54 protein-coding genes, 1 tRNA gene and 2 pseudogenes (1 of these 57 cut by a window edge) are annotated in these 56,413 nt (G+C 70.0%); 32 read left to right on the plus strand and 25 right to left on the minus strand.

Annotated elements, in window-relative coordinates; all coding sequences use genetic code 11:
- The 4 genes and pseudogenes from Q0A34_RS13135 to Q0A34_RS13150 form a co-directional block, all read left to right on the plus strand.
- Positions 1-346: pseudogene (locus Q0A34_RS13135) on the plus strand (PadR family transcriptional regulator); the annotation flags it as partial.
- A 3-nt stretch (positions 347-349) separates the two neighbouring features.
- Positions 350-1,096: an ABC transporter ATP-binding protein gene (locus tag Q0A34_RS13140; protein WP_291480446.1), complete on the plus strand. Its 747-nt coding sequence runs from the start codon at positions 350-352 to the stop codon at positions 1,094-1,096.
- Positions 1,097-1,101: 5 nt separating this feature from the next.
- Positions 1,102-3,609, plus strand: a complete 2,508-nt coding sequence (locus Q0A34_RS13145) for an FtsX-like permease family protein (protein ID WP_291480447.1) — start codon at positions 1,102-1,104, stop codon at positions 3,607-3,609.
- Between the two features lie 116 nt (positions 3,610-3,725).
- Positions 3,726-4,565 (plus strand): alpha/beta fold hydrolase, encoded by an 840-nt coding sequence (locus Q0A34_RS13150; protein ID WP_291480448.1) that lies wholly within the window; start codon positions 3,726-3,728, stop codon positions 4,563-4,565.
- Here the strand turns inward: Q0A34_RS13150 and Q0A34_RS13155 are convergent.
- Positions 4,510-6,162 carry a HAMP domain-containing sensor histidine kinase gene (locus tag Q0A34_RS13155; protein WP_291480449.1) on the minus strand — a complete coding sequence of 551 codons (1,653 nt, stop codon included), beginning with the start codon at positions 6,160-6,162 and terminating at the stop codon, positions 4,510-4,512. The two genes, Q0A34_RS13150 and Q0A34_RS13155, sit on opposite strands and share 56 nt — an antisense overlap.
- A complete protein-coding gene (locus Q0A34_RS13160) occupies positions 6,162-6,917 on the minus strand; it encodes a response regulator transcription factor (RefSeq protein WP_291480450.1) in 756 nt (251 codons plus the stop codon). Before Q0A34_RS13160 ends, Q0A34_RS13155 begins: the two co-directional genes overlap by 1 nt.
- A gap of 160 nt (positions 6,918-7,077) precedes the next feature.
- On the opposite strand from Q0A34_RS13160, the gene Q0A34_RS13165 reads away from it, so the two are divergent.
- Both Q0A34_RS13165 and Q0A34_RS13170 read left to right on the plus strand, forming a co-directional pair.
- Entirely contained in the window at positions 7,078-7,866 is a 789-nt protein-coding gene (locus tag Q0A34_RS13165) for a L,D-transpeptidase (protein WP_291480451.1), read from the plus strand.
- Positions 7,866-8,399: a GNAT family N-acetyltransferase gene (locus Q0A34_RS13170; RefSeq protein ID WP_291480452.1), complete on the plus strand. Its 534-nt coding sequence runs from the start codon at positions 7,866-7,868 to the stop codon at positions 8,397-8,399. The genes Q0A34_RS13165 and Q0A34_RS13170 overlap by 1 nt, the downstream gene beginning before the upstream one ends.
- On the opposite strand, the gene crtI is transcribed toward Q0A34_RS13170, so the two are convergent.
- Both crtI and Q0A34_RS13180 read right to left on the minus strand, forming a co-directional pair.
- On the minus strand, positions 8,387-9,979 hold the full coding sequence (gene crtI, locus Q0A34_RS13175) for a phytoene desaturase family protein (RefSeq protein WP_291480453.1): 1,593 nt from the start codon (positions 9,977-9,979) through the stop codon (positions 8,387-8,389). The two genes, Q0A34_RS13170 and crtI, sit on opposite strands and share 13 nt — an antisense overlap.
- Positions 9,976-10,890, minus strand: coding sequence for a squalene/phytoene synthase family protein (locus tag Q0A34_RS13180; RefSeq protein ID WP_291480454.1), 915 nt, complete (start codon positions 10,888-10,890; stop codon positions 9,976-9,978). Before Q0A34_RS13180 ends, crtI begins: the two co-directional genes overlap by 4 nt.
- 67 nt (positions 10,891-10,957) lie before the next feature.
- Between Q0A34_RS13180 and Q0A34_RS13185 the strand changes: the two genes are divergently transcribed.
- Positions 10,958-12,295 carry an MFS transporter gene (locus Q0A34_RS13185; protein WP_291480455.1) on the plus strand — a complete coding sequence of 446 codons (1,338 nt, stop codon included), beginning with the start codon at positions 10,958-10,960 and terminating at the stop codon, positions 12,293-12,295.
- A gap of 29 nt (positions 12,296-12,324) precedes the next feature.
- Here the strand turns inward: Q0A34_RS13185 and Q0A34_RS13190 are convergent, their stop codons facing one another.
- Both Q0A34_RS13190 and Q0A34_RS13195 read right to left on the minus strand, forming a co-directional pair.
- Entirely contained in the window at positions 12,325-12,825 is a 501-nt protein-coding gene (locus tag Q0A34_RS13190) for an N-acetyltransferase family protein (protein WP_363316456.1), read from the minus strand.
- Between the two features lie 10 nt (positions 12,826-12,835).
- Positions 12,836-13,246 (minus strand): hypothetical protein, encoded by a 411-nt coding sequence (locus tag Q0A34_RS13195; protein ID WP_291480456.1) that lies wholly within the window; start codon positions 13,244-13,246, stop codon positions 12,836-12,838.
- A 236-nt stretch (positions 13,247-13,482) separates the two neighbouring features.
- Between Q0A34_RS13195 and Q0A34_RS13200 the strand changes: the two genes are divergently transcribed.
- Complete coding sequence (locus Q0A34_RS13200) at positions 13,483-13,761, plus strand: hypothetical protein (RefSeq protein ID WP_291480457.1); 279 nt, start codon at positions 13,483-13,485, stop codon at positions 13,759-13,761.
- 35 nt (positions 13,762-13,796) lie between these two features.
- Here the strand turns inward: Q0A34_RS13200 and Q0A34_RS13205 are convergent, their stop codons facing one another.
- Positions 13,797-15,593 (minus strand): dihydroxyacetone kinase subunit DhaK, encoded by a 1,797-nt coding sequence (locus Q0A34_RS13205; protein ID WP_291480458.1) that lies wholly within the window; start codon positions 15,591-15,593, stop codon positions 13,797-13,799.
- 159 nt (positions 15,594-15,752) lie between these two features.
- On the opposite strand from Q0A34_RS13205, the gene Q0A34_RS13210 reads away from it, so the two are divergent.
- Complete coding sequence (locus tag Q0A34_RS13210; RefSeq protein WP_291480459.1) at positions 15,753-16,871, plus strand: glycerol dehydrogenase; 1,119 nt, start codon at positions 15,753-15,755, stop codon at positions 16,869-16,871.
- Here the strand turns inward: Q0A34_RS13210 and Q0A34_RS13215 are convergent.
- Positions 16,846-17,928, minus strand: coding sequence for a DUF418 domain-containing protein (locus Q0A34_RS13215; RefSeq protein ID WP_291480460.1), 1,083 nt, complete (start codon positions 17,926-17,928; stop codon positions 16,846-16,848). The genes Q0A34_RS13210 and Q0A34_RS13215 overlap by 26 nt on opposite strands.
- A gap of 195 nt (positions 17,929-18,123) precedes the next feature.
- Between Q0A34_RS13215 and Q0A34_RS13220 the strand changes: the two genes are divergently transcribed.
- The 7 genes and pseudogenes from Q0A34_RS13220 (at position 18,124) to Q0A34_RS13250 (ending at position 25,719) form a co-directional block, all read left to right on the plus strand.
- Positions 18,124-18,774, plus strand: a complete 651-nt coding sequence (locus tag Q0A34_RS13220; protein ID WP_291480461.1) for an LppP/LprE family lipoprotein — start codon at positions 18,124-18,126, stop codon at positions 18,772-18,774.
- Positions 18,775-18,859: 85 nt separating this feature from the next.
- A complete protein-coding gene (locus Q0A34_RS13225; RefSeq protein WP_291480462.1) occupies positions 18,860-19,783 on the plus strand; it encodes an arginase family protein in 924 nt (307 codons plus the stop codon).
- 59 nt (positions 19,784-19,842) lie between these two features.
- Positions 19,843-21,049 (plus strand): annotated as a pseudogene (locus Q0A34_RS13230) (MFS transporter).
- Positions 21,050-21,144: 95 nt separating this feature from the next.
- Positions 21,145-23,196, plus strand: a complete 2,052-nt coding sequence (locus Q0A34_RS13235; RefSeq protein ID WP_291480463.1) for a PTS glucose transporter subunit IIABC — start codon at positions 21,145-21,147, stop codon at positions 23,194-23,196.
- Positions 23,197-23,486: 290 nt separating this feature from the next.
- Positions 23,487-23,858 (plus strand): RNHCP domain-containing protein, encoded by a 372-nt coding sequence (locus tag Q0A34_RS13240; protein ID WP_291480464.1) that lies wholly within the window; start codon positions 23,487-23,489, stop codon positions 23,856-23,858.
- A gap of 21 nt (positions 23,859-23,879) precedes the next feature.
- Positions 23,880-24,320 carry an RNHCP domain-containing protein gene (locus Q0A34_RS13245; RefSeq protein WP_291480465.1) on the plus strand — a complete coding sequence of 147 codons (441 nt, stop codon included), beginning with the start codon at positions 23,880-23,882 and terminating at the stop codon, positions 24,318-24,320.
- A gap of 145 nt (positions 24,321-24,465) precedes the next feature.
- On the plus strand, positions 24,466-25,719 hold the full coding sequence (locus Q0A34_RS13250; protein WP_291480466.1) for an oxygenase MpaB family protein: 1,254 nt from the start codon (positions 24,466-24,468) through the stop codon (positions 25,717-25,719).
- 128 nt (positions 25,720-25,847) lie between these two features.
- Here the strand turns inward: Q0A34_RS13250 and Q0A34_RS13255 are convergent, their stop codons facing one another.
- Positions 25,848-26,093 (minus strand): hypothetical protein, encoded by a 246-nt coding sequence (locus Q0A34_RS13255; protein ID WP_291480467.1) that lies wholly within the window; start codon positions 26,091-26,093, stop codon positions 25,848-25,850.
- 81 nt (positions 26,094-26,174) lie between these two features.
- On the opposite strand from Q0A34_RS13255, the gene Q0A34_RS13260 reads away from it, so the two are divergent.
- Positions 26,175-26,408: a hypothetical protein gene (locus tag Q0A34_RS13260; RefSeq protein WP_291480468.1), complete on the plus strand. Its 234-nt coding sequence runs from the start codon at positions 26,175-26,177 to the stop codon at positions 26,406-26,408.
- A 52-nt stretch (positions 26,409-26,460) separates the two neighbouring features.
- Here Q0A34_RS13260 and Q0A34_RS13265 read toward each other — a convergent pair.
- Positions 26,461-26,536: transfer RNA gene (locus Q0A34_RS13265), tRNA-Thr, on the minus strand.
- Positions 26,537-26,763: 227 nt separating this feature from the next.
- Between Q0A34_RS13265 and Q0A34_RS13270 the strand changes: the two genes are divergently transcribed.
- The 5 genes from Q0A34_RS13270 to otsB all read left to right on the plus strand — a co-directional run bounded on the left by Q0A34_RS13270 (position 26,764) and on the right by otsB (position 32,042).
- Positions 26,764-28,308, plus strand: a complete 1,545-nt coding sequence (locus Q0A34_RS13270; RefSeq protein WP_291480502.1) for a threonine/serine exporter family protein — start codon at positions 26,764-26,766, stop codon at positions 28,306-28,308.
- A gap of 52 nt (positions 28,309-28,360) precedes the next feature.
- Positions 28,361-28,705 carry a hypothetical protein gene (locus Q0A34_RS13275; protein ID WP_291480469.1) on the plus strand — a complete coding sequence of 115 codons (345 nt, stop codon included), beginning with the start codon at positions 28,361-28,363 and terminating at the stop codon, positions 28,703-28,705.
- A 128-nt stretch (positions 28,706-28,833) separates the two neighbouring features.
- Entirely contained in the window at positions 28,834-30,441 is a 1,608-nt protein-coding gene (locus Q0A34_RS13280; protein WP_291480503.1) for a trehalose-6-phosphate synthase, read from the plus strand.
- Positions 30,438-31,028 (plus strand): hypothetical protein, encoded by a 591-nt coding sequence (locus Q0A34_RS13285; RefSeq protein ID WP_291480470.1) that lies wholly within the window; start codon positions 30,438-30,440, stop codon positions 31,026-31,028. The genes Q0A34_RS13280 and Q0A34_RS13285 overlap by 4 nt, the downstream gene beginning before the upstream one ends.
- 57 nt (positions 31,029-31,085) lie before the next feature.
- A complete protein-coding gene (gene otsB, locus Q0A34_RS13290) occupies positions 31,086-32,042 on the plus strand; it encodes a trehalose-phosphatase (protein WP_291480471.1) in 957 nt (318 codons plus the stop codon).
- Here otsB and Q0A34_RS13295 read toward each other — a convergent pair.
- Positions 31,984-33,156, minus strand: a complete 1,173-nt coding sequence (locus tag Q0A34_RS13295) for a LacI family DNA-binding transcriptional regulator (RefSeq protein WP_291480472.1) — start codon at positions 33,154-33,156, stop codon at positions 31,984-31,986. The genes otsB and Q0A34_RS13295 overlap by 59 nt on opposite strands.
- An 85-nt stretch (positions 33,157-33,241) precedes the next feature.
- On the opposite strand from Q0A34_RS13295, the gene Q0A34_RS13300 reads away from it, so the two are divergent.
- From Q0A34_RS13300 to Q0A34_RS13310, 3 genes are read left to right on the plus strand one after another with little or no spacing between them, the layout of a single operon-like run.
- Positions 33,242-34,234: a zinc ABC transporter substrate-binding protein gene (locus Q0A34_RS13300; RefSeq protein ID WP_291480473.1), complete on the plus strand. Its 993-nt coding sequence runs from the start codon at positions 33,242-33,244 to the stop codon at positions 34,232-34,234.
- Entirely contained in the window at positions 34,235-34,939 is a 705-nt protein-coding gene (locus Q0A34_RS13305) for a metal ABC transporter ATP-binding protein (RefSeq protein ID WP_291480474.1), read from the plus strand. It abuts the gene before it with no gap.
- Positions 34,936-35,862: a metal ABC transporter permease gene (locus Q0A34_RS13310; protein ID WP_291480475.1), complete on the plus strand. Its 927-nt coding sequence runs from the start codon at positions 34,936-34,938 to the stop codon at positions 35,860-35,862. Before Q0A34_RS13305 ends, Q0A34_RS13310 begins: the two co-directional genes overlap by 4 nt.
- Positions 35,863-36,006: 144 nt before the next feature.
- On the opposite strand, the gene rlmB is transcribed toward Q0A34_RS13310, so the two are convergent.
- Positions 36,007-36,966: a 23S rRNA (guanosine(2251)-2'-O)-methyltransferase RlmB gene (rlmB, locus tag Q0A34_RS13315; protein ID WP_291480476.1), complete on the minus strand. Its 960-nt coding sequence runs from the start codon at positions 36,964-36,966 to the stop codon at positions 36,007-36,009.
- 69 nt (positions 36,967-37,035) lie between these two features.
- Here rlmB and Q0A34_RS13320 point away from each other — a divergent pair, with 69 nt between their 5' ends.
- Entirely contained in the window at positions 37,036-38,409 is a 1,374-nt protein-coding gene (locus tag Q0A34_RS13320) for an MFS transporter (RefSeq protein ID WP_291480477.1), read from the plus strand.
- Positions 38,410-38,433: 24 nt separating this feature from the next.
- Here the strand turns inward: Q0A34_RS13320 and cysS are convergent, their stop codons facing one another.
- Complete coding sequence (gene cysS / locus Q0A34_RS13325; RefSeq protein WP_291480478.1) at positions 38,434-39,852, minus strand: cysteine--tRNA ligase; 1,419 nt, start codon at positions 39,850-39,852, stop codon at positions 38,434-38,436.
- A gap of 28 nt (positions 39,853-39,880) precedes the next feature.
- Between cysS and Q0A34_RS13330 the strand changes: the two genes are divergently transcribed.
- Positions 39,881-40,756, plus strand: a complete 876-nt coding sequence (locus Q0A34_RS13330) for a fumarylacetoacetate hydrolase family protein (protein ID WP_291480479.1) — start codon at positions 39,881-39,883, stop codon at positions 40,754-40,756.
- Positions 40,757-40,839: 83 nt separating this feature from the next.
- Positions 40,840-41,391, plus strand: a complete 552-nt coding sequence (locus tag Q0A34_RS13335; protein WP_291480480.1) for a hypothetical protein — start codon at positions 40,840-40,842, stop codon at positions 41,389-41,391.
- A 17-nt stretch (positions 41,392-41,408) separates the two neighbouring features.
- On the opposite strand, the gene Q0A34_RS13340 is transcribed toward Q0A34_RS13335, so the two are convergent.
- From Q0A34_RS13340 to Q0A34_RS13380, 9 genes are all read right to left on the minus strand, one after another.
- Positions 41,409-42,083 carry a response regulator transcription factor gene (locus tag Q0A34_RS13340; protein WP_244804802.1) on the minus strand — a complete coding sequence of 225 codons (675 nt, stop codon included), beginning with the start codon at positions 42,081-42,083 and terminating at the stop codon, positions 41,409-41,411.
- Positions 42,080-43,378: a histidine kinase gene (locus Q0A34_RS13345; protein WP_291480481.1), complete on the minus strand. Its 1,299-nt coding sequence runs from the start codon at positions 43,376-43,378 to the stop codon at positions 42,080-42,082. Before Q0A34_RS13345 ends, Q0A34_RS13340 begins: the two co-directional genes overlap by 4 nt.
- Positions 43,365-43,937, minus strand: coding sequence for a twin-arginine translocase TatA/TatE family subunit (locus Q0A34_RS13350; RefSeq protein ID WP_291480482.1), 573 nt, complete (start codon positions 43,935-43,937; stop codon positions 43,365-43,367). The genes Q0A34_RS13345 and Q0A34_RS13350 overlap by 14 nt, the downstream gene beginning before the upstream one ends.
- Before the next feature lies 1 nt (position 43,938).
- Positions 43,939-44,745, minus strand: coding sequence for a twin-arginine translocase subunit TatC (tatC, locus tag Q0A34_RS13355; protein ID WP_291480483.1), 807 nt, complete (start codon positions 44,743-44,745; stop codon positions 43,939-43,941).
- Complete coding sequence (locus Q0A34_RS13360) at positions 44,742-44,981, minus strand: twin-arginine translocase TatA/TatE family subunit (protein ID WP_291480484.1); 240 nt, start codon at positions 44,979-44,981, stop codon at positions 44,742-44,744. Before Q0A34_RS13360 ends, tatC begins: the two co-directional genes overlap by 4 nt.
- Before the next feature lie 82 nt (positions 44,982-45,063).
- Positions 45,064-46,116 (minus strand): intradiol ring-cleavage dioxygenase, encoded by a 1,053-nt coding sequence (locus Q0A34_RS13365; protein WP_291480485.1) that lies wholly within the window; start codon positions 46,114-46,116, stop codon positions 45,064-45,066.
- A gap of 258 nt (positions 46,117-46,374) precedes the next feature.
- Positions 46,375-46,857 (minus strand): 2-C-methyl-D-erythritol 2,4-cyclodiphosphate synthase, encoded by a 483-nt coding sequence (gene ispF / locus Q0A34_RS13370; RefSeq protein ID WP_291480486.1) that lies wholly within the window; start codon positions 46,855-46,857, stop codon positions 46,375-46,377.
- On the minus strand, positions 46,854-47,747 hold the full coding sequence (locus Q0A34_RS13375) for a 2-C-methyl-D-erythritol 4-phosphate cytidylyltransferase (RefSeq protein ID WP_291480487.1): 894 nt from the start codon (positions 47,745-47,747) through the stop codon (positions 46,854-46,856). Before Q0A34_RS13375 ends, ispF begins: the two co-directional genes overlap by 4 nt.
- 29 nt (positions 47,748-47,776) lie before the next feature.
- On the minus strand, positions 47,777-48,367 hold the full coding sequence (locus Q0A34_RS13380) for a CarD family transcriptional regulator (protein WP_291480488.1): 591 nt from the start codon (positions 48,365-48,367) through the stop codon (positions 47,777-47,779).
- Positions 48,368-48,643: 276 nt separating this feature from the next.
- Here Q0A34_RS13380 and Q0A34_RS13385 point away from each other — a divergent pair, with 276 nt between their 5' ends.
- On the plus strand, positions 48,644-49,243 hold the full coding sequence (locus tag Q0A34_RS13385) for a hypothetical protein (protein ID WP_291480489.1): 600 nt from the start codon (positions 48,644-48,646) through the stop codon (positions 49,241-49,243).
- A gap of 82 nt (positions 49,244-49,325) precedes the next feature.
- Positions 49,326-50,720 carry a DNA repair protein RadA gene (radA, locus tag Q0A34_RS13390; RefSeq protein ID WP_291480490.1) on the plus strand — a complete coding sequence of 465 codons (1,395 nt, stop codon included), beginning with the start codon at positions 49,326-49,328 and terminating at the stop codon, positions 50,718-50,720.
- Here the strand turns inward: radA and Q0A34_RS13395 are convergent.
- Both Q0A34_RS13395 and Q0A34_RS13400 read right to left on the minus strand, forming a co-directional pair.
- Positions 50,707-51,435: a hypothetical protein gene (locus tag Q0A34_RS13395; RefSeq protein ID WP_291480491.1), complete on the minus strand. Its 729-nt coding sequence runs from the start codon at positions 51,433-51,435 to the stop codon at positions 50,707-50,709. The two genes, radA and Q0A34_RS13395, sit on opposite strands and share 14 nt — an antisense overlap.
- A gap of 60 nt (positions 51,436-51,495) precedes the next feature.
- Positions 51,496-52,176, minus strand: coding sequence for a carbonic anhydrase (locus Q0A34_RS13400; RefSeq protein ID WP_291480492.1), 681 nt, complete (start codon positions 52,174-52,176; stop codon positions 51,496-51,498).
- Between the two features lie 69 nt (positions 52,177-52,245).
- Between Q0A34_RS13400 and Q0A34_RS13405 the strand changes: the two genes are divergently transcribed.
- Complete coding sequence (locus Q0A34_RS13405) at positions 52,246-53,235, plus strand: A/G-specific adenine glycosylase (protein WP_291480493.1); 990 nt, start codon at positions 52,246-52,248, stop codon at positions 53,233-53,235.
- A 49-nt stretch (positions 53,236-53,284) separates the two neighbouring features.
- On the opposite strand, the gene Q0A34_RS13410 is transcribed toward Q0A34_RS13405, so the two are convergent.
- A complete protein-coding gene (locus Q0A34_RS13410) occupies positions 53,285-55,936 on the minus strand; it encodes an ATP-dependent Clp protease ATP-binding subunit (protein ID WP_291480494.1) in 2,652 nt (883 codons plus the stop codon).
- Positions 55,937-56,274: 338 nt separating this feature from the next.
- Here Q0A34_RS13410 and Q0A34_RS13415 point away from each other — a divergent pair, with 338 nt between their 5' ends.
- Positions 56,275-56,413: the start of an AMP-binding protein gene (locus Q0A34_RS13415; RefSeq protein WP_291480495.1), read on the plus strand. It continues 1,628 nt past the right edge of the window; the window shows 139 of its 1,767 coding nt (coding positions 1-139); it begins with the start codon at positions 56,275-56,277; its stop codon lies beyond the right edge, outside the window.

Genomic DNA, 56,413 nt, shown 5'->3' on the forward strand with positions numbered 1-56,413 from the left:
GATCTACTCGGTCACCGGACCGGGGCGCGACGCACTGGCCGACTGGTGGCGGGCCCCCGTCCTCCCCCCGCCCAACGACCGGGACGACCTGGTCATCAAGGCCGCCATGGCCGCGTCCTCCGGCGGGACGCTGCCCGACGGGCTGGATTTCGGGGCGCTCCTCCACCACCAGCGGCTCGCTGTCCTCGAGGAACTGCGCACCCTCACCCGCAGGAAGTCGGACGTCCCCCCGTCCACCACCGCCGACCGCCTGCAACTGGAACGCCGGATCTTCGACCTCGAATCCCAGGTCCGGTGGCTCGACCAGATCGAGACACTGCCGCCCACCGCCACAGAGGAGAACTGACCCATGACACGCCCCAACGACACCTCTCCCCTTTCTCCCCGTCGCCTGTCCGGCAACAAGGCCGAGGACGCCACGACGTCCGCCGCCGCCCTGCACCTCGACCGGGTCAGCCGCCTCCACAGCGACGGCCCGGCCACGGTCACCGCCCTCGACAACGTCACGCTGACCATCGAACCCGGGGAACTCGTCGCCGTGATGGGGCCGTCCGGCTCAGGGAAGTCCACACTGCTCAACGTCGCCGGAACCCTGGACACCGCCAGCGACGGCCGGGTCCTCGTCGCCGGGGTGGACGTCTCGCACCTGACCGCACAGGCGCGGGCGGAGGTGCGCCGCACCCACGTGGGCTACGTCTTCCAGGACTACAACCTGATCCCCACCCTCACCGTGGCCGAGAACGTCTCACTGCCGATGGAACTCAACGGCACCAGGAGGAGAGAGGCACGAGACGCGGCCCTCGCCGCCCTGGAGGAGATCGGCCTGGCGGACCTGGCCGACCGCTTCCCCTCCGAGGTCTCCGGCGGCCAGCAGCAGCGCGTGGCCGTCGCACGGGCGCTGATCGGTGACCGGCACCTCTTCCTCGCCGACGAACCCACCGGAGCCCTCGACTCGGTGACCGCGGAGTCCGTGATGTCACTGCTGCGCGACCGGGTGGCCGACGGTGCGGCGGGACTGCTGGTCACCCACGAGCCCCGCTTCGCCGCGTGGGCGGACCGCACCGTGCACCTGCGCGACGGCCGGATCGTGGAGTGATGACAGTGAACGCCACGAACGCCTTCACCAGGTTCTCCGCCCGACTGCGCGTCGCCCTACGCCTCGCCCGGCGCGACCTTGCGGCGCACAAGGTGCGCACCGTCGTCGCGCTGCTGCTGTTCGCCCTGCCGGTGTCGCTGGCCGTCGGGTTCCTGTCGATGGTGGAGAGCTACGACCGGTCGGTCCTCAACTCGCCGGTCGAGGCGACCGGACAACTCTCGTTCCCACGTGAGGCCGGCGAACACGTCACCACCGGCACCGTCGAAGCGCAGTACAAGGACCTGTCCGCCGCCCTCGGTGACCTCGCGGACTCCCTCTCACCGGGCGTCCTGCAGACCTCCGAGTTCTCCCGGGGAGACCGCAGCGCCGACCTCAACGTGATCACCGTCGCGTCCTCCCCCGACGGGTCCGGCCCGGCGGTCGAACCCGGGACAGTGTTCCTCAACGAGCAGGCCGCGTTCCTCATGGACGCCGACGACGGCGACACGGTGACCGTCGACGGCACCCCGCTGACCGTGACCCTCGGTGCGGGCTACGAAGGCTCGGCCGTCAACACCGACGACGTACCCGTCACCGACAGGACGATGAAGCTGACGTGGTACATGCCGGACGACCCGGCGGTGCACGACGAGATCTCGAACCTGGCGGCGGACCCCGGGCACCCGGCGCTCGGGGACGTCAGCCTCTACTCGCCCGGATCGACCGGCACGATGTCCATGGACGCCGGCGGGACGCTCGCCGTGCTCAGCACATTCGTCCTCGCCGTCCTGCTGATCTCGGCGGTGATCACACCGGTCTTCGCCGTCGCCGCCCGCCGGCAACGCCGTGCGATGGGGCTGATGAGCGCGACCGGTGCGGCACCCGGCGACCTGCGGCGGGTGATGCTCGCCGAAGGCGTCGTCGTGTCCGCCGCCGGCACGGCCCTGGGCCTCGTCCTCTCCACCGGGGTCGCTGCGCTGCTGAACAGGGTGACGCCCAGTGCGGAGAACCACTGGTCCTGGGCCGGCGCGGCCGCCGTCTCCGCTGTCGCACTGCTCTGCGGCGTGACGTCCGCCCTCCTCCCCGCGCTGAGAGCGGGGAAGGAGGACCCCGTCCAGGCACTCGCCGACGGCGGCAGCGTGCGGATGACAGGATTCCGCAGGCGCATGCTGCTCGGGCTGGTGTTCCTCGTCCCCGGCGTGCTCCTCGTGACGACGGCCGAGGACGAACTGTTCACCCTCGGTGTCTCCCTGTGCGGCATAGGGGTGGTCCTCAGCAGCAGCCTCGTGGTGTGGCTGATGTCCCGGCTCGGGACCGTCCTGCCCACACCGCTGCGGCTCGCCGTCCGCGACAGTCTGCGCAACCACCACCGGACGGTGCCGGCCGTGGCCGCCATCGCCGGGGTCACGTTCCTGGCGTCGGCGGCGCTGACGCTGCCGATCAACACCTCGTCCGCGACACGGTACGACGACAACGTGGCCGTGCTGACCAGCTTCCAGGGCGGTGAGGAGTCCTTCTACTCGGACGAGATCGAGCAGACCGCCGAGCGGATGAACGCGAAGTCCCACCACACCGTCGCCGGCATCACGACCACGGTCCAGGACGGCGTGAACTACATGGTCACCCTGGACACCCCTCCAGAGGCGAGGGACTACGTCTACACCAGCGAACAGTCGGACATCCGCGTGACCGACGGCGGACTGTTCAGCGCATTCCGCGACGCCGACGACCGGGACATCCACCGGGCCACCGAGGCCCTCGCAGACGGAAAGGCCGTGGTCACATCTCCGAAGATGCTCCATGACGGGGAACTGACCCTGGAGCTCCACGAGTACGACGCCTACTTCGGCTACGAACCGGACTACACGGGCGAGGAACCCGGCCCCGCCGACAAGACGCTGTCGGTGCCCGGCGTCGTCGTACCCGGCCTGGAGGGGACAGGCGCGGTCGACGGTGCCGCCGTCAGCCCCGACACCGCCACGGAACTCGGCCTGGACACCACGTACGTCGGCACCGCCTTCATCCTCGACTCCCCGGTGACCCAGCGTGAGGCGGCACTCACCACCATGGGCGTCTGGCCGGTGAACAGCCAGTTCGTCTCCGTCGACACCCCGGCGGTCAACGGGGAACGGGCGTTGATGTCCACGGTTCCCGTCGCCCTGAGCTGGATCCTCACCCTCGGCACGGTCCTGCTCGTGGTCGTGCTCGCCGCGACGGAGTCGCGCAGGGACATGGCCACCATCGCCGCCGTCGGTGCGCCGCCCGGACTCCTCAGACGGTTCTCCGCGGCGCAGGCCGTGTTCATCGCGCTGCCGGGGACACTCATCGGCGTCGTGACCGGGGCACTGCCCAAGATCTGCCGGACTGTGCGTGAACTCCACGAACAGTTCGTGTTCTACACCGGGTTCCTCACCTCCTCCCAGTGGATCGCCCTGGGGTTGACGGCCGTGGTCGGCCCGGTCCTCGCCTGGGCCGCCGGGTCCGTCATCGGGGCGGTCACCTCCCGGGACCGGACCCCGGTCCGGAGACGGTGACGCACCTTCACTGTGCTGACCCCACGCCTGTGCCGCGCCTGTGTCGGTTCGGACCCCCTCCGACCGACACAGGTGCAGGGTCACGGCGCGGGTGCCGGTTGAGGCACAGTAGAGGAATGCGACCACCACGCCCGCCGCTCGTCGGCCGACTGCTCGACCGGCTCCCCCAGCCGGCCACCCCCTGGGAAGACACCGCCGTCCCCGCCGAAGCCACCGGCACACGCCCGGTCGTCCTGGTGCACGGCACCGCGGGCAGCCGCGACAACTTCGAGAGGATCGTCCCGCTGCTCCGCGCCACCGGGCGTCCGGTCCTGTCCGTCTCCTACGGGCACCGTGGCACCCGGGAGCTGCGGGACTCCCTGGACGAGGTCGTCGACCAACTCACCCGCATCACCGGCCGTGCCGGTGCTGTCGACCTGGTGGGGCACTCACAGGGCGGACTCCTCGCCCTCGCCGCCACCGGCGTGGTGCAGGGACGGACGGGCGGCCGGCCCGTCGGTCACGTCGTCGGTCTCGCCGCGGACTTCCGCGGGGTGGGACGCCCCTGGTTCCGTCCCCCGGAGTCCCGGCTCCTCCACCGCCTCGACCGGGCGCTGCTGCCGGCACTGGCCGACCAACTCGCCGGCTCACCGGCGTTGGCAGAGGTCCTCCCCCACACGCTGCGGACCGACGTGCCGGTCACCCAGATCATCACCCGTGGCGACCGGATCGTCCCGGCGGCACGTGCCCGCGCGCTGGCCGCGCCGGACCCGCTGACCGGGCTTCCCGCCCACCCCGGGCCGGTGCGGGTCGTCACCGTCCAGGAAGAACGTCCGGACGCGCGCATCGGCCACGCGATGCTCCCCTACCACCGCATCGTCGGGGAACTGGTCGCCGAGGCGTTGACGACGGCGCCGGAGGTCACCGCCCCCAGGAGTCCCGGCCACCCGACTCCGTGCCGTCGGTGCCGTCGGTGACGTCAGTGCCGTCGGCGTCCTCACCGGCGTCGGCGGCACCGGAGACGTCAGAGCCGTCGGCGGTGTCGGGTACGTCGGCGTCGGCTGTGTCGTCGGTCTCGTCCGACAGGAGGTCCTCGTCGTCACGCCACACGGGCAGCAGGATCCGGAACGTCGTCCCCTTCCCCGGTTCGCTGTCCACGGTGATGGTGCCGTTGTGCCGCTCGATCAGCCGCTTGACGATGGACAGTCCCAACCCGGAACCACCGGACAACCGTGACCTGGACACGTCCGCCCGGTAGAACCGTTCGAAGAGGTGCGGGACGTCCTCGGCGGAGATGCCGTCACCGTCGTCGATGACCTCCACGGCGACACTGTCGTCGTCCGGACGGCTCAGCCGGACGGTGACCGAGGCCTCCTCCCCCGCGTGGCGCATCGCGTTGGTCACCAGGTTGCCCACGACCTGGTGCAGACGGGCACTGTCGCCGACAGTGACCGGCACCGAACGGGCCTCGTTGCGCACGCTCACCGACCTCCCCGGGAAACCGACGCGGGCGTTCTCCGCGGCGGAGAGGCAGATCTCCAGCATGTCCACCGGGTCCTGCCGCATCGGACGGCCCTCGTCCATGCGGACCAGGGTGAGCAGGTCCTCCACCAGCAGGCTCATCCGTCCCGCCTCCGCGGAGATCCTGTCGATGACCATGTCCGGGTTGTCGGTGGCCCCGGAACGGTACAGGTCGGCGTAGCCGCGGACACTCGTCAGCGGTGTCCGCAGCTCATGGGAGGCGTCCCCGATGAACCGGCGCATCGACGCCTCCGCCTCCCTGGCCTGCCGCTCCGAGTCGTTCACGGCGATGAACGCCCCCTGGATCTGGGCGAGCATCCGGTTCAGGGCCACGGAGAGCCGGCCGACCTCCGTCTTCGGCGACCAGTTGGGCACACGCTGGTCGAGGTGGCCGCGGGCGATCCGTCCGGCGGTCTGCTCCACCTGGTAGAGGGGCTGCAACGCCCGACGGACCAGGAACAGGCTGGCGGCGGTGACCGAGGCGAGGATGAGCAGGCTGATGATGATGAGCATCGTCGTCATCCCGCTCATGATCTTCGACTCCCCGTCCATCGGCAGGGCGAAGACGGTCACCCCGCCGTCGTCGTTGGCCACGGCGGCGGCACGCCAGGGCGCGGCGGACGCCGAGTTCGCCGCGGCGGGGACGGTCACCGGACTCGTCGGCTCGGTGATCGAGGAGACGTCCGGCAGGGAGTCGTTGACGCTGTTGGGGCCGGTGGTCTGGCAGGCGTCACCGGGCAACCCCCAGTACATCTTCGACGGGGGTCTCAGCATGCGCAGCTGGTCGTGGGACTGGTAGGTGTCCCGGCACGGCGACTCGGTGATGCTCGCGGCCCACGTCGCACTGTCCTGGAGCTGCTCGTCGACCCGTTCTGTGAGGAAGCGCTGCATCATGCCCGTCACCACCGTGCCGGACACCGTCAGCCCCAGTGCCGTGAGCACCGCGATGACGAGCACCAGGGAGACCCGGAGCGGGTAGTGGGACAGAAAGACCCCCGGGTACTGCCGGCTGGCCCGCCGGGCGCCGGCCGTGATCCTGCCCGAACCCGCCATCAGCTACGCGGCAGTCTCAGGACGTAGCCCACGCCGCGCACGGTGTGGATCAGCCGCGGATCCTGCGTGTCGATCTTGCGGCGCAGGTAGGAGACGTAGGACTCGACGACGTTGCCGTCGCCGCCGAAGTCGTACTCCCACACCGCGTCGAGGATCCTCGACTTCGGCACGACGACCTCGGAGTTGACCAGCAGGTAGCGCAGCAGCTTGAACTCGGTCGGCGACAGGTCCACGACCTTGCCGGCCTTGGTGACCTCGTGCATGTCGTCGTTGAGGGTGATGTCGGCGTAGGTGATCAGCGAGGAGTCGTCGTCCTCCGCCGGCTGGACGCGGCGCAGGATCACCCGCAGGCGGGTGATCACCTCCTCCAGGGCGAACGGCTTGGTGACGTAGTCGTCCGCACCGATCGTCAGTCCGTGGATCCGGTCGTCCACCCCGTCCTTCGCGGTGAGGAAGAGCACCGGAGCCTCGTGCCCGTCCTCGCGGAGCTTGTTGAGCAGGGTGAACCCGTCCATCCCCGGCATCATCACGTCGAGGATGAACGCGTCCGGGCGGAAGGTCTTGGCGATCTCGCGGGCGGTGGCACCGTCCGCGGCGGTCCTGACCTCGAAATCCTGGAACTCCAGACGCGCCTTGATCAGGTCGGCGATGTTGGCCTCGTCGTCGACGACGAGGACCTTCACCGGCTGGGCGCCGTGTGCACTGTGCGCACCGTGGCCGGAGTTGCTGGAATTGTTCGACAGAGGCACGTTCATATCTCCCTAGTCTGCTCCGGGGAACCGGGTTTTTCATGCTGGGCACATCCAGAGTACCTGTGACTTCCGTGGGCATCCGGTGGCCGTGCGTGGAGCGCACCGGCATACACGCCGGGGTAAAAGTCGCCAGACAACGTTGCCGGGGGATAGGATAGCCCGTGTGAACATTCGGACAACACCTGCACACCACAGCGGCCACACCCGCACCATCCGTCGTCGTGCGGCCGCCCTCGGCATCGCCGCCCTGACCGCCGTCGGTCTCGCCGGCGCCGGCATCGGCACGGCCGCCGCCGCCCCGAGCGCCCCTTCCCTGCCCGCCGTCGGCGACATCAGTCTGCCCGGGCCCGACGAGATCGACGAGATGGTCCGCGACGGCGTCCTCGACGCCCACGACGCCGCCCTGCTGCAGGCCGGCAAGGTCCCCGAGCAGTTCCGTGACGCCTACGAGCAGGGCGTCCGCGACCTGGCGGACCTCGTCGCCCCCGGTGCGGTCCAGGAGCGTCAGGACGCCCGCGACGCCTCCGCGCGCGCCGCCGCTGCCGCCCGCGCCGAGCGTGAGGCCCGCGCGGCCGCCGCCCAGCGCCAGGCCAGCACCACCAACACCCCCTGCCCCGCCTCCGCCCGTGTCTGCGTGGACATCGACGGCAAGCGCACCTGGCTGCAGCGTGGCGGCGAGACCTCCTACGGTCCGGTCAGCATGTCCCCGGGCAAGCCCGGCCAGGACACCCCGCGCGGCAACTTCTCCGTGCAGTACAAGGTGAAGGACGAGATCAGCCGCGAGTTCAACAACGCGCCGATGCCCTACGCCGTCTACTTCACCAACAACGGCCACGCCTTCCACCAGGGCACCCTGGACACCCAGTCCGCCGGCTGTGTGCGACTGAACAACCAGGACGCGGTCACCTACTTCAACGCCCTCAACCCGGGCGACCAGGTGTTCATCTACTGATGACCGGCTCCCCGGGACCGACGGCCGCCCTGCGTCACCGGCCCGCCGTCGAGGGCGACCGGGAGTTCCTCCGGGCCCTCTACATCCTCACCGACCAGTGGGGCGACGAGGACCGGCCCGTCAGCGACGGCATCGGGGAGGAACTCGAGGCATACGTGGACCGGTGGACCCCGGAGCAGCCCGGGGTCATCCTCGAGGACGTCGGCTCCGGCACCCCGACTCCGGTCGGCGGGGCCTGGCTCCGCACGTTCACGGCCGATGACCCGGGCGCAGGGTTCGTCGCCGACGACATCCCCGAGGTCGCGATCGCGATCCGTCCGGGGTACTCCGGCCACGGGCGTGGCACCGCCCTGATGTCAGAGATGCTCGCGACGGCCCGGGCCGCGGGCTTCCCCGCGGTGTCCCTCGCCGTGGACATCGGCAACGACCGGGCGCGCCACGTGTACTCCAAGCTGGGGTTCGTGGACAGCCCCGTCAACGGCGGCCTGGACCCCAGCGGCCAGTGCCACGTGATGGTGCACTACCTCGACTGACGCCTGCCCACCGATGTCACGGCGTTCTCGGCGCTGATCAGGCACATCGGCACCCCGACACCGGGCGTGGTCGTCGACCCCGCGTAGTAGAGGTTCGACACCGCCCTCGACCGGTTCGTGCCACGCATGAACGCCGACTGCGTCAGCGTGTGCGCCAACCCCAGCGCCCACCCCCTCCAGGAGTTGTAGCGTCCGGCGAAGTCCGCCGGCCCCAGCGTCCGGCGCACCACCACCCGGTCCGTCAGGTCGGGCACCCCGGCACGCTCGGCGATGAGCTCCAGCGTCGCGTCCGCGATCTTCTCCACCGTGTCCCCCGGCATGTCCGGGTCACACGCGACCGGCACCAGGACGAAGAGATTCTCGTGGCCCTCAGGGGCCACGTCCGGGTCCGTCGCCGACGGCCGGGACACGTACACTGACCGCGAGGCCTGCCGCCCACCCACCGACGCGGAGTCGAAGACCGCGGCGAAGTCGTCGGTCCAGTCCTCACTGAAGATCAGGGTGTGGTGCGCCAGTTCAGGCAGCGCGCCGGTGACCCCGAGCATCACCACCACCGCCCCCACTCCAGGGTCCGCCGACGACCACCGCCGTTCGGGGTAGGTCTGCAGCCCCTCCGGGAGCAGCCGGGTCTCGGTGTGGTGCAGGTCCGCGGCACTGACCACGACGTCCGCGGGGAGGAACTCCTCCGCCCCGTCACCCGTCCGGACGGTCACCCCACGCGCGCGGGCGGAGGACCACCGGCCGGTGAGGCGTCCCACCGCCGGCACGTGCCGCAACGGGTTCGCCCGGTCACGGTCGGTGACGATCCCGGTGACGTCCGCACCGGTCCGCACCTGCACCCCGTGGTCCACGGCCAACCGGCGCAGCGACTCCACCACCGCGGCGAAGCCGCCGGCCGGGTAGCGGACGCCCTGCACCAGGTCGGTGTAGCTCATCAGCTGGTACAGCGCCGGCGTCGCCGAGGGACGTGAGGACAGGAACACGGCCGGGTAGCTCAGGACCTGCCGCAGACGGCGGTCCCGGAACCGGCGGTCGACCAGCCCCTCCAGGGACCCCGTCAGCAGCCGGACGAGCCGGACCGCGCGCCGCAGCACCGCGGCGCCCAGGAACGGGGCGGGCGTGGCGAAGTCCGTGTAGAGGAAGCGGTCCACGGCGATGCGGTAGGTGTCGCCCGCCTCGGCGAGATACCGTCGGAGCTCCTCACCTGCCCCTGGTTCGATCGACTCGAAGAGCTCCACGACCGCGTCCTCCCCCACCGGGACGTCCACCGGGTCCAGCCTCTCGGGGAGCACCCGGTAGCCCGGCGAGAGCTCACGCAGGTCCAGCTGCTCCCGGGTGGAGGTGCCCATCAACGAGAAGAACCGGTCGAAGGCCTCGGGCATCAGGTACCAGCTCGGGCCGGTGTCCCACCGGAAACCGGGCGCCTCGTCGACGGTGAGGGACCCGGCGCGCCCGCCCACCTGCTCCCCGCGTTCCAGCAGGGTGACCTCGTGGCCCTGCCGCGCCAGCAGGCCGGCGGCCGCCAGTCCCGCGACACCGGCACCGATGACCACCACACGGTCCGGTCCCGGGCCGGTCACCGTCGGCTCCCGGCGATCGCCCGGGCTGTCTCCCGGGCGGTGAGCGCCGCCTTGACCGGGCCGGGCACCCGCACCCGGGTGTGCTGCAGCTGGTGCGGCGGGGTACGGCGCAGGCGGGCGGACAGCTCCTCGTAGAGTGCCGCGGCCGACGCCACCCCCGCCCGGCAGCCTCCCGGCAGGGACGGTATCCGACGACGTCCGGCGGCGATCCCGGCGTCCACGTCGTCCAGGACGCGGTCACGGATCTCCACCGTCAACGGGCCGTCCTGCAGGTCCGGCAGATAGGAACGCCCCAGGACGTCCCGGTCGTCCCCCAGGTCACGAAGGAAGTTCACCTTCTGGAACGCTGCCCCCAGGGCGGCGGCCCCCTCCTCCAGCCAGGCCCGCCGGTCCTCCGGGACCGGTGCCGAGTGCGCGAGGAAGATGTCGAGGCACATCAGGCCGATGACCTCCGCCGAGCCGTGGATGTAACGGGCCAGGCTCTCCTCGTCGTGCACGTCGTGGTCGATGTCGCTGCGCATCGAGGCGAAGAAGGCCCTCATGTGGTCCGGGTTGATCCGGCAGCGCGCCGCGGTCGCCGCCCAGGCGTGCAGCACCAGGTCGGTGTCGAAGCCCTCCCCCGGGGCGGCGAGCACCCGCGCCTCGTAGGCGTCCAGCACGCCCCGCGGGTCGGCGTGCCCCGCGGCCGCCCCGTCGACGATCTCGTCGGCGACACGCACCACCGCGTACAGGTTCCTCACGTCCTCCCGCACCCCGGCCGGGAGCAGGCGCGTGGCGAGGGAGAAGGACGTGGAGTAGCTGCCGATCACGGTGGCGGCGACGCGTTCCGCGAGGGCCGAGTACATCCCGGCGGCGGTACTGCTGCGGCAGGTACGGCGGCGAGAACGACGGCGAGGGCTGCGAGTGTTCATCGACTCACAGAGTACCCGCGCGCACCCGCGTACCCGGTATGTTCACCGAGGCAATAGTCTGTGGGGTATGGCCACCACGACACGGGACGACACCGCCCGACTCACCGGCATCTACCGCGGCCCCACGCTCGCCTGGGCGTTCTGGGACTGGGGTTCCGCCGCGTTCAACGCGGTGCTGGTGACATTCATCTTCTCCGTCTACCTCACCGACTCGGTCGGCGGGGCGGTGGAGGGCAGCTTCGGCGACGGGATCAGCCCCGCCACCTGGTACGGGTGGGCGATGGCGGTCGGAGGGGTGACGATCGCCCTCGTCGCGCCCGTCATGGGACGCCGCGCCGACGCGCGCGGCACGCGCCGGAGATCGGTGACCCTGTGGACCCTGGTCACCGTCGGGCTGATGTTCAGCCTGGTGGGCATCGGCGACGACGCCCCCGGCTACTTCTGGGCGGGCATCGTGATCATGGGCGTCGCCTCGGTGACCTTCGAGTTCGCCGAGGTCAGCTACTTCGCCATGCTCTCCCAGGTGTCCACCCGCGAGAACGTGGGACGGGTGAGCGGCTTCGGCTGGTCGATGGGCTACTTCGGGGGCATCGTCCTTCTTCTCGTCTGCTACCTCGGGTTCATCGCCGGGGAGGGCGACACCCGCGGCTTCCTCGGGGTGCCGGTGGAGGACGGGTGGAACGTGCGGCTGGTCGCGGTCGTCGCCGCCGTCTGGTTCCTGGTCTCGGCGATCCCGGTGATGCGCCGGGTCCCGGAGAACACCCCCGACCCCGGCGCCGCGACGTCCTCGGTGAAGGAGTCCTACCTGGGCCTGTTCCGTGACATCGCCTCACTGTGGCGCACCGACCGCTCCGCGGTGTGGTTCCTCATCGCCTCGGCGGTCTTCCGCGACGGCCTGGCCGGGGTGTTCACCTTCGGCGCGGTGCTCGCGGTCTCGGTCTACGGGTTGAGCCCGGCCGACGTGCTGCTGTTCGGGGTGGCGGCCAACGTGGTCTCCGCCGTCGGCGCGCTGGCCTGCGGCTACCTCGACGACCGGGTCGGCCCGAAGCCGGTGATCATGGTGTCGCTGGTCCTGCTGGTGGCCGACGCCTTCGTCCTGTTCTTCGTCGACGGCCCGGCGATGTTCTGGGTCTTCGGCCTCCTGCTGTGCATGTTCGTCGGGCCGGCGCAGAGCGCCTCGCGCTCCTACCTGGCGAGGATCTGCCCGGAGGGACGCGAGGGCCAGATGTTCGGCCTGTACGCCACCACCGGACGCAGCGTGAGCTGGATGGCGCCGGCGGCCTTCGCCGTGTTCACCGGGCTGACCGGGGACGACCGCTTCGGCATCATGGGGATCGCCGTGGTCCTCCTCGTCGGCCTGGTGCTGCTCACCCGGGTGCGGGGTGCAGGCGGGGCCACGTCCTGAGGTGGATGCGCCGGCCACAGGCGGCCGGGTCAGAGCACCAGCTGCATCAGGGTCATGTCCAGCCAACGGCCGAACTTGGAGCCGACCTGGCGGACCGTGCCGCACTCCTCGAAGCCGACCTTCGCGTGGAGGCGGATCGAGGCGGTGTTCCCGCCTTCGATGGCGGCGACCACGACATGCTTCCCCGCCCCGCGGGCGTGCTCGACGAGGGCCGACAGCAACGCCGTCCCCACTCCCCCGGCACGCCTGGCGCCGTCGACGTAGATCGAGTTCTCCACCGTGTGGCGGAAACCGTCGTAGTGACGGAACTCCCCGTAGGTGGCGTAGCCGAGCACCGTGCCGTCATCGCCCTCGGCGACGAGGGCGCAGGTACCGGGACGTCGGTGGTCACGTAGCCAGGCACGACGATTGTCCTCGTCGACGGTCTCGTCGTTCCAGACGGCGACGGTGTTGACCACCGCGTCGTTGTAGATGGCGGTGATGGCGGGGATGTCGGCGTCGGACGCCTCCCGGATGCTGATCTCGGTCACACCGGAGAGGTTACTTCTTCCCTGCCTTCGGCGCGGCGATCAGGGCGCCGGCGATGGCCGCGATGAAGATGTCCTTCGACAGGCCGGTCCCGGCCTCGGACGGACGGATACCGTCCTTCCTCGTCATCTGGTCGTTGCGGAAGTAGATGGAGAGGAAGCCCGTGTTGATCGCGCCCAGGGCCAGGCCCGCCAGACGGTTGGGGACGACCGGTGCCAGCAGCGAGGCGCCGACACCGATCTCCGAGTAGGAGACGACCTTGCCGAAGGTGTCGGGGTCGAACCTGGTCACCTGGGGCACGCCGGTGGCCGCGAACTGCTGCAGGCCCGCCGCCGCGTCGGTGGGCATCTTCAGCTTGCCGATGCCGGACTGCAGGAAGTAGGCGCCGCTGATGCCGCGGAGGAGGATGGTGGAGAGGCTCATGGGAATCCTTCGGAAGACTGGTCGTTCATGTAGTTGATATGACAACTTCTTGCCCGGCCGACTGTACTCTTCCCCGGCACTCCTCGCACACCGCCGGGCGCCGCCCCTGCACAACGGCGGGATACCCCCGAACAGGTGGAACTCCCTCGCCTGTTCACCTATTTCCCCGCGAAAACCGCTATCTTCATGAGCAAGCAGGAACACAGACTGTCCTGCACTGACACCACGGAGGACCCATGTCGTTCATTCTCGAAATCCAGGAAATCGTGTGGGGTCCGATCAAGGACCTCTACCTCGAGATCTCCGCAGGCCTGCCGGTCTTCGCACTGCCGCCCGCACCGTCGTTCGGTGACATCACCGTGGACCTCGGTTCCTCGTTCGGAGACGCCAACCTGGGTTCCTCCTTCGGTGACCTGAATGTCGGCTCCACCGACTTCGGCTCCTCCTTCGGCTCGAGCAACGGCGACCAGAACTTCGGCTCCTCCGGACTCCAGCTGCCGCCGCTCGGCTCCTGACCCGGCACGGCCGGTAGGCGCCCGGGGGGGGGGAACTAGTCCCCGGTGAAGTCGCTGACCCTGCCGGAGCCTCCGAAGATCCAGGAGACGAGGATCGCACCCGGGTCCACCACCCCCCTGGACGCCGCGCCGACATAACTGGCGCGGCCTTTCTTCGCGACCATCTCGCGGGTGCCCTCCGCCCCCTCCGCCGCCGCAGCGTGGCACGCGGCCAGGGCGTCGGAGAAGTCCGTGCCCGCGGCGTCCAGCTCCGCGGCCGCCTCCGCGGCGGGCACCAGGGCGTCGACCAGGGTGTTGTCGCCCTGCCGAGCCCCGCCGAGGTCGGTGATGGCACGGTGTGCCGCCTCCAGCCCCGCGGCGAGCCCGGCGACCGGCGAGTCCGTCGTCCCCATCGCTGCGGCCATCTCACGGAACAGGGTGCCCAGCACGGCGCCTGAGGTCCCGCCCGCCCGGATCAGCAGGCGGTGCCCGAGCGCCTCCAGCACCTCGGCGTCCGACCCGCGCAGCGGCAGGTCCAGCCCGCCGAACGCGGCGTCCATGTTCTGGCCGAAGTCGCCGTCACCGGCGAGCCGGTCGAGTTCGGTGAGGTCACCGGTGGCGCCCTGGACCCGTCCGACGAAGTCGCTGAGCCAGCGGTTCTCCTCACCGGACTCCGGCAGGTCGTCGTCGAAGACGGTCACCGCCGGACGGTAGACCACCGGGGCGCCGTCCCCGCCGAGCACGCGCGGCCATCCCGGCGCGTCCGTCGGGGCGTCCAGCAGTTCCACCAGTTCGTCGGTGCGCTCCCCCACCGAGGTCAGCGTGAGCGACACCCCCGCCATGTTCACCGAGGTGGTGTACGTGCCGACCATCGCCCGACGGACCGTGACACCCCGGTCGGCGAGAGTGCGCAGGACGGATCCGAAGACCAGGGACAGCTCCAGCGGTGTGGTCCCGCCGAGACCGTTGACGAGGCAGACCACCTCAGCGCCGTCCTGCAGCGACAGGGCGTCGCCGATGGCGTCGAGCAGGCGGACGACGACACGGTCGGCGGTCTCGACGTCGACCCGGTCGACACCGCGCTCGCCGTGGATACCGACCCCGACCTCCATCTTCCCGTCCGGCAGGTCGAAAGTGTCGCGTCCACTCGTCGGCAGGTGGCCGGGCGCCAGCGCCACCGCCATGCTGCGCGAGTTGTCGGCCACCCACTGGCCGATCTCCGCGACACGGTCGAGGCTGTCGCCACGCTGCGCGGCGGCGCCCGTCGCCTTCTCCACGAGGACGGTGGCGCCCGTCCCCCGCCGGCCCGGCCCGCCGGAACCGTCAGAACCGTCGGTGCCGTCGGTGCCGTCGGGACCGTCGGTGCCGTCGGTGCCGTCGGGACCGTCGGTGCCTGCGGCGAGGTCTGTCGCGACGTCGTCGTCGACGAGGACGGCGCGGGTCTCGACCCTGTCGAGTGACTGCCGGGCGACGGTGAAGTTCATCACGTCACCGGTGTAGTTCTTCACCACGTGCACCACGCCGGCGCCCTGGTCGGCCCAGCGGGTCGCCTCGGCGATCTGCACCGCGTTCGGGGACGTGAACAACAGGCCCGGGCACACCGCGGTGAGCATGCCCGCGCCGAGGAAACCGGCGTGCATCGGCTCATGGCCGGACCCACCCCCGGACACCACCGCGACCGCCGGCTCACCGGCGTCGGTGGTGGTCGCGGAGGCACGGCCGATGAATCCGGTGTCGTGCCATTCCGCATCCGGGTGGGTGGCGATGAACCCGCCGAGGGACTCCGCGAGGAAGTCCCGGGGGTCGTTGCGGAAGGAGCGGAGAGGAACCTGCGGGGCGTCGGTGTGAGACATGTCCGCCGAGTGTAGCCACTGCACCTGTGCGCCACCCGTACGGGCCGCGACCGCCGGACGACGCCCCTGAAGACGCCCCTGAAGACGCCTAGGGTGGGGCGCGTGCCCGTATCACGGACATGTGCAGAAGTTCGTCGACCACCACGGAAGGGTTCACGCATGACCGACAGACTGTTCACCAGCCCCGCACGCTACGTCCAGGGCATCGACCTGATCGACCGGGCCGCGGAGTACCTGCGCCCGCTGGGCACCTCACCGCTGATCATCGCCGACGAGGTGGTGTGGGGCATCGCCGGGGAGAAGCTGCAGGACTCCCTGACCTCCGACGGCCTCACCCCGGCGCACGAGATCTTCGGCGGCGAGGCCTCCATGACCGAGATCGACCGCATCACGGAGAAGGCCCGCTCCGGCGGCAATGACGTGGTCGTCGGCCTCGGCGGAGGCAAGACGATCGACACCGCACGCGCCGTCGCCGACCACGCGTCGCTGCCGGTCGCGGTCTTCCCCACCGCCGTCTCCGCCGACGCCCCCACCGCACGGGTGTCGGTGATCTACACCGACGAGGGGGTCTTCGACTCCTACCTGTTCTACGACCGCAACCCGGACCTCATCGCCGTCGACACCCGGGTCATCGCCAACGCCCCGGTGCGCACCCTGCGCTCCGGCGTCGGCGACGCCCTGGCCACCTCGGTCGAGGCCCGCGCGGTCAACCGGGCGAACTCCCGCCGCATGGACGACACCGCCCGACCCACGCTGGCCGGCCTGGCCCTCGCCGAGAAATGCGAGGAGACCCTGTTCGCCTACGCCCACCAGGCGCTCCGGGACAATGAGGCGCACGTGGTCAGCCGCGCGCTGGAGAACATCTGTGAGGCCAACACCCTGCTCTCCGGACTCGGTTTCGAGAACGGCGGCCTGGCTGCGGTGCACGCCATCCACAACGGGTTCACCGCCCTGGACGGCGACATCCACCACATGACCCACGGTGAGAAGGTCGCCTTCGGCATCGGTGTGCAGCTCATGCTCGAGGGCGCCCCGGAAGAGGAGGCCGACCGCTACATCGGGTTCCTGCAGTCCGTGGGCCTGCCCACGACGTTGGAGGAGATCCACCTCTCCGACGCGGGGGACGACGACCTGCGGCGCATCGCCGAGCTCGCCTGCTCCGAGGGTGAGACACTCAAGCAGATGCCGGGCGAGTACACACCCACCGACGTCGTCGAGGCGATCAAGGCCGCGGACCTCTACGCACGGGCGCTCAGGGAGCGCCGAGGGCGTTCCTGAGCGGGACGCGCTCCCACCGGGTCGCGCAGCGCCAGGCCCATTCCACGGGGCCGTAGCGGAAGAACCGCAGCCACACCGCGGTGACGAGGACCTGTACGGCCAGGATGGCGAGGGTCATCACCGGCAGCCACGACGTGTCGGTCATCTGCGTGTCCGGGAACAGGTGGAGCAGGACCTGCACCGCCGCGGAGGCGCCGAGGTAGTTGGTCAGCGCCGTGCGGCCCAGCAGGGAGAACGGGACACTGACCACGGTGCCGCGGCCACCGCCGGCGCGCCACAGCAGTGACAGGACGGTGACGATCGCCACCGCGGTGAACAGTCCGGCGAAACCGCTGACACGGTCGACGACGTCCGGGTCGGGAAGGCCGTCGACGTTCTCGACCGAGTACTGCAGGACGCTGAACGCCACACCGGCGACGGCGGAGACCCCGGCGATGACGGCGGTGAGGACGACGTCGCGCCGACGCGTCGACTCCAGCCACTGCGGCAGACCGTACTGGGCGGCGCCGAAACCGGCGACCATCAACGTCGCGCCGATGACCGGGGTGCTGCCCCACAACCAGTAGGCCACGACCGTCCCGACGGCACCGAGCACCAGGACCGGGCCCCGGGGGAGGAACATCGCGGGGACCAGCAGGACCAGCGCCGACAGTGAGTAGAGCGTGAGGATGTCCCCGCTGTACAGCAGGAACAGGTTCAGCAGTCCGACGGGCATCAGGACGGCGAAGCGGCGGACCATCAGCCAGCGTGCCGAGTTGACCGGCATCCTGCGCTGCGAAGAGCTGTAGAGCAGCCATGCGCTCACACCGAAGAGGAAGGCGAAGATCGGCACGAAACGCCCCTGGATCGCCAGGTCGTAGGCCTGGTCGACGAACTGGTGCGGATCCGCGTTCTCCGTCCAGGGGTAGAGCAGGTCGCGCAGGTTGACGAAGAGGATGCCGCACAGGGCGAATCCGCGGAGGGCGTCGAGGAAGCCGTAGCGGACGGGGAGGGTAGAGGACGCGGATCCCGGGTGCACGGCGGGGCCGGACCGGTGCGCTGTGTCTGGCGTGGTCACAGGGGTTCTCCTGACAGGGACGAAATGATCTGACGGTGAAGAGACTATGGACTTCCGGTGGCGGGGACATCGGCCCGGGGACTGATCCTGCACCGGCACCGGCCTCCACCCGGGGTATGACACCAGGCGGGGAAAACTCCCCGGAGGGCTGTCCTGCCCTGTCTTTCCCTGTCCTTCCCGACTAGCCTGAGCTGCATGGACACACTGAGCAGACATCCCCGTGTCCTCCGGACCACGGTCGCAGCCCTCGGTTGTTCCGCCCTGCTGCTGACCGGATGCACCGGGCAGGAGGACGCGCCGACCGCGACCGAGACGGTGACGGACACCGTGACGGACACCGTGGAGGCGTCTCCGGCTCCGGATGACGCCGCCTGCGGGGAGGCGCCGGAGAACCCGCTCACCGGGGACGTCCCGGTCCCCGTGCGCTTCGCCCAGGCACCGGACAACAGCGACGTCTTCTTCCACTACTCGGTCTCCGAGGACGAGTCCGACCCCTGCGCCCCGCTGTCCTGGGTGATCCTGAACGGCGGGAACGGCACTACGGAGAACCCGAACGGGACGGCGGGAAGCAGTCGACAGACCGTCGTCTTCTTCACGGACGGCGAGGTGGTCACCGACCCGGCACCGATCCTCGCCCGCCGCATCGAATCCGTCAAACGCGTCGACGACAGCACGGCACGGGCGGAGTACGCCTTCTACACCGACGCACCCGCCGCAGCCGACGAGACCGCCCCCGGGGCCGCGACCTTCCACTGGAACGGCAGTGAACTGGAGGTCAGCGACAACACGGTCCCGGTCGAACTCAACGAGTCGGCGGCGACGCTGGACCTCGGCGCGGTGCTGTAGGCCCGCCTGCCGGAACACCGTTAGGCTGGGGCGACCGGAACCTCAGAGTTTCCCGCAGCAGCTCCGAGACAGACAGGAGGTCCCCATGAGCAGTGACACCACGGATTCCGACCGTTCAAGAACCGGTGCCGGACTGACGGACAGCCGAACCCTGCGTCTCATCTGGCCCCAGTGGCAGGGCGCAGGCCACAGCGTCGCGACCGCCGCCCTGCCTGGTTTCCCACCCGACGACGCCCGGCGCGGTTACGCCCTCGGTGCACAGGTGGCGCAGGCGATTCTCCCCGACCACCACGGCCCCACCGAGGTCGTGCCGGTCCCCGACCAGGAGAGCGGCTCAGTCGCCGGGATCGAGTCCCGTCCCGAGATCCTCGCGTCCCTGGCCGGTGCGCAGAAGGCACTGGGCCGGCATGACTGGGACCGGGTCCTCACGGTGGGCGGCGAATGCTCGGTGAGTGTGGCCCCGTTCGCCGCTCTCGCGGAGAAGTACGGTGACGACCTCGCGGTGGTGTGGGTGGACTCCCACCCGGACACCGACACCCCGCACACCGGGTACGACGGCTACCACGCCATGGCGGTCAGCACCCTCACCGGCCATGGTGACCAGGAGATCACCGGCCTGCTCCCCGCCACCGTCGACCCGTCCCGGGTGGCGTTGGCCGGGCTCCACGCCTGGGAGGAGGACGCCCACGCCAACGTGTCGCGGTGGGGCCTGACAACGTTCAGCCCCGACGAACTGCGTCGCTCATCCGACGACCTGCTCCACTGGCTGGCAGGCACGGGTGCGTCCAGGGTCGCCGTGCATCTCGACGTCGATGTCGTCGACAGCACCGAGACCGCCCTGGGGCTGGGCACTGTCCCGGACGGTCTGACCCGCGCCCAGGTCAACCGGGTGATCAACGACCTCTCTGGCGTCGCCGAGGTGGTGGGCCTGACCGTGGCGGAGTTCATCCCCCGCGACCTGATGGACCTGCGCGGACTCCTGCGGGGTCTGCCGTTGCTGTCTGACTGAGCGCCCCGCCCGTCAGCCACGTCCCCGCCCGCACATCTCCCCGGAAGTGACACACCACCATGTCCCCCACACCCACGGCGACTGACCGCCACGCCCGCCGGGCCGTCGCCGCGCTCTTCCTGACCAACGGCGCGGTGTTCGCCAACCTCCTCCCCCGCTTCCCGGAGATCAAGGCCGACCTGGGGATGAGCAACGCGATCTACGGCCTCGCCGTGATCGCCTTTCCCGTCGGAGCGATCGTCGCGGGGCTGGCCGCGGCCCCCCTGGTCCGCAGGTTCGGTTCGGCCGCCGTCGCGGTCGCCGGCACCGTCGGCACCAGCCTGGGCGTCCTCGGCGCCGGGGCGTCCCCCCCCCCCGCTGTTGCTGTTCGTGGCCTGCCTGTTCGTCGGCGGGGCCATGGACGCGGTGACCGACGTCGCCCAGAACGACCACGGGCTGCGCGTCCAGCGCCGTTACGGGCGGACGATCATCAACTCCTTCCACGCGATCTGGTCCCTGGGGGCGGTGCTCGGCGGTGCGACAGCGGCCGCGGCCATCGCCGTCGGCCTTCCGCGTGAGATCCACCTGGCCCTGTCCGCCGCGGTCTTCTCCCTGGTGGCACTCGTCGCACTGCGCTACTGCCTGCCCGCGTCCGACGGGGAACCCGACGCCGGTGGCTCCGTCACCGACGACGCCGCACCCGCCTCCGGTGCCCGGGTCTCGGGCCGCCCGGTCGCCGTGCTCGCGGCACTGGTCGTCATCGCCGTCGCCGGGGCCCTCGTCGAGGACGCGGGAATGTCCTGGGCGTCGCTGTACATCACCTCGCTCGGGGCGCCCGGTTCCGTCGCCGCCACCGGTTTCGTGGCACTGGTAGCCGCACAGTTCATCGGCAGGATCCTGGGGGACGGCATGGTCGACCGGTTGGGTCAACGTGCCGTGGCCCGTCTCGGCGGGACGGTGGCGGCCGTGGGCATGGGCCTGGCGCTGGCGTTCCCCACCGTCCCGGGCACTGTACTCGGGTTCGCCGCCGCCGGTTTCGGTGTCGCCACGCTGATCCCCGCGGCGATGCAGGCCGCCAGCGAACTCCCCGGACTCCGCCCCGGTACCGGGCTGACGGTGGTCTCGTGGCTGATGCGGGTGGGTTTCGTAGGCTCTCCGCCGGTGGTCGGTCTGGTCGCGGACGCCACGAGCCTGCGGGTGGGTCTCCTCGTCATCCCGCTGGCCGGGCTGATCACTGTGGTCCTCGCCGGGGTCCTGCGTGGCCGGTCGCGGAAACGGGGCAGCTGAGTCCGCCCGGCGACGTCTGTTAGCCTGCATGAACTACGAGGTTCCCGCTGTACCCTGGCCGGCGACGCACGGCCACCACCGTTGAGGAGCATGAGATGCGACACGAGCAGGTACTGACCCCCATCCCGGGCACGGTCATCAGGATGCCCGACGTCCCGGACCCCGTCTTCGCCCGGGAGGCGATGGGCGGGGGCTTCGGCATCACCGACACCCCGGGCGGCGACGTCCTCGCCCCGGTCAGTGGCACGGTGATCATGGTGGCCAAGACGGGCCACGCCGTGGGGATCACGACGGACTCCGGACTCCAGTACCTGGTGCACCTGGGCTTGGACACCGTGGAACTGGAGGGACGCCCCTTCACCGTCGACGTCGCCAAGGGTGACCGTGTCGAGGCCGGGCAGAAGATCGCGACGATGGACGTCGACGAGATCGAGTCGGCGGGGAAGTCCACCACCACCGTGGTGGTCGTGACGAACTCGAGGAAGATGGTCGACCACATCGACGTCACCGTCGGGGACGCCGCATCCGGCGACGCGGTGGCCGAGGTGTACCTGACCCCGTCTGACGACGACGCTGACGAGGCGGACGACAATGACGACGCGGACGACGCGGACGACGCGGACGACGCTGGCGCGGACGCGGCGGCGCGGCGTCCGGCGGACCTCACCGGCTTCGACGCGACCGCCTGGGACATCATCGACGGGATCGGCGGCGCGGAGAACGTCCGCAGCGTCACCCACTGCATCACCCGGGTGCGCTTCTACCTGAAGGACGACACCCTCGCCGACGACGGGGCCGTCGCCGACCTGGACGGCGTCATCGACGTGGTCCGCGCCGGCGGCCAGTACCAAGTGGTCATCGGCGCCGACGTCGAGGACGTCTACGCCGCCGTCAGTGGGCAGCTCGGCGGCGGCACAGACGGGGCCGACGGCACAGACGGGACAGACGGGGCACCGGAGAAGGAACGTCCCTCCACCGTGGTGGGCTGGGCGAAGTACGGGTTCTCCGAGCTGATCGGTGTGATCACAGGCTCGATGATCCCGGTGATCGGACTGCTCGCGGCCTCCGGCATCATCAAGGGGATCCTGTCGCTGCTGCTGACGTTCGACGTCGTCACCGAGGACTCCAACACCTACCAGATCATCAACGCGATGAGCGACGCGGTGTTCTTCTTCCTGCCGATCTTCGTGGGGTTCACCGCGGCCAGACGCCTGGGGGCGGACCCCATCATCGTCTCGATCATCGGCGGCGTGCTCTGCTACCCGAGCCTGGTGGAGATGTCGGAGACCGAGGGCGACCGGGCCCTGCTGGGCATGTCACTGAACTCGGACTTCTTCGGGATCCCCTTCCATGTCGCCGGGTACTCCTACTCCATCTTCCCGATCATCGTGGCGGCGTGGCTGGCCTCGGTCATCGAACCGTGGCTGAAACGGGTCATCCCGAACACGGTGCGCATGATCTTCGTGCCGTTGTTCGAGGTCGTCATCGTGTCGCTGGCCATCCTGCTGATCCTGGGGCCGCTGGTGATGTTCGTGTCCACCGGCATCGCCACGGCGATCCAGGGACTGTACGACCTCTCCCCGACAGTCTCCGGCACGGTCATCGGCGCCTTCTACCAGGCCCTGGTGATCTTCGGTCTGCACTGGGCGGTGATCCCGCTGGTCGCGCAGGACATCGCGGCGAACGGCAACTCGTACCTGAACGCCATCATCTCCGCGACGATGGTCGCCCAGGGTGGCGCGGTGCTGGCGGTGTTCATCAGGACGAGGATCGAGAAGATCAAGGCACTGTCCGGCCCTGCGGCGATCTCGGCGTTCTGCGGTATCACCGAGCCGGCGATGTACGGCGTGAACCTGAAGTACGGCCGGGTGTTCATCATGGCGTCGGTCGGTGGTGCGGTCGGCGGCCTGCTCACCGGGTTGTTCAGCGTGAACATGTGGGGCTTCACCGGCGCGCTGATCGGGTTCACCTCCTTCGTGAACCCGGCCGACGGTGTGGACGGCAGCTTCTGGGGTTACCTCATCGCCTCCGCGGCCAGCCTGTCCGTGGCCTTCGTCCTGACCTGGTTCTTCGGTTTCAAGGACTCCGACGTGGACAAGGGCCGCGAGGTGAAGAAGGTCCGGCTGGGGCGGCGTGAACCGAACTGACGGTGAGCGCACCGGTGGATTTGACAGTGATGAGCCGGGCACCGCTATGCTCTGGTCATCGTTGTAGATCCTCTCTGGGCCCGCGGGCCCTGGAAAACAGGTGTTTGATGTTCCGGCCAGTGCTGAGTGCGCCTCGGCAGACCGCGTAACCCTCCGTAGCTGAACGCTGCCGGACGGGTGATCCGGTGTTCCACCGTGTCCGCGTCGCGTCGTCGACGTCGGACCGTCTCCTGACGGGGCCACTCGGCCTGCTCTTGCTGTCATGATCGATCCCAGTGAGGAGCATCCCGGTGTCCGACCACACCACCACCCCGAACAACACCCGCAATCCCGACACCTTCACCTGCGCCCGGTGCGGACTGACCGTGTCCGAACACGCACCTGACGGTGAGCGGCGCAATCACTGTCCGTCCTGCCTGCACTCGCAGCACCTCCACGACCACGCCACCGACGAGCCGAGTGACTGCGGGGGCGAGATGTCCCCCATCGCCGTCGCCGTCCTGCGCAACGGCGACTGGACGGTGGTCCACAGGTGCGTGCGCTGCGACGAGCTCACGTCATCGCCCACACACGGCGACGACAACCAGCTCATCCTGATGCGCATGGCGGTCCGTCCACTGGCCCAACCCCCGTTCCCGCTCGAGACGTTCGGGACCTTCTGAGGGCCGGGGAGGAGTACCGCCATGTCCCGCAAGAACAGCCGACGCCACGGTCGACGACCACAGCGACGGCCACAGCGACGGCCACAACGACGGAAGGACGTCCTGCACGCGCACGGAGGCCACCGGTCCAACGACTTCCGTTGCGTGTCCTGCCGGCTCGACGTCCCGTTGGACGCGCCGGGGACGGCGCACCGCAACCACTGTCCGCACTGCCTGACGAGTAGACACGTCGACGCCCGGATCCCGGGCGACCGTGCCGAGGCCTGCCACGGCCGCATGGAGGCGCTGTGCATGTCCACCCGTGAGGACGGTGAGTGGATGATCGTCCACCGGTGTGTGTCGTGCGGCGGGCTGAGCGCGAACCGGGTCGCCGGCGACGACAACCCGCTCGCGCTGGTGCAGCTCGCCACCAGACCCCTCGCCGACCGGCGCCACGCCCTTCGGCTCCTGTCGGCACTGTGACGGAGACCCGCTGCCCGGCACCGCTTCCCCGCCAGTGAGGCGCCGGGACATGCGATCTTCCTGTTTCACTTCCAAGACGAATGCCCTTTGAGTAACGTTGTGTGACGCGCACTACACTTTACGATGTCCACCTGAAGGAGGCCCCATGTCCTGCCCCTTTACCGGCGACGACAGCAACAGCCTCGGACTTGCCGAAGCCACGATCCCGGGAGCTGCTTCCACCTCCGGGAACAGCGACTCCGCCACGTCCGACAGTGAGTCCACCACCACACCGAAGGCATTCCGGCGTGGCGGCAAGGACGACAAGATCACCCGCGCCGACGAAGGTTTCTTCGGCCCCGACTCGGTGGCGTGGAAGGTGTGGAAGTTCCCGGGCGCGGCACTGCAGGGCTTCGCCCGTGCGGTGACGATCGAGCACCTCGACCCGGACCTCGTCGCCGCGGTCGACGCCTCCGGCCAGGTCATCAAGCGCACACCGATCCGCTACGACCGGACCATGGAGTACTTCGCCGCCGTGCTGGCGGCGGACGCGCAGACCGTCATCAGGATGTCCGACATCCTGATGAGGGTCCACGACCGCTCCTACGGTGTGAACCCGGTGACCGGCAACCACTACGAGGCGAACAAGCCGTCCTCCCAGCTCTGGATCCACGTCACCGCATGGCACTCGATCCTGTACGTGTACGAGAAGTTCGGCCCCGGCAAGCTCTCCCGCGACGAGGAGAACGAGTACTGGGCACAGATGAAGATCGCCGCCCAGTTCCAGCCCATCGACCTCGACGACGTGCCCCGCACCCGCGGTGAAGTCCAGGCGTACCTCGACAGCTGGCGTGAGAAGCTCTCCGCCTCCGAGGCCGCGGTCTTCAACATCGACCACATCCTCGACGGCTTCGAGACGATCGAGCCCGACCTCCCGAAGTGGCTGCAGAAACTGGGTCGCCCCCTGCTCCGCCGCAGCATCATCGCCACGTACCCCCGTTGGATGCGGAGCATGATGGGGCTGAAGGAGAGCTCCAAGGTCATGGACACCCTGTCCATCGCCGCGTGGAAGCCGATCTACAAGATCCTCTCGGCCAGCCCCACCCTGTTCCTCTGGCTGGTCAAGCGCATCTGCCCGCGCGCACTGCGGTACTACGTGCCGATCCTGCTGAAGGAACCCGCGGAAACCCCGCGCGTGTACACCCCCGAGGTGGCGCGACGCATGTTCGGCAACCCCCTCACCCCGCTGGAGCAGCGGGAGGAACTGCTGAAGAAGCGTCAGCAGGGTACCGGCCAGAAGGCGTACGAGCACAACCACGACGACGAGATCCTCGAGTTCCACGCCGCGGACGACCCGGAAACCGCGGAAGCTGCCCTCAACAGCACCAAGAAGTACGAGCAGACCCAGCAGGTCAGCTAGTTCGGATTCCACACAGAACAACCCCGCAGCAGTACCCTGCCGCGGGGTTCGTTGATCACAAGGGCTTCTCACACTCCGGGGAGCCGCCTGGAAACAGGCGCCACCGGCACGCTACCTGAACCGACACCTCACTTGTCAGATTCGCCGCGTTGAAACAGAACGAAGCTGGCAGCCAGCATCACAGCAACCCCGACTACCCCGACTACCGGTGCCAGCACGATGGTGGCAAGAACGGAACCGTCCACCAGCCGAGCCGCCACCATGCCGCCAGTCGCGACGATCAACCCGGCCAAGAACATGTTCACGCGGGCATATTTCCGAAGCCGGAGATCAGGATCGTCAATGCCGGTGGTGATGAACTCGCGGAACAACATGACCTCAACGGTACGGAATGTATTCCTTAATCCCCCCTCACCCTGGGGGACTCGGAATCCCCGAGCGTTAGCGTGGGGGGCATGGACACACCCGCACTGGCCCGCCCGCTGCTCTCACTCGTGATCATGGGGGTCATGCTGCCCATCGCGGTACCCGGAACCACCTGGCTCGGCGTGGCCGGCTGGGCCGTGGCGCTGGCGGCCCTGAGCGCCGCACTGTGGATCCTGTTCCTGCACGCCCGGCGAGAATCCCGCGACAAAGAGCTGAACTGGCCACGGCCCCGGGCCACCGACGCGCATCAAAAACCGCGCTAAACCAGCGGTCCCCGGCAATCACCCCTCGGGAACGCCGCGTTTACGCAGGTGGTGGAGCTGGAGACGAGACTTGAACTCGCAACCTACGGTTTACAAGACCGTTGCGCTACCGATTGCGCCACTCCAGCGGAAACCGGCGGTGCGCAGGCACCGCCCACGGTGTCGCCACCGGGTTTCAGCGCACGACTCTATCAGCAGCGCAGGCCACTGATCGAATCAGGATCATCTACCGTAGAGTGTGGCCGGAACGATCGGCAGACAGCGGTGGACCGTGAGAGAAACGGGGAGTGGAGTGAACGGTGAGGGCGGCAGGACCCGAAAGGGTTACACGGCGCTGAGGAACAAGGTGTCCGCGATGCTGTTCAGCGGCAACAGGTCGACGATCGACACGATCCGCACCGCTCCCCCGCCGTCCCCGCTGGCACCGGTCGACCTCACCGACACCGCCCAGGTGCACCTGGTGATGGACACCGCCGCCCGCATCGGCGACCTCCTGCTCGCAGCCGGCACCGGCAACACCGACGCCAAGGCCCAGGTCCGGGCCGTCACGTCCGCCTACGGCCTCTACGGCTGCCACGTCGACATCACCCTGAACACCATCACCATCTACTCGCCGTCGACGGACACCTCCCGGCCGGTCAGCACCTTCCGGGTGGTCCACTCGCTCAACAGCGACTTCTCCCGCCTCACCGAGGTGGACCGCCTGATCCGGTCGATCGTGAACGGTGCCACCGAGCTCGAGCTGACCCGCAAGATCCTCACCGACATCGAGACCAGTCCCCCGCCCTACCGCATCCGGTGGGCCACGTTGGCCTGGGGCGGGTTCGCCGGCGCCGTGGCGTTGATGCTCGGCGGTGAGCCGCTCGTCGCCCTCATCGCCACGCTCACCTCGATCATCATCATGGCCACGAACGTGTGGCTGGCCTCGAAGTCGCTGCCGTTGTTCTTCCAGAACTTCACCGGCGGCATCATCGCGACCATCCCCGCCGCACTGACCTTCAGTTTCGCCCGTGCGCTGGACCACTACCTGTCGCCCTCGCTGGTGATCGCCTCGTGCATCGTGGCGATGCTCGCCGGGTTGACCCTGGTCCAGGCACTGCAGGACGGTGTCACCGGCGCGCCGGTGACGTCCTCGGCACGGTTCTTCGAGACGGTGCTGATGACCGGCGGCATCATCTCCGGTATCGCGATGGGGCTGATGCTCACCAGCCGGCTGGGCATCACCCTCCCGCCGATCGACACGTCGAGCACGCAGGGCACCTTCGGCGGGGCGGCCCTGCAGATCCTCGGCGGTGTCGGCGCGGCGATGTTCTTCGCCATCGCCTCGTTCTGTGAACGTCGGGCGCTCGTGGTGGCCACGTTCACCGCCCTGGTGGCCTACTCGCTGTACCGGCTGCTGCAGGTGCAGTTCGACACCGGCGACGTCACCGCCGCCGGCATCACGGCCACCTTCGTCGGCCTGGCCGGTGGTCTGCTGTCCCGCCGCTACCTCATCCCCCCGCAGATCACCGCCATCGTGGGCATCACGCCCCTGCTGCCCGGTCTCGCACTGTACCGCGGGATGTACTCGATGCTGACCGACCAGTTCGTCGTCGGTATCTCGAACCTCGGTATCGCACTGGCCACGGCCACGGCCCTGGCCGCCGGGGTGGTCCTCGGCGAGTGGATCGCACGTCGTCTCCGCCGTCCGCGGATCCTGTACCGCTACAACGACCTGCGCCGGCCGAAGACGCGGCGTTCCCGTGCCCGCCGTCCCGACGGTTCCGCCACCCCGCCGATGCACTGGCGGGTACTGCGGCAACGCAGGGGCGGCACCCCCTGGCTCCCCGATCCGCGCCGTTCCCACCAGCGCCAGCGTGAGCGCGACCGGGAAAGTGCGCGGGACGGTCAGGCGGGTTAGACTGAGGGCTTACGGGTCTCAGGCCGAACATCGTCATGTAAGGGAGCAATCAGTGCCGCCGAAGGTCAGCGACAACCACACCACCAGCGCAGAGTCCCTGCACACCGTGGAGGAGGAGACCGCGAAGGCCGCGCAGCGCATCGTCGCCACCTACGCCGAGGACTTCCTCGACGCCGCCACGCTGATGTGCATGCTCGGTGTCGAGCCGGAGGGGCTCATCCACCGCAAGGTCGCCGCGGACGCCGCCGCCGAGGAAGAGGCGAAGAACCCGAAGGCCGCCAAGAAGACCACGAAGAAGGCGACCAAGAAGGCCCCGGCGAAGAAGGCCGCCGCGAAGAAGAGCACGGCCAAGAAGGCCACGAAGTCCTCGGCCGCGAAGAAGGCCACCGGCGAGTAGCCTGGCGTTCACCCACCCGAGAACACAGACCCTCGAGCACCCTAAGGGGAGACGACGCCGTGACTGCCGGAGATGATCGAAGCTACGCCGACGGAGAGTCGTCGACCGGGACCGTCCCCACGAGCGACATGGTCGTGGTCGCCAACCGCCTGCCGGTCGACCGGTCCGTCGGCAAGGACGGCACGGTGACGTGGTCACCCAGCCCAGGTGGCCTGGTCACCGCCCTGCGTCCTGTGCTGGAGAGCAGCCAGGGCAGCTGGGTCGGCTGGCCCGGTGCCACGGCCGACTCCCCGGAGGAGGAGGTGCACGTCTCCGACCTGCCGGAGATGGACGGGGGCATCACCCTGGTCCCGGTGAACATCAGCACCTCGGAGTTCCAGACGTACTACGAGGGTTTCTCCAACGACACCCTCTGGCCGCTCTACCACGACCTGATCGTCCACCCGGAGTTCCACCGGTCGTGGTGGCGCGCGTACCGCACCGTCAACGAGCGTTTCGCCCGGGCGGCCGCCGAGGCCGCCGCCCCCGGCGCCACCGTCTGGGTGCAGGACTACCAGCTCCACCTGGTGCCGGGTCTGCTGCGTGAGATGCGGCCCGACCTGAAGATCGGGTTCTTCCTGCACATCCCCTTCCCCGCCCCCGAGCTGTTCCGTCAGCTCCCGTGGCGGTGGGACGTCCTGCAGGGCACCCTGGGCGCCGACCTCATCGGGCTGCACACACCGGACTCCGCCTGGAACTTCCTCTACACGCTGCGTGCCCTGGGCGGGGACGTGACCTTCAGCAAGGTCGGCGAGGGCGACGCCTGCGGGGCGGACGGCGAAGGCACCTTCACCGACGACGGTGCCGCGGGCACCGACGAGTCCGGGGTCTCCTACATCCGCGGTGCGCGCCTGCCGCGGCGGGACGCGGTGGCCGGCACCGTGCGCACCGGGGACGGCCGCGAGGTCAAGGTCGGGGTGTTCCCGATCTCCATCGACACCGAAGGCGTCAAGGCGAAGGCCACCGCCCCGGAGACGGTGTCCGCGGCGAGCGCCCTGCGCCGACGGGTCGGCTCCCCGAAGATCCTGCTCGCCGGCGTGGACCGCCTGGACTACACCAAGGGCATCCACCAGCGGCTCAAGGCGTTGGAGCAGCTGCTCAGCCAGGGGCTGCTGAACCCGGACGAGGTCTGCCTCATCCAGGTCGCCACCCCGTCGCGCGAACGTCTCGACTCCTACGCCCGCACCCGGGAGGACGTCGAACGCACCGTGTCACGCATCAACGGCGCCTACGGCAGCCTGGGGCACACGGTGGTGCACTACTCGCACGCCAGCATGCCTTTCGCCCAGCTGGTCTCCCTCTACGCCGCGGCGGACGTGATGCTGGTGACGGCGTTGAAGGACGGGATGAACCTCGTGGCCAAGGAGTACGTGGCCAGCCACTCCGACGGCTCCGGCGCCCTGGTGCTCAGTGAGTTCACCGGCGCGGCGACGCAGCTGCCGAACGCCTACCTGTGCAACCCCTACGACGTCGAGTCGACGGCGGCGGCGATCATGAAGGCCATCGACTCCCCGGACGAGGACAAGCAGGCCCGCATGCAGGAGATGTGGGAGGAGGTGCGCTCCCACGACGTTCACGGGTGGGCACGTCGCTTCCTCGCCGTGCTGGACCCCGGCGGTCCCGGGACCACAGGGGCCTCGGGGAACGCGGGGACCACGGGAACCGACTCCACCGACTCAGGCGCGGTGGGCGAGTGAACCGGAGTGTGCGCGGAAAGGCCCGTCGTACCGTCCTGCGCACCGCGCTCGGCGGTGTCGTCCTGACCGGAGGCGTACTGCTCGCCTCCTGCGGCTCGGACATCCCCGGCGAGCTCGCGGACATCCGCTGGCAGGTCAGCCGCGTGGAGGACGCCGCCCTCGACGACTCCGGCACCGCGGTGGCGTCCTCCCTGTCCCAGACCGACCAGGCGCGCACCTGGATCGCCCTGGGCGGCAGCACCGTCACCGGTGCCGCCGGGTGCATGGCGCTGAGCGGTGACATCGAGTGGCTGGACAACGACCGGGTGCGGTTCCACGGTCTCAGCGCCCGCGACATCAGCGGAGAGCCCGGCGGCACGGACTGCCTGCCGAACGACTCCTCCCTCGCCGACCGCCTGGTGGCCGTACTCGGCGAGAGCGACGCCGACGACAATGCGACCGAGGACCCCGACGCCGGTTCCGGCGACGAGCCGCCGACGCTGCGCTGGAGCACCCCCACCGAGGACGAGCTGCGGTTGACCCGAGCCGACGACAGTCCGACGGACTGGCAGACCCACCGGTTCGTCGAGTTTCTCGCGACACCGTAGGCCACCGCGCGACACCGTGGGACACCGTGGGCCCCCGTCGGCGCTACGCTGGACGGCATGACCGACGCCACCGACGCCACCGGACCCCTGCCCCCCGTCTCCACCGACGACATCCGGTACCTCGCCGAGGTCCCGCACCTGTTCGTCGCCCTCGACTTCGACGGCACCCTCGCCGGATTCTCCACCGACCCGCTGTCGGTGCGCATGGTCCCGGGCGCCCGCGACGCGATCGACCGTCTCGCCGGCTGCGCCGGCACCACGGTGATGCTGCTCTCCGGACGAAACCTCGAGATCCTCGAACCCGTCGCCGAGATCACCGGGAAGTCCTCCCCCGCCCCGGGCGACATCCTGCTCGTCGGCAGCCACGGTGCCGAACCCGCCGACGCCGCCGGCTCCGGCCTGGACGAGGGGCAGCGTGACCTGCTGGCCACCCTGGCGGGGCTGGCGGAGGAGTACGCCTCCCGCGACTCCGGCATGTGGGTGGAGCGCAAGCCCTTCGCCGTGGGGCTCCACATCCGGGGCGCGTCGGACCGGCGGACGGGGCTCACCGCCTACGAGGAGTTCCGGCTCACGGCCCAGAAGCTCGACGGGGTCACCGTGACCCCGGGCAAGGACATCGTCGAGGTGTCCGTGTCGCCGGTGACCAAGGGCAGCTACCTGCAGGCGTTCATCGACCGGACGCAGCCGGACGCCGTCGTCTTCGCCGGCGACGACGTCACCGACGAGACCGCCCTGCGCGTCCTCGACCAGGAGGGGATGGCCCCCGGCTCCGGCGACGGCCACCCCGGGCGTCCTGACGTCGGTATCCGGGTGGGCGACGGCGACACCGCCGCGCACCGCCGGCTCCCCGACCCCGCGGCGGTGGCCGAGACCCTCGCCCGTCTCGCCGAGGCCAGGCTGCTGCGCCAGGGCGACCGTGAGGGCGGGGTCGTCGACGCCGCGTCCGTGGCCGCGCTCAGCGAACTGCGGGAGGAGCGACCGTCCGGCCGGGGAGGTAGTGCGTCGGGAGAATGATCCGCGGCTCCGGCTCCGCCCACTCGGTCGCCGGCTCCCGCCGGGTGGCCTCGGTGTTGCGGCCGATCAGCGCGGCGAGGACGTTCCCGCTGGTGAAACCTTTCTCACGGTTCGGCTGCTCCACGGTCGCCAGACCCACTGACCGGGCACGGGCGATCCCGTCGAACCCGACCACGGAGAGTTCCCCGGGGACGTCGATCCCGACGTCCCCGGCGTAGTCGAGCACGCCGAGAGCCTGGCTGTCGGTCGTGCAGATCACCGCGGTGAGCTCCGGGTGCCCCTCCAGCAGTTCGGCGGCGGCGCTGCGGGCGGTGTCCGGGTTGTTGATGTGTCGTTCGATGACGGGGACGTCCGCCCGGTCGATCCCGGCGTCCTCCAGCACGGCCAGCACCCCGAGCACCCGTCCCTTCTGGACGTGCATCTGCGCCCCGTCGAGACGCTCCGCGCCGACGGGACCGTTGTTCGGGTGCCGGTCCAGCCGGATGCAGAGGATCCCGATCCTCCGGTGGCCGGCGTCGACCAGTGCATGGGCCGCCGGACGGATCGCCTCCCGGTCGTCGATGCCGACGAAGTTGACCCCGTGGTCGTCTGCCGGCTGGTCGCAGATCACGGTGGGCACGTTGCGGCTGGTCACCGAGGCGAGGAAGGGGTCGTCCGCGGCGACGGAGTAGACGATGAAGCCGTCGACCACGGCCTGGTTCACCAGGGAGGCGGGACGGTCCTCCTCCGCGGTCTCCGCTCCCGCGGGGATCAGCAGCATGGAGGTGTCCATGCCGACGCACGCCTCGGAGACCCCGGACATGAACTCCAGCGACGCCTGGTCCTCGAAGGCGTAGGTCATGTCGTCGGTGAGCAGGACACCGATGGCGCCGGCGCGGCGGGTCCGCAGCGAGCGGGCCGTGGGGTCGGGGCCGGAGTAGCCCATCCGCTCGGCGGTGCGCATGATGCGTTCGCGCAGTTCGACGGAGAGCTGTTCGGGGCGGTTGTAGGCGTTGGACACTGTGGTCCTGGACACCCCCAGTTCAGCGGCGATGGAGGCCAGGGTGCCCCGCCGGTTCAGCCTGCCGTGCGGGCCCGGGGCGCCGTGGGCGGCCTTACTACTGGAGCGATTCACGACGACCATGGTAGTCGACGGTGCCGACAGTGACTGACGCAACCCTAATTGGCAAGCGTTGCCAACAAGGGCTACTGTCGTCCCCATGCCACGACGCCGATCCGCCACCCGCACCGCCGCCGCCCTCACCGTGGCCGCGGCCACCGCCCTGACCTCCGGTCTCACCGCCTGCGCCGGCGGCGCGGACAGCGCATCCGCCGACAACGGGGGCATCCGCATCGTCGCCTCCACCTCCACCTGGGGCGACATCGCCCAGAAGGTCGTCGACGACGCCGGCGCCGACAGCGACGACATCACCGTGGACACCATCCTCTCCGGCACCGACGACGACCCCCACGAGTACGAGGCCACCGCCCGGGACATCTCCACGATCCGCGACGCGGACGTCGTCGTCGGCAACGGCGCCGGATACGACAACTGGCTCACCGACAACGCCGGTGACGACGCCGAGGTCATCACCGCCGCCCCCGTGACCGAAGGACACGACCACGGCGCCGGCGACGAGGGCGGCGACCACGGCGATCACACGGACCACGGCGACCACGCCGACCACGATCACGGCAGTGGGCTCCTCGAGGGCGACGAGAACCCGCACGTCTGGTTCGACATGGACCGGGTCGCCGAGTTCGCCGACGCCCTCGCCGCCCACCTCCACAGCCTCGACGACAACGTCCCCGCCGTGGCCGACGGCGTGCGCGAGATGACAGACGGCTTCCGTGAGCGCATCGCGGCCCTGCCGCACGCCCATGTGGTGCTCACCGAACCGGTCGCCGGACTGCTGCTGCGGGGGACCGAGATCCACGACGTGACCCCCGAGGGCTTCGCCAGGTCCGTCCTGAACGAGGGCGAGCCCTCCGTCGCCGACCTGTCGGCGACCCGCGACCTGCTCACCGACGGTGAAGCGGACGCCCTGGTCACCAACACCCAGTCCGAGAGCCAGTCGTCCCGCCAGCTCACCGACGCCGCCGAGGACAACGACGTCCCCGTCGTCAACGTCACCGAGACCCCCGGCTCCGACGAGGACTACGCCGACTACGTCGACGGCGTGATCACCGATCTCGAGGACGCGCTCGGCTAGATGGCTGTCCTGACCTTCTCCGACGCGAGCGTAGACCCGCTCTGGCACCACCTGGACCTGAGTATCGGGGCCGGCGAGTTCCTCACCGTCCTCGGCCCGAACGGTGTGGGGAAATCCACCCTGCTCAACACAGTGCTGGGCACCCGGCCGCTGTCCTCGGGCAGCGTCAGCGCCCCCGACCGGGTCGGGTTCATCCCCCAGCAGCGCATGTTCGACACCGACCTGCCGATCCGGGTCCGCGACCTGGTGGGCCTGTCCATCCGGCACGGGGTGATGTCCGGACGCCGCCCCCACCGTTCCACCGTGGACGCCGCCCTCGCCGAGGTCGGCGCCTCGGGGCTGGCGGACCGGCGGGTGGGTACCCTGTCCGGCGGGCAGCAGCAGCTGGTCCGGCAGGCCCAGGCCCTGGCCACCGACCCCCAGCTCCTGCTCTGCGACGAACCGTTGCTGAGTCTCGACCTGTCCGCCCAACGCTCCGCCGTCGAGCTGCTCGACCGGCGCCGGCGTGACCACGGCACCGCCGTCGTCTTCGTCACCCACAGCATCAACCCGGTGCTGGCCGTGACCGACCGGGTTCTCTACCTCGGCCCGGACGGGCACGTCACCGGCCCGGTGGACGAGGTGATGACCGGCCCTGTGCTGTCACGTCTCTACGGCACCGAGGTCGACGTCGCCGAGGTCAACGGCAGGATGGTGGTCGTGTGACCACCTGGGACCTGCTTCAGGTCGACTTCGTGCAGAACGCCCTCCTGGCGTCACTGCTCCTCGGCCTGGTCTCCGGGGCCCTCGCCCCGCTGATCGTGATGCGCAAGATGAGCTTCGCCGCCCACGCCACCGGCGAGCTGGCGCTGATGGGTGCCGCGGCCGCCCTGCTGTTCGGCGTCAGCGTGACCACCGGGGCCGTGCTCGGCGCCGTCCTGGCCGCGGTGGTGCTCGCACTGCTGGGCCTGAAGGAGCAGGACGCCACCGTCGGCGTGGTCCTCGCCTTCGGCATGGGCCTGTCCGTGCTGTTCATCTACCTGTACCCCGGGCGGACCTCGGAGGCGTACGCCCTGCTCACCGGTCAGATCGTGGGGGTGTCGGGGGCGTCGCTGGGCGTTCTGGCCCTGATGTCCGTCCTGGTGGTCGGTGCCGTCGCGGTCCTGTGGCGACCACTGCTGTTCGCCACGGTCGACCCGGTCATGGCCGCCGCGTCCGGTGTGCCCGTGCGACTCCTCGCCGCAGCGTTCGCCGTGCTCATCGGCATCGTCGCCTCCCAGGGCGTCCAGATCGTGGGGGCTCTGCTGCTCCTCGCCCTGCTGATCACCCCGGGCGCCGCGGCGGTGCGGGTGACCTCCGACCCGCTGCTGGCCGTGGCGCTGTCCGCCGTCTTCGCGACGACGGCCGCCGCGGGTGGACTGGTCCTGTCACTGGAGCCCGGACTGCCGGTCAGCCCCTTCGTCACGACGATCAGCTTCGTCATCTACCTGCTCTGCCGTTGCATCGGCTGGGCCCGGGGGCGCCGGGTGATCCGTGACGAGTCGCGGCTGCGCCGGCACCCCGGCGACCCGGCGGACACAGTGGACACAGTGGACACAGTGGACCCGGCGACCACTGGGCCGCACCATTCGCAGGACCTCCTGCGGTGAGGCCACCCCGTGGCCCCCGACATTCGCACCTTTTAAGCAGCTTATGCACGTAAAAGACCAGGTCAGATTCGCATAAGCAGAAAATGGGGTGCGATGTCCGCACCCCATGTGTCCCGACCACGCCCCCCCAACGGGGCGCGGCGGCTACCCCGCCCCGTTCACCCGGCGTTGACGGGCGAACTCGCTGAGCACCACACCGGCGGCGACCGAGGCATTGAGCGACTCGACACGGCCCGCCATCGGGATCGACAGGATGTCGTCACAGGTCTCCCCCACCAGGCGTGACAGCCCCTTGCCCTCGGAGCCCACCACGACGACCACCGGGGTGGTCCCGTCGTAGGTGTCCAGGGTGTGCCGGCCACCGGCGTCCAGACCCACGACCTGGTAGCCGGCCTGCTGGAACTGCTTCAGGGAGCGCACCAGGTTCGTCGCCCGGGCGACGGGCAGACGCGCCGCTGTGCCGGCGGAGGTCCGCCACGCCACCGCGGTCACCGACGCCGACCGTCGCTCCGGGATGACCACACCGTGCCCACCGAACGCCGCGACCGAGCGGATGACCGCACCGAGGTTCCGCGGGTCGGTGATGTTGTCCAGCACCACGACCAGGCCCGGACGGCCTGAGGTCTGGACCGCGTCGATGAGGTCCTCGACCTCGGCGTACTTGTAGGGCGGCACCTGCAGGCCGATGCCCTGGTGCATGCCGTTGCCGGTCATCCGGTCCAGCTCGTCGCGGCTGACCTCGAGCACGGCGATGCCGCGTTCGGCGCAGGTGTGCACCGCCTCGGAGAGCCGCTCGTCGTTGCCGGTGCCCACCGCGACGTACAGGGCGGTCGCCGGGGCGTCCGCCCGCAGGCACTCGATCACCGGGTTACGTCCGACGACGAGCTCCGGCTGGTCGTCGGCGTCGCGCGGCCGCTGCCGTCCCGAGTCGCGGCGCTCCTGCGCCTTCTTCGCCTTGTACTTCGCGTGGTAGACACGGTCCTCGGCCTTCGGTGTCGGCCCCTTGCCGGCGAGCCCCCGCCGCCGGGTGCCGCCCGAACCCTTGTCCGAGCCCTTGCGCGCCGACTTCCGTACCGCGCCGCGGCGCTTGTCATTTCCTGCCATGGCGACCAGACTACCCTGCACGTTCGCCGTGTTCCCAACACCGTCGGCGCACGGTATCCTCTGCTGGTTATGACCCCTCCGGATCCAGTGGGCCCGCCCCTGTCCCGCACCGAACGTCTCGACTCCCTCCCGGTGACCCGACGGCACGTGAAACTGCTCGGCGGTTCCGGCATCGGTTGGGCGCTGGACGCCATGGACGTCGGCCTCATCGGCTTCATCATGGCGGCGCTGACCACCCACTGGGGGCTGAGCCACACCGAGACCTCCTGGCTGGCGTCCGCGGGATTCGTCGGGATGGCACTGGGCGCCACCTTCGGCGGACTGCTCGCCGACCGCATCGGACGGCGCAACGTCTTCGCCGTGACCCTGCTGGTCTACGGCCTGGCGACCGGGGCGTCCGCCCTGGCCGGTGGACTGGCGGTGCTCATCGTGCTGCGGTTCGTCGTCGGCCTCGGTCTCGGCGCGGAACTGCCGGTGGCGTCCACGCTGGTGTCGGAGTTCGCACCCCGGGCCGTCCGCGGTCGCATGGTCGTGGTCCTCGAGGCGTGCTGGGCCGTGGGATGGCTCGCCGCGGCCGTGGTCGGCGCCTTCGTCATCCCGCTCAGCGACGACGGATGGCGGTGGGCGCTGGCCCTGGGCATGGTCCCGGCCTTCTACGCGCTGTACGTCCGCATGAGACTCCCCGAGTCCGTGCGTTACCTGGAGTCGGCCGGACGGCACGACGAGGCCGAACGCATCGTCGCCGACTTCGAGGCGTCGGAACCGGCGCGCCTGCGGTTCCGGACTCCCACGGCAGAGCAGACCGAGCCGGCCGGGCAGGACGCCGGCACCTCCCCTGCCACGGCGGAGGAGGCGTCCGGCATCTGGTCACCGGCGCTGCGCCGCCGCACCGCCGCACTGTGGACGATCTGGTTCTGCATCAACCTCAGCTACTACGGCGCCTTCACCTGGATCCCCTCGATCCTGGTCGACCAGGGCTACACGCTGGTGAAGTCGTTCACCTTCACGCTGATCATCACCCTGGCGCAGCTGCCGGGCTACGCGGTGGCCGCGTTCCTCATCGAACGGTGGGGCCGGCGGAGCACCCTGGCCGCCTTCCTCGCCGGCTCGGCGGTGGCGGCAGGACTCTACGGTGTGGCCGGTGCGGAGTGGCAGATCATCGCCGCCGGGTGCCTGCTGTCCTTCTTCAACCTCGGCGCCTGGGGCGCGCTGTACGCGGTCGGCCCCGAGCTCTACCCCACGACGATGCGGGCGCGCGGGACCGGGGCTGCGACCGGGTTCGGTCGCATCGCCTCAATCACCGCACCGTTGATCGTGCCGCCCCTGCTGGTCTTCGGCGGGATGCCGGTACTGTTCGCCCTGTTCGGCACGGCGTTCGCCGTCGCGGCGCTGGCGGCACTCGCCCTGCCGGAGCTGACGGGCACCCGGCTGGCGGAACGCTAGGCGTCCGCCCGGACCGCCGGGCGGTCACCCCAGCGTCCAGGTCGCCCCGTCGGGGGTGTCGGTCACGACCACCCCGGCCTCCTTCAGCCGGTCCCGCACCTCGTCGGCGGTGGTGTAGTCCTTCTCCGCCCGGGCCGCGGCCCGGCGGTCCAGCTCGGCGCGCACCAGCACGTCCAGCGCCGACATCGCGGCGTCGGACGACGCCGAGCCGACGCCCAGGCCCCGTCCCTCCGCGGAGGGGCCGGACCACGTCGCCGACATCGGGTCGACGCCGAGCACACCGGTCATCGCCCGGACAGCCCCGGCGGTCTCCGCGAGCAGCGTGCGGTCCCCGGACTCCAGGGCCTTGTTGCCCTCCCGCACGGCGTCGTGGACCACCGCGAGTGACTGCGGGACCGACAGGTCGTCGTCCAGCGCCTCCTCGAAGGCGGGCAGCCACGTGCCGGTCTCCACGTCGCCGAGGACCCCGACGGCACGGGACAGGAACTTCTCGATCCGCCGGAATCCGGCGGCCGCCTCCTGCAGCGCGGACTCCGAGTACTCCAGCATCGACCGGTAGTGCGCTGACCCCAGGTAGTAGCGCAGCTCGATCGGCCGGACCTGGGTGAGGATGTTCGGCACCGAGAGCACGTTGCCCAGCGACTTGGACATCTTCTCACCCGACATGGTCACCCAGCCGTTGTGCAGCCACAGCCTGGCGAAGCCGTCCCCGGCGGCGTGCGCCTGTGCCGCCTCGTTCTCGTGGTGCGGGAACTGCAGGTCCATTCCGCCGGCGTGGATGTCGAACTCCGCGCCGAGGTACTTTCGGGACATCGCCGAGCACTCGATGTGCCAGCCGGGACGACCGTACCCCCACGGGGTGTCCCACCCCGGCTCACCGGGTTTCGCCGCCTTCCACATGGCGAAGTCGCGGGGGTCCTCCTTGCCGGGGGCCGCGTCCTCCCCCTGGTCGAGCTCGTCGAGCTTCTGGTGCGACAGGAAACCGTAGCCGGGCACCTGTGCGGTGCGGCAGTACACCGAGCCGTCCTCCGTGGCGTAGGCGAGGTCGGCGTCGATGATGCGGCGGATGTAGGTGATCATCTCCGGGATGTGCCCGGTCGCCCGCGGCTCCACGGACGGCGGGGCCACCCCGAGCAGGTCGTAGGCGCGGGTGAACTCGCGCTCGTGGGTCGCCGCCCATTCCCACCAGGGCCGGCCGTGCTCGGCGGACTTCGTGAGGATCTTGTCGTCGATGTCTGTAACATTGCGCACGAACGCGACATCGAGCCCCTTGGCCTCGAGCCAGTTGCGCAGGATGTCGAACGCCACCCCGGAGCGCACATGCCCGATGTGCGGGATGGACTGCACGGTTGCACCACACAGGTAGACCGACGCGCGTCCTTCCTGCAGCGGGACGAAGTCCTGGAGTTCACGGGTCGCGGTGTCGAAGAATCGCAGAGTCACAACTGACAGTCTAGACGGGAGAGACCCCATGAAACTTGCGACGGTCCGTATCGACGGCACACGCTGCACGATCCAGGTCGACAGCGTCGACGACGCCCCGGACGGGGGTTCGGTCACCGGGCGCATCGTGGACCGCCGCGAGCTCGGGGCGCTGCTCACCGCCAACCCCACGGGCATCCGCGGTGCGGTGGAGTCCGGTCTCCGACGCGACGGCGACGAGGTGACCGTGCCCCTGTCCGACCTGCTCCCGGTGATCACCTCACCGTCGAAGATCTTCTGCGTGGGATTGAACTACCGTGAGCACATCGAGGAGATGGGCCACCCCATCCCCGACCACCCGACCCTGTTCGTGAAGTACCCCTCCGCACTGACCTCCCCCTACGCCGAGGTCACGGTGCCGGAGGGGATGACCGACAAGGTGGACTACGAGGGTGAGCTCGCCGTGATCATCGGCTCCCGACTGCCCGGGGCCCGCGGCGGTGCGTCCGCCGAGGAGGCCCGCGCAGCCGTGGGCGGCTACGCGGTGATGAACGACTTCTCCCAGCGCGACTGGCAGTACCGCACCCAGCAGTGGCTGCAGGGCAAGAACCTCGACCGCTCGTCCGCGTTCGGACCGTGGATGACGTTGGCGGACGACTACGACCCCGTCGCCGAGGGTGCGGTGCTGCGCACCTGGGTCAACGGCGACCTGCGCCAGGACCACTCCACCGCCGACCTGGTGTTCCCCCCGGTCGACCTGGTCCGGTACATCTCGCACTTCGCCACACTGGAGCCCGGCGACGTGATCGTCACGGGGACCCCTGAGGGCGTCGGAGCGGGGTCGGACCGTTTCCTCGCCGACGGCGACGTGGTGCGCATCGAGGTCGACGGTCTCGGCGCGGTGGAGTCCACCGTCCGGATGTAGCGGCTCCGGCACCCGCACTGACCACCCTTTGATAGGGTATGCTCAGTACGCTTACCCTGCCCTTCCCGCGACCGGAGTAGCCCATGAACCCCCGCACCACCCGTCCGACCCGGCGCGCCGCCGCCCTCGCCGCGACCGCCGTCCTCGCCCTGGGCCTCACCGCCTGCTCCGACGACGCCGAAGACTCGGCTGACTCGGCTGACTCGACAGACTCGACTGGATCAGCCACCGCCTCCGCCGCGGCGGGGAGCACCACCGACGGCCCGCTGACGGTCGACAGGACCGACGGGCTCAGCGCCGGCGACACGGTCACGGTCACCCTCGACGGGCTGGACACCGGGCAGAACTACTACGTCGCCGTCGCCGCCACCGACGGGGAGAGCAGCGACCCGTCGACCTACGCCGGCGAGATGGCCGACTGGGCACGTGTCATGCCCGAGGGCGAGGAGGGCGGCACCGCCACCTACGACGCCGAGGGGAACGCCGAGTTCGAGCTGACCGTCCAGTCCACCAACGACGACGGCACCGTGGACTGCACCACCGACTCCTGCTCGGTGAAGCTGATCACCGACCACGCCTCCACTCCCCCGTTCGCGGACATCGCCGCGGTCCCGGTCACCTTCGGGGACAGGTAGCGGTCCCCGCGGGGCACTCACTCCCCGGGGACGAGGAGTCCGCCTTCGTAGGCCAGGATCACCAGCTGGGCACGGTCATGCGCCCTGACCTTGGTCATGATCCGGTTCACGTGGGTCTTCGCCGTGTGCGGGGAGATGACGAACGTCTCGGCGATCTGCTGGTTCGACAGTCCGCGCCCGACCAGCTCGAGCACCTCGCGTTCCCGGTCGGTCAGCTGGGCCAGTGCCTGCGCCGCCGCGTCCGACACGGCTGGACGCGGCCCCGGGGACGTCACGCACCGGGCGATGAGCCCGCGCGTCGCCGCCGGTGACAGCAGTGCGTCGCCGTCCGCGACCGCGTGGACTGCACGGATGATCTCCTCCGGCTCCGCCCCCTTGCCGATGAACCCGCTGGCCCCGGCGCGCAGGGCGGCGACGACATACTCGTCCTCCTCGAAGGTGGTGAGGACCAGTACGCGGCTGTCGGCGTTCGCCGGGTCCGAGCAGATGCGTTCCGTGGCGGCGATGCCGTCGAGACGGGGCATGCGGATGTCCGTCAGCACCACGTCCGGGTGCAGTTCGGCGGTCATGGACACGGCCTCGAGCCCGTCGGCCGCCGCACCGACCACCTCGGTGTCCGGGGTGCTGGACAGGATGTCGACGACGGCCTGACGGATCAGGACCTGGTCGTCGACGACGAGCACGGTGGTCACGGGTGTTCCTCCCTGGCAAGCGGCAGCTCCGCGGTGAGCGTGAATGTCCCGTCCGATTCTACGGCGGTGACGGACCCTCCCACCGCCGCCACACGTTCACGCAGTCCGGTGAGCCCCAGGAAGCCGTGCGGGGCGTCCGGCTGGTTACGCCCGTCCCGGGACACCGGGTTGCTGACCCGCACCGACACGACGCGCCGCTCCGGACCGGTGGCGACGCCGGTCGCGAGTTCCACGGTGTTGCCCGAACCGTGTTTGTGCGCGTTGGTCAGCCCCTCCTGCACCACGCGGTAGACGACCCGCCCGGTGGTGTCGTCGACGGTCGACAGGTCCCCGTCGGAGGACCGGTGCACCGTGAGCCCCGCCGCGGCGACGGAGGCCACGAGGTCGTCCAGGTCCTCCACACCCGGCTGCGGGAGTTCCACGGCCCCGCGGGCTCCGTCATCGCCTGGGCCCCCTGGGTCCCCGGCGCGGAGGTAGCGCAGCAGTACACCGATGTCGCCGAGCACCTCGCGTGAGGCCTCCCGGATCCTGCCGAGTGACTCGCGCGCCTTGTCCGGCCGGGAGTCCAGCGAGCTGGACGCCACCCCGGCGTTCAGGCTGATCACCGAGATCCGGTGGGCGACGGTGTCGTGCAGGTCCTGGGCGATGCGCAGCCGTTCCTCGGCCACCCGCCTCCGGGCCTCCGCCTCACGGGTCTGTTCGGCACGTTCGGCACGCTCGGTGGCCGCCCGGGCGTACTCCCGTCGGGACCGGAAACTGTCCCCCAGGGCGGTGGCGACGGCGATGCCCGCGGCGATCTGGAAGACCTGCGGGTCCAGGGTCAGCCGGTCGTCGGTGAACAGACTCAGCACCGCCACCACGACCGCACCCGCCGTACCGCAGCCCAGGGCCACACGGCGTGGGGCGCCGGTCGCCGCGGCGAAGGCGGCGACGATCGCGGCGACACCCGGCCCCAGGGCCGGCACGCCGAGCAGGACGGTGCCCACGTACACCGCCAGACAGGCCGCGAGGACCGTCAACGGCCAGCGACGACGCAGGGGCATCAGCACCGCGGCCAGCACCACCGCCCCCGTGACGACGAGGTCCAGACGGTGGTCCGGCATCCCTCCCGTCTGCCCGGCGGGATCTCCGGGGCCGCCCGGACCGAAGGGCCCGAGGGGGCCGGGCCCTGGGCCTGGGCCCGGCACGGCGACGGAGGCGAGGACCAGCACGATGACCGCCAGGTCCCCGACCCACACCGGGATCCGCGCGGGTCGCTCACGGTTGGGCGGGGTGCGGGTTTCAGGCCGGGTCATGACGCCATTGTGCAGTATCGGCGCCCCGTCCGACGCTCGCGGTGCGCTCGTCGCCGGAGTGTTCCTGGACGCCGACGGGATCGGCAACGTCGGCAACATCGGCAATGTCGGCAATGTCGGGAACGTCGGAGTCCGGAGCGACGGGTTCGACGATCCTGCGCCGGACCGGGTGCCCGGAGGAACCGCCGACCACGACCCAGCGTTCCCGGTACTCCCGGAGAGGTCCCGGAACGGGGCCGCTCTCCGTGGAGGCGGCGGCCGCCACGCCACCCCCGGTGCGCTCTGGTGTGCGCTCTGTCCCGTCACTGTCCAGGGCGTCGCGGACGATCCGGCGCGGGTCGTAGGCCCGGAACCTGCTGTTCCATGTCGTGGGGTCCATCGCGGCGACGGGGACGCCCAGTTCCTCCTCGGCCCGGCGCCTCGTCGACTCGGTGAAGCTGCGGAAGTTCCTGATGACGGTGGCGAGCTTCTCCGCGTAGAGCGGCAGCCGCTGCGGGCCGATGACGACGGCCGCCACCATGCCGACGACGATGATCTTCTCGATGCTGAGTCCGAACATGTCAGCACACTCCTTCAAGACTGGACGTCCGGTTGTCCACCCGCCGTTCGGCAGGTTCGGTGGTGCCGGTGGGGTGCCGCCGGTCGTGGATCCAGGCGATGCCGAGTGAGACCCCGAACAGCACCGCCATCGGGACGGCGATCAGGAACATCGACAGCAGGTCGGCCGACGGGGTCACCAGGGCGCTGAAGACCACGATGCTCACGGTGATCCCCCGCCAGCTGCGGGCGACCGTCCGGGCCGGCAGCACTCCCAGGACGTTGAGGAGCACGATGAAGGCGGGGAAGGTGAACGCCACACCGGCGGCGAGCACGAGCTTGAGCACGAAGTCGAAGTAGTAGGAGGCCTGCAGCAGCGTGCTGTCGTCGGCGGAGGCGAATCCGGCGAGCAGTTCGACGATCCGGGGGAACACCGCCACACCGGCCGCGCACCCGGCGACGAACAGGGGGATCACCGCGGCGAGGAAGCCGAAGGCGTGGCGCTTCTCCCGGCCGGTCAACGCGGGAGCCACGTAGGCCAGGGTCTGGTAGAGCCAGACGGGACTGGCCAGGGCGATTCCGCCGAACAGGGCGATGCGGAGTTTCAGGTCGAAGGCGCCGGTGACGCTGTCGTAGTTGATGGCGGCGGCACGGGTCTGCGCGATGTCGACGACCGGTGCCCGCAGCACCTCCAGTACCTGGTCGGAGAGCAGGTAGGCGATGACTGCCGCGACCACGAGGGCTGCCGTGGCACGGGTGAGTCTCCTGCGCCCTTCGAGCAGGTGGCCGGACAGCGGCATGCCGGTCGGCCCTGCGGTCGCGGGCGTCATGACGTGAGCTTCCGCTCCACGCCGTCCACGGTGTGCATCGCCGGTGCCTGTCCGGCGTCCGGTGCGACCGGGGTGGCCGGTGCGCCGGCCGGTGCGGGGTCGGACGCCTCGGTCTTCAGGATCCGGACGGACTGGCCGAGGCTCCTGGCCAGGGCGGGCAGCTTCGCTGCGCCGAAGAGCAGAAGGATGACGGCGAGGATGACCAGGGCGTGCATTCCGGTGAGGTTCTGCAGCATGACGTACTCCTTAGGTGGGTGCCAGCGGTGTGGCAGGTGGGTTGGCTTGTTGTGTCGGGGGGACTGGTGGGGTCAGGTGGTGTCAGGACGCGGTCTCGCCGGAGGTCCCCGAACTTCCCGGCGCACCGGGCGCACCGTCCGGTGCACCGCCCTCGGGCATTCCGCCGTCCGGCATGTCGCCGCTGGGCGGTTCACCACCCGGACCGCCCTCGCCTCCCGGGGCCCCACCACCGGTGGGTTCGGTGGTGGTGTCCACCCGTACCGTCAGCGCGGCGGTGTAGCCCTTGTCCGCGTCACCGATGACCGAGGCCATCTGCAGTTCCGCGGAATCCTCACCGAAGACGTTGTCGGTGGCCAGGGTGATCCGGGAGAGGTTGTCCGCCGAGCCGTCGTACACCGCGGAGGTGTAGACCTCGTCCAGGACGTCCTGCGGGAACGCCATCTGGGAGGTGGCGACGGCGTTTGCCGAGTCGTCGGTGGAGTCGACGTCCGGGTAGACCTCGAAATGGATGTGGGTCCAGCGTCCCGTGTAGCAGCCCGGCATCACGGAGGTGAAGGTCACTCTGCCCTCGGCGTCGGCGACCTGCACACCGCGCAGCCATGTCTCGTCCTCGACCCCTTCGGAGTACATGGAGTACCGCCCCTGGGCGTCGCAGTGCCAGGCGTAGACGGCGACGTCGGCGAACGGGGCGTCCCCGTTGGCCATGTCGGTGACGGTGAAGGTGAACTCCAACGGAACACCGTCCACCGGGGCGTCGGCCCCGATACTGGAACGGATGTCGCTGCGCACGATGCCGGACTCCTGCAGGACGTCCGGGCCATTCGACCCGTCGGCCGGGTAGGGTCCGGCGGTCTCGTCGGGGATCTCGGCGTCCGGCAGGTCCGCGGAGTCGACGCTCCCCGCGGTGGTGGTGACGCCGCCAAAGGATGAACCGGAACCGTCCGAGCACGCCGCCAGGGCGACGGCCCCGGCACCGGCGATGCCGGCGCCGATGAACATGCGACGACTCACCAGGGTGCGCAGATCGAAGCCGACCCCCTGGTCGACGACCTCCTCGTCCGGGCGGTCGAGAAGGCGGCCCTCGTAGGCGGGGCCGTCGGGGGTGGAGGTGGGTTCGGGTACACGGGTGGCCATGATGGTCTCCTTGGTTGACGGGACCGCGGTGGCTGTCCGTCACCGCGGTGGTGACCCCGTCAACTCTCGTCGACCGCGCGGCCCGGCGCGTCCCCCGTACGCGGACACCTGTGTACCCCGTCTGCGGTATACACCGCTACGACACCGGCCGTACACTGCCGGGTGACTGCCCGGTCACCACCGGCTCCGGGCACATCGCCTCGGCCAGGGCCCCTCCTGCCCGGCCGGCCCCCGCCCGTCCCGTTCCTGAGCCTTCCGCTAGGAGGCGGGGTCCTGCCACACCACGGCGGTCGCCACCGCCGCGACACCTTCACCACGACCGGTGAACCCCAGGTGGTCTGTTGTCGTGGCGGAGACGCTCACAGGCGCGCCGAGATGCCCGGAGAGGACGCGCTCGGCCTCCTCCCGCCGCGGCCCCATCTTCGGGCGGTTTCCGACCATCTGCACCGCCGCATTGCCGATGGTGAAACCGTGGGACTCCAGCAGGTCCCGGCACTCGGTGAGCAGCCGGGCGCCGGTGACCCCGGCGTACTCGTCACGTCCGACCCCGACGAAGGAACCGAGGTCGCCGAGCCCGGACGCCGACAGCAGCGCGTCGACGACTGCGTGTGCCACGACATCGCCGTCGGAGTGCCCCTCGCACCCGTCGGCCCCCTCGAAGAACAGACCGGCCATCCAGCACGGTTTCCCTGCCTCCACCTGGTGTGCGTCGGTGGCAATCCCGACCCTGGGGACGATCACGACACGCCCCCGTCTCCCGCCATCCGGCAGGCCCGTTCCAGGTCCTCCGGCAGCGTGATCTTGAACGCCCGCTCATCCCCGGCGACCGCCACGACCGTCTCCCCCGCCATCTCCATCAGCGAGGAGTCGTCGGTGACGGCCGCGGGGGCGGCGCCTGAGGGAGGTCGTCCCGTAGGGTGCGCGGAATCCAGTTCCTCCCGGGCCTGCTGCATACGGTTCGCCGCCAGCAACCGGTCGAGCGCGAAGACCTGCGGTGTCTGCGCCGCGCGCAGTGTCCGTCGCTGCGGGGTGGACCTGATGACCTCCGCGCCGTCCAACGCTCCACCGGGGTCGGTCTCGACGACCTTGACGGTGTCCGTCACGGGGACCACCGGCACGGCTCCGGACCAGGTGCCGTTGGACACCCCCTCCGAAGCGGTGGCGACCGTCGCCCGGATCATCTCCGGCGGGGTGAGGCACCGGGCGGCGTCGTGGACGGCCACGAGGAACCCGACGGTGGGGTCCTCTGTGGCGTCCTCCATGGCGTCCCCTGTGGCGTATCCGGCCCCGTCATCCGGGTGACCGCCGTCCCCCACGATGCCCGCCTGCACCGCCTCGAGCCCCGCCCGGACCGAGTCCGAACGGTCGGAGCCTCCGAGGACCACGGACACCTCCATCGGCGCCCACAGGCCGATCTGCCCGTCCACCAGGGTGCGGGCGTGCTCCACCATGTCAGTGGAGACCGTGACCACCGTTCGTCCGACAGCCTGGGACGCGGCGAGCCCGTCCAGACACCTCTCCAGGATGGTCCGGCCCTCGACCTCCACGAACGCCTTGGGCAGCACCTCCCCCAGCCGCGTCCCACTGCCGGCGGCGGCGACGACGGCCACCACCCGGTCAGGACCGTTCACGGCCACGTCCCACGCCCCGGTCACCGGGGTCAGTCCTCGTCGTCGCCGAGTTCGTCGTCGAGGTCGACGGACTGCGGCGCATCCTCCTCGGCGACACCTGCGGCCCGACGGGCCGCGGACTCCTCACGGTGCCGGACAACGGTCTCCTCCATCTTGCGGATGGTGGCGTCCGCCTTCTCGTCGTCGACCCCCTCCGCCAACGCCAGCTCGCCGACGAGGACCAGACGCGCCTTGGCCAGCATGCGCTTCTCGCCGGCGGACAGCCCACGGTCCTGGTCGCGGCGCCACAGGTCACGGACGACCTCGGCGACACGGTTCACGTCGCCGGAGGCCAACCGCTCCTGGTTGGCCTTGTAGCGGCGCGACCAGTTGCCCGCCTCCTCCACGTCGGTCTCACGCAGGACGGAGAAGACCTTGAGCAGCCCCTCCTCGCCCACGACATCGCGGACGCCCACGGTCTCGGCGTTCGCCGCGGGGACCCGCACGAGCAGATCCCCCTGGTTCACCCGGAGCACGAGGTAGTCGACCGGCTCCCCCTTGAAAACGCGCTGCTCAATTCCCTCGATCACTGCTGCACCGTGGTGGGGGTAAACGACGACGTCCCCGATGTTGAACTCCATGACGAGCCAGTTTAGCACCCTCGTGCACACCCTCGCCGCACACCTGCGACGCCGCCCCCGCGCACAGGGCCGGCCTGTCAGGAACCGTCAGCACCCGTCAGCACACGTCACCACCCCGACCCACCCCGTATGGGCCCATCCAGCCGGGCCGAACTAGGTGTCCAGCACCCCCACAGGTTAATGTGGACTCGACGAAACCCGCCGCCCTGACATGTGTCGGGACATATCATCTGCAGTTGACGGCCCCGGACGGGCCTCAGATGGAGGAGAACCACAGTGAAGAACCGGAAGCCCGCCGCCCGCCGGCTGCTCGCCGTCACCGCCGGTTGCGCGGCCCTGGCCCTGTCCGCCTGCGGTGCGGGTCAGATCTCCCAGACCGCCAACCAGGTAGCCGCCGTCAACGGCACGAACGGCGAGCTCGGCGACGCCTTCGTCCGGGACGTCGCCCTGGTCACCCAGGAGGACAACTCGGTCGCACTGAAGTTCAACGCCTCCAACCAGGGCATCGAGGGCAAGGACATCACCCTGAAGGGCATCTCCGTGCAGGACGCCTCGGTGGACCTCGACGAGAACATCACCATCTCCCCGGACTGCTCGGTCGTCGCCGACTCCGAGTCCGCCATCGCGGAGATGAACCCGTCCGACGCCACCGTGGGCTGCACCCAGTACCTGGAGACCACGGTCAAGGGCGAGAACTTCTACAGCGGTGCCGCCCGTACCGTGACCTTCCAGTTCGACAACGGTGACGTGGAGATCAACGCCCCGATCGTCGCGTGGACCTCCGAGGCCGGCCAGACCTACCGCCACCAGGACGGTGTCAACCGCGAGGGTGTCGACTCCATCGACGGCGACCACGAGGGTGCCGACATCCACTGACCCCTCCGCCGTGTGACGCGCATTTCCCCGCCCGGGGTGATGCGCGTTTTTCATGTCCGTGCCCCCTACTAGTCTGTGAGCCATGGCCACGAAAACCACGAACCGTAGATCCCGAAGCTCCTACAGCTGCTCCTCCTGTGGCCACCAGGTGTCGAAGTGGGTGGGCCGCTGCCCCTCGTGCCATGAGTGGGGGTCGATGGACGCCGCGGGCGCACCCGTACCTGCCACCTCCTCCCCCACAGGTCTCACCCCGACGTCTCCGGCCAGGGCCGTCACCGACATCGACCCCGCGACCGCCGACCACCGTCCCAGTGGCATCGGGGAACTGGACCGGGTCCTCGGCGGCGGCGTGGTCCCCGGCAGTGCCGTGCTGCTCGCCGGCGAACCCGGCGTCGGCAAGTCGACCCTGCTGCTGGAGGTCGCCAACCGGTGGGCACGGCAGGACCGCAGCGTCCTGTACCTCACCGCCGAGGAGTCGGTGGGGCAGGTGCGCCACCGTGCCGAGCGCACCGGTGCGCTCTCCCCGTCACTGTTCCTCGCCGCCGAACACGACCTGGAGACAGCGCTCGGGCAGATCGACGCGGTCAGGCCCGAGCTGGTCATCGTCGACTCCCTGCAGACCCTCAACGCCTCCGGGGTGGAGGGGGTGGCCGGTGGTGTCGCCCAGACCCGTGCCGTCGCCGCCACGCTGACCACCCTGGCGAAGTCCACCGGTGTGCCGGTCCTGCTCGTCGGCCACGTGACCAAGGACGGCAACGTCGCCGGTCCCCGCACCGTCGAACACCTGGTGGACGTGGTCCTCAACTTCGAGGGCGACCGGCACAGCGCCCTGCGTTTCCTACGCGGGCAGAAGAACCGGTTCGGGGCGACGGACGAGGTCGGGTGCTTCGAACAGACCTCCGAGGGGATCCGTGAGGTCGCCGACCCGTCGGGGCTGTTCCTGCACCACCGGGACGAGCCGGTGGCCGGCACGGCCGTGACGGTCCTGATGGACGGGCGCCGGCCGATGCTCGGTGAGATCCAGACCCTCGCCCTGGAAACCCAGATGCACACCCCGCGGCGGGTGGTCACCGGTATCGACGCCAGCCGTGTCGCCGTCGTCCTGGCCGTGCTCGCCAAGCGCGCCGGTGTGGACCTGATGTCCCACGAGGTCTACGCGGCGACAGTGGGCGGGATGAAGATCAACGAGCCGGGGGCGGACCTGGCGCTCGCCCTGGCCCTGGCCTCGACCGCCTCCGGGACGGCGCTGCCGACCGGACTGGTGGCGGTGGGCGAGGTCGGCCTGGGCGGCGAGGTACGCCGGGTCCCCGATCTGCGGCTGCGTCTCGCCGAGGCACGCCGACTGGGGTTCACCACCGCGGTGGTGCCCGACTCCACCCGTGGTGCCGACCGGACCACCCCGCCGAAGGGGCTCAAGGTCATCGCCGTGGGCACCGTCCAGGAGGCGGTGGCGAAGATCGGGCTCAGGCGAGGTTGAAGGTCTGCGACTCGGAGGTCTTGTCGCCGATGTGGCCGTAGACCATGTACGCGCCGTTGCCGACCGGCTCACGGTTGTCGCAGGAGTCCGGGGAGGAGGTGGTCCGCGACCAGGCGGTCATCTCGAAGGTTCGGGACTGGTCCGGGTCCAGCCGCAGCCGGCCCGTCGACGTCGGCGAGTTGCAGTCGGTGTCACCCCACACCCGGGAGTACCCCGAGTCCATGGTGAACACCTCGAACTTGAGCTCGTTCTCGCCCAGGTCGATGTCGCACTCCCCCGACGTGGGGTTGGTGACCTTGAGGAAGAAGTTCGGCTGCTGGCCGTCCCGGAACGTCGGGGCGCCGGGCCGCACCGACAGCTGGAGGTCGTCGAGCTCACAGGTCTCCTTCGAGGCGACCTCGTCGGGCACACCACGGGACTCCGAGGGCTCCTCCGACTCCGACGGGGAGGCCGACTCCGACGCCGCCGAGGTCTCGCTCGCCCGGGAGGATCCGGACTCCCCGGACTGTTCCGCCGACTCCGTGGTTTCCGGCGCCGACTCCTCCGAGGACACCGAGGTCTGCGCCACCCGGTCCTGCCCGTCGTCCCCTCCGGTCAGCGAACTGATGACCCACCACAACAGCGCGATGACCACGACCAGAACAACCACCGCCGTGACACGACGGCGCCGGTAGATTTCCGGGGGCAACGGCCGGGGATCATTACGCTGACTCACACGACCAGTGTAACCAGCGCCGACAGCCCCGTGACGTCATGACACCCCGGAGGTTCGGTGTCAAGGCACCTCGGTCGCCGGCACGCCGTCGATGTCCAGACCGTAGCTGGCGACAGGCTCCGCCAGCCCGTCCGACAGTCGGTAGCGCATGCCCACCACACCGCACTCCCCCTCCCGGAGCCGCTCCATGATGCCGGGGGAACGGTCCACGATGTGGTTGGCGATCTCCACGACGTGGTGCTTCTCGAAGTCCTCCCCCGTGTCCGCGCCCTGCGACCGGGCGGCCAGCAGAGACGGGGTGACCTTCTCGACCAGGACACGCTGGAAACCGGGGGGCATGCTGCCGGTGGCCAGGGCGGTCTGCGCGGCCGCGACGGCACCGCAGCTCTCGTGACCGAGCACCACCACCAGCGGGACGCCCAGCGACACCACCGCGAACTCGAGGGAGGCGAGCACCGACAGGTCGGTGATCTCCCCGGCGGTGCGGATCACGAAGAGGTCACCGAGGCCCTGGTCGAAGACGATCTCCACGGGGACCCGCGAGTCCGAGCACGCCAGGACCACGGCGTTGGGACGCTGGCCGCCGGTGAGCAGCTGCCGCCGTCCCCGGTCCTGGTTGGGGTGGGCGGAGTCCTCGTCCATGAAACGGCGGTTTCCCGCCATCAGCAGTTCCACGGCCTCCTGTGGTGTCAGGTGGCCGGCGTCGGTGGCACGGTCCGGTGCCGGTTGCTCAGAAGTCATGCGGACTATTGTGCCACCGCCTTTTGCCGGGCGCCCGTCCGTGCGGCACAGTAGGGACCAGTGGACACCGTGACGACAGACGACACCCCCGCCACCGCCGGCACCGCGACCTCCCTGGGGTCGGTGCTGAACCGGTGGTACGACGGGCACGCCCGCGACCTCCCGTGGCGCGAGCCGGACACCACACCGTGGGCCGTCCTGCTCAGCGAGATCATGTCCCAGCAGACCCCCGTCGCCCGGGTCATCCCGTTGTGGACCGCCTGGCTGGAACGGTGGCCGACCCCGGCCGACCTCGCCGAGGCCCCCACCGACGAGATCCTGCGCGCCTGGGCGAACCTCGGGTACCCGCGACGGGCCCTGCGCCTGCGCGACTGTGCACGGGCCATCGTCGCCGACCACGGCGGCAGGGTCCCGGACACCGTCCCGGAGCTCCTCGCCCTGCCGGGGATCGGCGACTACACCGCCCGCGCCGTGGCGGCCTTCGCCTTCGACCACGCGGTCCCGGTGGTCGACACCAACGTGAGACGTGTCCACCGCCGCCTCGCCCGGGGAGAATACCTGCAGGGCCCGGCCAAGGCCGGGGACCTCGCCGACGTCGCCGACCTGATGCCCTGGGTCGACGAGGACCCGGGTCTGGCCCGGCGTGGATACCGCAACCCCCGTCACGACCCGCAGGCCCACGGGGAGGCACTGGGCATGTGTGCCTCGCTCATGGAACTCGGCGCCACCGTGTGCACCGCACGGTCCCCGCGGTGCGACGCGTGCCCGGTGGCCGACCGCTGCCGCTGGATCGCCCTCGGCCGTCCGGCGCCCAGCGCCGCGGAGACCGCGGCCGCGAAGAAGAGGGTGCAGAAGTTCGAGGGCACCGACCGCCAGGTCCGGGGCAGGATCATGGCGATCCTCCGCGCCGACGGTGCCACCGACGTCACCGCCGACGCGTTCGCCGCCACCAGTGACGACGCCGACCAGCGCGCCCGCGCACTGACGTCGCTGGTCGCCGACGGGCTCGTGACACAGGAGGGCGCCGGCCCCACCGCCCGTTACCGACTACCTCGGTGACGGGCCGGCGGGACCGGCGCCCTGTGCGGACCTCCGCGGGGAACGACGGCTAGTCGCGGTGCTCCCCGGCGGCGACGTCCTGGATCTCGGGGAGGTCGCTCTCGTCGGTCGCCGCCTCGATGACGTTCTCCTGCGCCTCGTCGGCACCGTCGACCGGCTCGGCCGCGATCTCCGGCAGCGGCTTCGGTCGGGAACCGAAGACGAACTTCGCGCCCTCGCCCTTACCGGTGCCGTCCCAGTTCTCGACGTCCACGGTGACGATCTCGCCGGCACCCAACTCGCCGAACAGGATCTTCTCGGACAGGTGGTCCTCGATCTCCCGCTGGATCGTCCTACGCAGCGGACGGGCACCCAGCACCGGGTCGAAGCCGCGGACCGCCAGCAGGCTCTTCGCGTCCTCCGACAGTTCCAGACCCATGTCCTTCTCCGCCAGTGCGTTGCGCACCCGGCCGGTCAGCAGGTCGACCATCTGGACGATCTGCTCCCGGGTGAGCTGGTGGAAGACCACGATGTCGTCGATACGGTTGAGGAACTCCGGGCGGAAGTGCTTCTTCAGCTCGTCGTTGACCTTCGACTTCATGCGGTCGTACTGGGCGTCCTCGTCGGCCTCGCCGGCACCGGAGAAGCCCATGCCCACGGCCTTGGAGATGTCCCTGGTGCCCAGGTTCGAGGTGAAGATCAGGACGGTGTTCTTGAAGTCCACCATCCGGCCCTGACCGTCGGTGAGACGGCCGTCCTCGAGGACCTGCAGCAAGGTGTTGTAGATCTCCGAGTGCGCCTTCTCGATCTCGTCGAAGAGGACCACGGAGAACGGCTTACGCCGCACCTTCTCGGTGAGCTGGCCGCCCTCGTCGTAGCCGACGTATCCGGGAGGTGCACCGAACAGCCGCGACGCGGTGAACTTGTCGTGGAACTCGCCCATGTCGATCTGGATCAGCGAGTCGTCGTCGCCGAACAGGAACTCCGCCAGCGCCTTCGACAGCTCGGTCTTACCGACACCGGACGGGCCGGCGAAGATGAACGAACCGCTCGGACGCTTCGGGTCCTTCAGCCCCGCACGGGTACGACGGATCGCACGGGAGACCGCCTTGACCGCGTCGTCCTGGCCGATGATCCGCTTGTGCAGCTCATCCTCCATGTGCAGCAGCCGCGTGGACTCCTCCTCGGTGAGCCGGACCACGGGGATGCCCGTCCAGGTGCCCAGCACCTCGGCGATCTGCTCCTCACCGACCTCGGCGACGTCGTCGAGCTCTCCGGCGCGCCACTGCTTCTCCTTCTCCGCACGCTCCTCGGTGAGCTTGCGCTCGTCGTCGCGCAGGGCGGCCGCCTTCTCGAAGTCCTGGTCGTCGATGGCCGCCTCCTTGGCGCGACGGACCTCGGCGATCCGGTCGTCGACGTCCTGGATCGCCTTCGGGGCGGTCATACGCTTGATGCGCATACGCGCACCGGCCTCGTCGATGAGGTCGACGGCCTTGTCCGGCAGGAACCGGTCGTTGATGTACCGGTCCGACAGCCGCGCCGCCGCCGCGAGGGCGCCGTCGGTGATGGAGACCCGGTGGTGGGCCTCGTACCGGTCACGGAGACCCTTGAGGATCTCGATCGTCATCTCGGCACTGGGCTCGGGAACCTGCACCGGCTGGAAACGGCGCTCGAGGGCCGCGTCCTTCTCGATGTGCTTGCGGTACTCGTCCAGGGTCGTCGCACCGATGGTCTGCAACTCGCCACGGGCCAGCTTCGGCTTGAGGATGCTGGCCGCGTCGATCGCGCCTTCGGCGGCACCCGCACCGACGAGCGTGTGGATCTCGTCGATGAACAGGATGATGTCGCCGCGCTGGTTGATCTCCTTGAGGACCTTCTTCAGCCGCTCCTCGAAGTCACCGCGGTAGCGGGAACCGGCGACCAGCGACCCCAGGTCCAGCGAGTAGAGCTGCTTGTCCTTGAGGGTCTCCGGCACCTTGCCGTTGACGATGTCCAGGGCGAGGCCCTCGACGACGGCGGTCTTGCCCACACCGGGTTCACCGATGAGGACCGGGTTGTTCTTGGTACGGCGCGAGAGCACCTGCATGATGCGCTCGACTTCCTTCTCACGGCCGACGACCGGGTCCAGCTTGCCGTCCTTGGCCGCCTGGGTCAGGTTACGGCCGAACTGGTCCAGGACCAGCGAGTTGGACTTCTGGCCGGGCTTGCCGCCCGAACCGGAGTCCGCGGACTGGCCGACACCGGCGGTGGCGGGCTCGTCCGGGGCGGACTCGGGCTCGGTGCCCTCGTAGCCCGACAGCAGCTGGATGACCTGCTGACGCACCCGGGACAGGTCCGCGCCGAGCTTGACCAGCACCTGTGCCGCCACGCCCTCACCCTCGCGGATGAGGCCCAGCAGGATGTGCTCGGTGCCGATGTACTTGTGGCCGAGCTGCAGCGCCTCACGGAGCGCCAGCTCCAGGACCTTCTTGGCCCGGGGCGTGAACGGGATGTACCCGCTCGGCGGGTGCCCGCCGGTGCCGATGATGTCCTCGACCTCGGTGCGCACGGCCTCCAGGGAAATGCCCATGGATTCGAGAGCCTTGGCGGCGACGCCCTCACCCTCGTGGATCAGCCCCAGCAGGATGTGCTCGGTGCCGATGTAGTTGTGGTTGAGCGCGCGGGCTTCTTCCTGCGCCAGGACGACGACCCGTCGCGCACGGTCGGTGAACCTCTCGAACATTTGCTCTCCCTCGCTTCAAGGTCCGGATGTGGGGACCACCTTAGTGACTCGGCGTCCCCACGTTGAGTCACTTTGTACAACGGCGCCTCTCCTGAGCTTGTTCCCTGGCCCACGACCCCCTCCTGACCCCACTTCACCCCAGGTGAGGGGCGGTTTTTTATGCGGCCGGCGAGGTTGTACGCCGTCAGCGAACAGGCGTTTTCCCCCTCACCGGCCCCGCAAACAGCTATTCCGGCGAAACGAACCATTTTTATCTGTAACCTGTCATACATGACCCGGTCCCGAGAGCGGACTGTCACACCACACGCTGGAACCTCAGCCCGAGACAAAGGAGCACCATGAGCGGATCCGAACCCGCAGTCACGCTGAAACAACTTCCGCAACTCGCAGAAGGAGCCATCCCCCTCTTCAAGTCCGGTGTCTTCGGCGCGATGGGCCCCGTCGCGGCGGGCAAGGCCCTGAAGGCGATCGCCCAGT

Origin of the sequence: Corynebacterium sp., assembly GCF_022712195.1 — a bacterium.
Classification (GTDB): Bacteria; Actinomycetota; Actinomycetes; order Mycobacteriales; family Mycobacteriaceae; genus Corynebacterium.

Bases quoted from the DNA above. Each gene is read 5' to 3' on its own strand.
- Q0A34_RS13140 (WP_291480446.1), top strand. From the start codon at position 350: ATGACACGCCCCAACGACACCTCTCCCCTTTCTCCCCGTCGCCTGTCC.
- Q0A34_RS13150 (WP_291480448.1), top strand. From the start codon at position 3,726: ATGCGACCACCACGCCCGCCGCTCGTCGGCCGACTGCTCGACCGGCTC.
- Q0A34_RS13155 (WP_291480449.1), bottom strand. From the start codon at position 6,162: ATGGCGGGTTCGGGCAGGATCACGGCCGGCGCCCGGCGGGCCAGCCGG.
- Q0A34_RS13160 (WP_291480450.1), bottom strand. From the start codon at position 6,917: ATGAACGTGCCTCTGTCGAACAATTCCAGCAACTCCGGCCACGGTGCG.
- Q0A34_RS13170 (WP_291480452.1), top strand. From the start codon at position 7,866: ATGACCGGCTCCCCGGGACCGACGGCCGCCCTGCGTCACCGGCCCGCC.
- Q0A34_RS13180 (WP_291480454.1), bottom strand. From the start codon at position 10,890: ATGAACACTCGCAGCCCTCGCCGTCGTTCTCGCCGCCGTACCTGCCGC.
- Q0A34_RS13185 (WP_291480455.1), top strand. From the start codon at position 10,958: ATGGCCACCACGACACGGGACGACACCGCCCGACTCACCGGCATCTAC.
- Q0A34_RS13195 (WP_291480456.1), bottom strand. From the start codon at position 13,246: ATGAGCCTCTCCACCATCCTCCTCCGCGGCATCAGCGGCGCCTACTTC.
- Q0A34_RS13200 (WP_291480457.1), top strand. From the start codon at position 13,483: ATGTCGTTCATTCTCGAAATCCAGGAAATCGTGTGGGGTCCGATCAAG.
- Q0A34_RS13205 (WP_291480458.1), bottom strand. From the start codon at position 15,593: ATGTCTCACACCGACGCCCCGCAGGTTCCTCTCCGCTCCTTCCGCAAC.
- Q0A34_RS13210 (WP_291480459.1), top strand. From the start codon at position 15,753: ATGACCGACAGACTGTTCACCAGCCCCGCACGCTACGTCCAGGGCATC.
- Q0A34_RS13220 (WP_291480461.1), top strand. From the start codon at position 18,124: ATGGACACACTGAGCAGACATCCCCGTGTCCTCCGGACCACGGTCGCA.
- Q0A34_RS13225 (WP_291480462.1), top strand. From the start codon at position 18,860: ATGAGCAGTGACACCACGGATTCCGACCGTTCAAGAACCGGTGCCGGA.
- Q0A34_RS13235 (WP_291480463.1), top strand. From the start codon at position 21,145: ATGCGACACGAGCAGGTACTGACCCCCATCCCGGGCACGGTCATCAGG.
- Q0A34_RS13245 (WP_291480465.1), top strand. From the start codon at position 23,880: ATGTCCCGCAAGAACAGCCGACGCCACGGTCGACGACCACAGCGACGG.
- Q0A34_RS13250 (WP_291480466.1), top strand. From the start codon at position 24,466: ATGTCCTGCCCCTTTACCGGCGACGACAGCAACAGCCTCGGACTTGCC.
- Q0A34_RS13255 (WP_291480467.1), bottom strand. From the start codon at position 26,093: ATGTTGTTCCGCGAGTTCATCACCACCGGCATTGACGATCCTGATCTC.
- Q0A34_RS13260 (WP_291480468.1), top strand. From the start codon at position 26,175: ATGGACACACCCGCACTGGCCCGCCCGCTGCTCTCACTCGTGATCATG.
- Q0A34_RS13270 (WP_291480502.1), top strand. From the start codon at position 26,764: ATGCTGTTCAGCGGCAACAGGTCGACGATCGACACGATCCGCACCGCT.
- Q0A34_RS13280 (WP_291480503.1), top strand. From the start codon at position 28,834: ATGGTCGTGGTCGCCAACCGCCTGCCGGTCGACCGGTCCGTCGGCAAG.
- otsB (WP_291480471.1), top strand. From the start codon at position 31,086: ATGACCGACGCCACCGACGCCACCGGACCCCTGCCCCCCGTCTCCACC.
- Q0A34_RS13300 (WP_291480473.1), top strand. From the start codon at position 33,242: ATGCCACGACGCCGATCCGCCACCCGCACCGCCGCCGCCCTCACCGTG.
- Q0A34_RS13305 (WP_291480474.1), top strand. From the start codon at position 34,235: ATGGCTGTCCTGACCTTCTCCGACGCGAGCGTAGACCCGCTCTGGCAC.
- rlmB (WP_291480476.1), bottom strand. From the start codon at position 36,966: ATGGCAGGAAATGACAAGCGCCGCGGCGCGGTACGGAAGTCGGCGCGC.
- Q0A34_RS13320 (WP_291480477.1), top strand. From the start codon at position 37,036: ATGACCCCTCCGGATCCAGTGGGCCCGCCCCTGTCCCGCACCGAACGT.
- Q0A34_RS13330 (WP_291480479.1), top strand. From the start codon at position 39,881: ATGAAACTTGCGACGGTCCGTATCGACGGCACACGCTGCACGATCCAG.
- Q0A34_RS13335 (WP_291480480.1), top strand. From the start codon at position 40,840: ATGAACCCCCGCACCACCCGTCCGACCCGGCGCGCCGCCGCCCTCGCC.
- Q0A34_RS13345 (WP_291480481.1), bottom strand. From the start codon at position 43,378: ATGACCCGGCCTGAAACCCGCACCCCGCCCAACCGTGAGCGACCCGCG.
- Q0A34_RS13350 (WP_291480482.1), bottom strand. From the start codon at position 43,937: ATGTTCGGACTCAGCATCGAGAAGATCATCGTCGTCGGCATGGTGGCG.
- tatC (WP_291480483.1), bottom strand. From the start codon at position 44,745: ATGACGCCCGCGACCGCAGGGCCGACCGGCATGCCGCTGTCCGGCCAC.
- Q0A34_RS13360 (WP_291480484.1), bottom strand. From the start codon at position 44,981: ATGCTGCAGAACCTCACCGGAATGCACGCCCTGGTCATCCTCGCCGTC.
- Q0A34_RS13365 (WP_291480485.1), bottom strand. From the start codon at position 46,116: ATGGCCACCCGTGTACCCGAACCCACCTCCACCCCCGACGGCCCCGCC.
- Q0A34_RS13380 (WP_291480488.1), bottom strand. From the start codon at position 48,367: ATGGAGTTCAACATCGGGGACGTCGTCGTTTACCCCCACCACGGTGCA.
- radA (WP_291480490.1), top strand. From the start codon at position 49,326: ATGGCCACGAAAACCACGAACCGTAGATCCCGAAGCTCCTACAGCTGC.
- Q0A34_RS13400 (WP_291480492.1), bottom strand. From the start codon at position 52,176: ATGACTTCTGAGCAACCGGCACCGGACCGTGCCACCGACGCCGGCCAC.
- Q0A34_RS13410 (WP_291480494.1), bottom strand. From the start codon at position 55,936: ATGTTCGAGAGGTTCACCGACCGTGCGCGACGGGTCGTCGTCCTGGCG.